49 protein-coding genes and 2 tRNA genes (1 of these 51 only partly in view) are annotated in these 57444 nt (G+C 66.4%); 33 read left to right on the top strand and 18 right to left on the bottom strand.

Translation table 11 applies throughout. The features are described 5' to 3' along the window. On the bottom strand, positions 1 to 63 hold the start of the coding sequence (locus ACK6C6_RS13475) for a DUF1993 family protein (protein ID WP_409267720.1). The gene continues 444 nt to the left of window position 1, outside the view; the window shows 63 of its 507 coding nt (coding positions 1-63); its start codon is at positions 61 to 63; the stop codon falls past the left edge of the window. Positions 64 to 242: 179 nt separating this feature from the next. On the opposite strand from ACK6C6_RS13475, the gene ACK6C6_RS13470 reads away from it, so the two are divergent. Continuing rightward, positions 243 to 3425 (top strand): EAL domain-containing protein, encoded by a 3183-nt coding sequence (locus tag ACK6C6_RS13470; protein ID WP_409267719.1) that lies wholly within the window; start codon positions 243 to 245, stop codon positions 3423 to 3425. Between the two features lie 76 nt (positions 3426 to 3501). Next, the gene (locus ACK6C6_RS13465; protein ID WP_409268284.1) at positions 3502 to 5721 is read left to right on the top strand and encodes a molybdopterin cofactor-binding domain-containing protein; all 2220 of its coding nucleotides are present in this window, start codon (positions 3502 to 3504) and stop codon (positions 5719 to 5721) included. A 126-nt stretch (positions 5722 to 5847) separates the two neighbouring features. On the opposite strand, the gene ACK6C6_RS13460 is transcribed toward ACK6C6_RS13465, so the two are convergent. After that, positions 5848 to 6267 (bottom strand): thioredoxin family protein, encoded by a 420-nt coding sequence (locus ACK6C6_RS13460; RefSeq protein WP_409267718.1) that lies wholly within the window; start codon positions 6265 to 6267, stop codon positions 5848 to 5850. Positions 6268 to 6359: 92 nt separating this feature from the next. Between ACK6C6_RS13460 and tsaB the strand changes: the two genes are divergently transcribed. From tsaB to ACK6C6_RS13440, 4 genes are read left to right on the top strand one after another with little or no spacing between them, the layout of a single operon-like run. Continuing rightward, positions 6360 to 7076 (top strand): tRNA (adenosine(37)-N6)-threonylcarbamoyltransferase complex dimerization subunit type 1 TsaB, encoded by a 717-nt coding sequence (gene tsaB / locus ACK6C6_RS13455; RefSeq protein WP_209588427.1) that lies wholly within the window; start codon positions 6360 to 6362, stop codon positions 7074 to 7076. Then, complete coding sequence (rimI, locus tag ACK6C6_RS13450) at positions 7073 to 7543, top strand: ribosomal protein S18-alanine N-acetyltransferase (protein WP_409267717.1); 471 nt, start codon at positions 7073 to 7075, stop codon at positions 7541 to 7543. Before tsaB ends, rimI begins: the two co-directional genes overlap by 4 nt. After that, positions 7540 to 8424 carry a uracil-DNA glycosylase family protein gene (locus ACK6C6_RS13445; RefSeq protein ID WP_409267716.1) on the top strand — a complete coding sequence of 295 codons (885 nt, stop codon included), beginning with the start codon at positions 7540 to 7542 and terminating at the stop codon, positions 8422 to 8424. The genes rimI and ACK6C6_RS13445 overlap by 4 nt, the downstream gene beginning before the upstream one ends. After that, entirely contained in the window at positions 8408 to 9364 is a 957-nt protein-coding gene (locus ACK6C6_RS13440) for a DUF1853 family protein (RefSeq protein ID WP_409267715.1), read from the top strand. The genes ACK6C6_RS13445 and ACK6C6_RS13440 overlap by 17 nt, the downstream gene beginning before the upstream one ends. Positions 9365 to 9415: 51 nt before the next feature. On the opposite strand, the gene lplT is transcribed toward ACK6C6_RS13440, so the two are convergent. Beyond that, the gene (gene lplT, locus ACK6C6_RS13435; RefSeq protein WP_409267714.1) at positions 9416 to 10666 is read right to left on the bottom strand and encodes a lysophospholipid transporter LplT; all 1251 of its coding nucleotides are present in this window, start codon (positions 10664 to 10666) and stop codon (positions 9416 to 9418) included. 148 nt (positions 10667 to 10814) lie between these two features. Between lplT and alr the strand changes: the two genes are divergently transcribed. The 16 genes from alr (at position 10815) to ACK6C6_RS13355 (ending at position 28335) form a co-directional block, all read left to right on the top strand. After that, positions 10815 to 11921 carry an alanine racemase gene (alr, locus tag ACK6C6_RS13430; RefSeq protein ID WP_409267713.1) on the top strand — a complete coding sequence of 369 codons (1107 nt, stop codon included), beginning with the start codon at positions 10815 to 10817 and terminating at the stop codon, positions 11919 to 11921. Next, entirely contained in the window at positions 11914 to 13290 is a 1377-nt protein-coding gene (radA, locus tag ACK6C6_RS13425; RefSeq protein ID WP_409267712.1) for a DNA repair protein RadA, read from the top strand. Before alr ends, radA begins: the two co-directional genes overlap by 8 nt. A 43-nt stretch (positions 13291 to 13333) precedes the next feature. Further along, positions 13334 to 13654, top strand: coding sequence for a PilZ domain-containing protein (locus tag ACK6C6_RS13420; protein WP_036215018.1), 321 nt, complete (start codon positions 13334 to 13336; stop codon positions 13652 to 13654). Positions 13655 to 14130: 476 nt separating this feature from the next. After that, positions 14131 to 15168, top strand: coding sequence for a phosphate ABC transporter substrate-binding protein PstS (gene pstS, locus ACK6C6_RS13415; RefSeq protein ID WP_409267711.1), 1038 nt, complete (start codon positions 14131 to 14133; stop codon positions 15166 to 15168). 167 nt (positions 15169 to 15335) lie between these two features. Continuing rightward, positions 15336 to 16268, top strand: a complete 933-nt coding sequence (pstC, locus tag ACK6C6_RS13410) for a phosphate ABC transporter permease subunit PstC (protein ID WP_229445999.1) — start codon at positions 15336 to 15338, stop codon at positions 16266 to 16268. Then, positions 16268 to 17128, top strand: a complete 861-nt coding sequence (gene pstA / locus ACK6C6_RS13405; protein WP_209588420.1) for a phosphate ABC transporter permease PstA — start codon at positions 16268 to 16270, stop codon at positions 17126 to 17128. The genes pstC and pstA overlap by 1 nt, the downstream gene beginning before the upstream one ends. 17 nt (positions 17129 to 17145) lie before the next feature. Continuing rightward, a complete protein-coding gene (gene pstB / locus ACK6C6_RS13400) occupies positions 17146 to 17940 on the top strand; it encodes a phosphate ABC transporter ATP-binding protein PstB (RefSeq protein WP_409267710.1) in 795 nt (264 codons plus the stop codon). 33 nt (positions 17941 to 17973) lie between these two features. Next, the gene (phoU, locus tag ACK6C6_RS13395) at positions 17974 to 18675 is read left to right on the top strand and encodes a phosphate signaling complex protein PhoU (RefSeq protein WP_027865010.1); all 702 of its coding nucleotides are present in this window, start codon (positions 17974 to 17976) and stop codon (positions 18673 to 18675) included. 2 nt (positions 18676 to 18677) lie between these two features. After that, positions 18678 to 19364: a response regulator gene (locus ACK6C6_RS13390; RefSeq protein WP_313032765.1), complete on the top strand. Its 687-nt coding sequence runs from the start codon at positions 18678 to 18680 to the stop codon at positions 19362 to 19364. Positions 19365 to 19382: 18 nt separating this feature from the next. Next, a complete protein-coding gene (phoR, locus tag ACK6C6_RS13385) occupies positions 19383 to 20675 on the top strand; it encodes a phosphate regulon sensor histidine kinase PhoR (protein ID WP_409267709.1) in 1293 nt (430 codons plus the stop codon). Positions 20676 to 21221: 546 nt separating this feature from the next. Continuing rightward, positions 21222 to 22139, top strand: coding sequence for a patatin-like phospholipase family protein (locus ACK6C6_RS13380; protein ID WP_409267708.1), 918 nt, complete (start codon positions 21222 to 21224; stop codon positions 22137 to 22139). A 10-nt stretch (positions 22140 to 22149) separates the two neighbouring features. Continuing rightward, positions 22150 to 22560 carry a heme-binding protein gene (locus ACK6C6_RS13375; RefSeq protein WP_209588416.1) on the top strand — a complete coding sequence of 137 codons (411 nt, stop codon included), beginning with the start codon at positions 22150 to 22152 and terminating at the stop codon, positions 22558 to 22560. Positions 22561 to 22887: 327 nt separating this feature from the next. Further along, positions 22888 to 24051, top strand: coding sequence for a glutamine-hydrolyzing carbamoyl-phosphate synthase small subunit (carA, locus tag ACK6C6_RS13370; protein WP_036215033.1), 1164 nt, complete (start codon positions 22888 to 22890; stop codon positions 24049 to 24051). After that, positions 24052 to 27282, top strand: a complete 3231-nt coding sequence (gene carB, locus ACK6C6_RS13365) for a carbamoyl-phosphate synthase large subunit (protein WP_209588415.1) — start codon at positions 24052 to 24054, stop codon at positions 27280 to 27282. A 103-nt stretch (positions 27283 to 27385) separates the two neighbouring features. After that, positions 27386 to 27865: a transcription elongation factor GreA gene (gene greA / locus ACK6C6_RS13360; RefSeq protein ID WP_027865017.1), complete on the top strand. Its 480-nt coding sequence runs from the start codon at positions 27386 to 27388 to the stop codon at positions 27863 to 27865. After that, entirely contained in the window at positions 27865 to 28335 is a 471-nt protein-coding gene (locus ACK6C6_RS13355; protein ID WP_409267707.1) for a DUF4149 domain-containing protein, read from the top strand. Before greA ends, ACK6C6_RS13355 begins: the two co-directional genes overlap by 1 nt. Positions 28336 to 28403: 68 nt before the next feature. Here the strand turns inward: ACK6C6_RS13355 and yhbY are convergent, their stop codons facing one another. Continuing rightward, complete coding sequence (gene yhbY, locus ACK6C6_RS13350) at positions 28404 to 28874, bottom strand: ribosome assembly RNA-binding protein YhbY (RefSeq protein WP_209588413.1); 471 nt, start codon at positions 28872 to 28874, stop codon at positions 28404 to 28406. A gap of 41 nt (positions 28875 to 28915) precedes the next feature. On the opposite strand from yhbY, the gene ACK6C6_RS13345 reads away from it, so the two are divergent. The 11 genes from ACK6C6_RS13345 to ACK6C6_RS13295 all read left to right on the top strand — a co-directional run bounded on the left by ACK6C6_RS13345 (position 28916) and on the right by ACK6C6_RS13295 (position 41169). Then, positions 28916 to 29563: an RlmE family RNA methyltransferase gene (locus ACK6C6_RS13345; protein ID WP_209588412.1), complete on the top strand. Its 648-nt coding sequence runs from the start codon at positions 28916 to 28918 to the stop codon at positions 29561 to 29563. A gap of 218 nt (positions 29564 to 29781) precedes the next feature. Then, positions 29782 to 31665 (top strand): ATP-dependent zinc metalloprotease FtsH, encoded by a 1884-nt coding sequence (gene ftsH, locus ACK6C6_RS13340; RefSeq protein WP_209588411.1) that lies wholly within the window; start codon positions 29782 to 29784, stop codon positions 31663 to 31665. Positions 31666 to 31744: 79 nt separating this feature from the next. Then, positions 31745 to 32593: a dihydropteroate synthase gene (gene folP / locus ACK6C6_RS13335; protein WP_409267706.1), complete on the top strand. Its 849-nt coding sequence runs from the start codon at positions 31745 to 31747 to the stop codon at positions 32591 to 32593. 34 nt (positions 32594 to 32627) lie between these two features. Next, positions 32628 to 33968 (top strand): phosphoglucosamine mutase, encoded by a 1341-nt coding sequence (glmM, locus tag ACK6C6_RS13330; RefSeq protein WP_209588409.1) that lies wholly within the window; start codon positions 32628 to 32630, stop codon positions 33966 to 33968. Between the two features lie 70 nt (positions 33969 to 34038). Continuing rightward, a tRNA-Pro gene (locus ACK6C6_RS13325) sits at positions 34039 to 34115 on the top strand. A gap of 68 nt (positions 34116 to 34183) precedes the next feature. Beyond that, a tRNA-Arg gene (locus ACK6C6_RS13320) sits at positions 34184 to 34260 on the top strand. 31 nt (positions 34261 to 34291) lie between these two features. Then, positions 34292 to 34627, top strand: coding sequence for a DUF5710 domain-containing protein (locus ACK6C6_RS13315; RefSeq protein WP_409267705.1), 336 nt, complete (start codon positions 34292 to 34294; stop codon positions 34625 to 34627). A gap of 130 nt (positions 34628 to 34757) precedes the next feature. Continuing rightward, positions 34758 to 35744 (top strand): MBL fold metallo-hydrolase, encoded by a 987-nt coding sequence (locus tag ACK6C6_RS13310; RefSeq protein WP_409267704.1) that lies wholly within the window; start codon positions 34758 to 34760, stop codon positions 35742 to 35744. 106 nt (positions 35745 to 35850) lie between these two features. Then, the gene (locus ACK6C6_RS13305) at positions 35851 to 37629 is read left to right on the top strand and encodes a TonB family protein (RefSeq protein ID WP_409267703.1); all 1779 of its coding nucleotides are present in this window, start codon (positions 35851 to 35853) and stop codon (positions 37627 to 37629) included. A gap of 167 nt (positions 37630 to 37796) precedes the next feature. After that, positions 37797 to 38864, top strand: coding sequence for a polysaccharide biosynthesis/export family protein (locus ACK6C6_RS13300; RefSeq protein WP_409267702.1), 1068 nt, complete (start codon positions 37797 to 37799; stop codon positions 38862 to 38864). 28 nt (positions 38865 to 38892) lie between these two features. Further along, entirely contained in the window at positions 38893 to 41169 is a 2277-nt protein-coding gene (locus ACK6C6_RS13295) for a polysaccharide biosynthesis tyrosine autokinase (RefSeq protein WP_409267701.1), read from the top strand. A 674-nt stretch (positions 41170 to 41843) separates the two neighbouring features. On the opposite strand, the gene ACK6C6_RS13290 is transcribed toward ACK6C6_RS13295, so the two are convergent. The 14 genes from ACK6C6_RS13290 to ACK6C6_RS13225 form a co-directional block, all read right to left on the bottom strand. Beyond that, the gene (locus tag ACK6C6_RS13290; RefSeq protein ID WP_409267700.1) at positions 41844 to 43034 is read right to left on the bottom strand and encodes an acyltransferase family protein; all 1191 of its coding nucleotides are present in this window, start codon (positions 43032 to 43034) and stop codon (positions 41844 to 41846) included. Positions 43035 to 43059: 25 nt separating this feature from the next. Beyond that, positions 43060 to 43653, bottom strand: a complete 594-nt coding sequence (locus ACK6C6_RS13285) for a hypothetical protein (protein WP_409267699.1) — start codon at positions 43651 to 43653, stop codon at positions 43060 to 43062. Positions 43654 to 43668: 15 nt separating this feature from the next. After that, positions 43669 to 44259, bottom strand: coding sequence for a sugar transferase (locus tag ACK6C6_RS13280; protein WP_409267698.1), 591 nt, complete (start codon positions 44257 to 44259; stop codon positions 43669 to 43671). Then, the gene (locus ACK6C6_RS13275) at positions 44256 to 45464 is read right to left on the bottom strand and encodes a DegT/DnrJ/EryC1/StrS family aminotransferase (RefSeq protein ID WP_409267697.1); all 1209 of its coding nucleotides are present in this window, start codon (positions 45462 to 45464) and stop codon (positions 44256 to 44258) included. The genes ACK6C6_RS13280 and ACK6C6_RS13275 overlap by 4 nt, the downstream gene beginning before the upstream one ends. Beyond that, positions 45457 to 46704, bottom strand: a complete 1248-nt coding sequence (locus ACK6C6_RS13270; RefSeq protein ID WP_409267696.1) for a glycosyltransferase family 4 protein — start codon at positions 46702 to 46704, stop codon at positions 45457 to 45459. Before ACK6C6_RS13270 ends, ACK6C6_RS13275 begins: the two co-directional genes overlap by 8 nt. Positions 46705 to 46725: 21 nt before the next feature. Next, a complete protein-coding gene (locus ACK6C6_RS13265; protein ID WP_409267695.1) occupies positions 46726 to 47523 on the bottom strand; it encodes a hypothetical protein in 798 nt (265 codons plus the stop codon). A 7-nt stretch (positions 47524 to 47530) separates the two neighbouring features. Further along, a complete protein-coding gene (locus tag ACK6C6_RS13260) occupies positions 47531 to 48217 on the bottom strand; it encodes a hypothetical protein (RefSeq protein ID WP_409267694.1) in 687 nt (228 codons plus the stop codon). A gap of 96 nt (positions 48218 to 48313) precedes the next feature. Next, a complete protein-coding gene (locus ACK6C6_RS13255; protein WP_409267693.1) occupies positions 48314 to 49480 on the bottom strand; it encodes a glycosyltransferase in 1167 nt (388 codons plus the stop codon). Between the two features lie 88 nt (positions 49481 to 49568). Next, positions 49569 to 50729, bottom strand: coding sequence for a DegT/DnrJ/EryC1/StrS family aminotransferase (locus ACK6C6_RS13250; RefSeq protein ID WP_409267692.1), 1161 nt, complete (start codon positions 50727 to 50729; stop codon positions 49569 to 49571). A gap of 10 nt (positions 50730 to 50739) precedes the next feature. Then, positions 50740 to 51351: an acyltransferase gene (locus ACK6C6_RS13245; RefSeq protein ID WP_409267691.1), complete on the bottom strand. Its 612-nt coding sequence runs from the start codon at positions 51349 to 51351 to the stop codon at positions 50740 to 50742. Between the two features lie 2 nt (positions 51352 to 51353). After that, positions 51354 to 52415: a Gfo/Idh/MocA family protein gene (locus tag ACK6C6_RS13240; protein ID WP_409267690.1), complete on the bottom strand. Its 1062-nt coding sequence runs from the start codon at positions 52413 to 52415 to the stop codon at positions 51354 to 51356. Between the two features lie 82 nt (positions 52416 to 52497). Beyond that, positions 52498 to 53826, bottom strand: coding sequence for a nucleotide sugar dehydrogenase (locus ACK6C6_RS13235; protein ID WP_209588393.1), 1329 nt, complete (start codon positions 53824 to 53826; stop codon positions 52498 to 52500). Between the two features lie 35 nt (positions 53827 to 53861). Beyond that, the gene (locus ACK6C6_RS13230) at positions 53862 to 55772 is read right to left on the bottom strand and encodes a polysaccharide biosynthesis protein (RefSeq protein WP_409267689.1); all 1911 of its coding nucleotides are present in this window, start codon (positions 55770 to 55772) and stop codon (positions 53862 to 53864) included. Positions 55773 to 56242: 470 nt separating this feature from the next. Next, on the bottom strand, positions 56243 to 57217 hold the full coding sequence (locus ACK6C6_RS13225) for an N-acetylmuramoyl-L-alanine amidase-like domain-containing protein (protein ID WP_409267688.1): 975 nt from the start codon (positions 57215 to 57217) through the stop codon (positions 56243 to 56245). Positions 57218 to 57444: the final 227 nt, after the last annotated feature.

Raw genomic sequence — 57444 nt, 5'->3', positions numbered from 1 at the left:
GGCAAGGGCGCGCAGCATCTTCTGGAATACGGGGACCGAAGCGGAATACATGGACAGGATCATAGTTTCTCCTTCGAAAGATTCAATCATAACAAGTCTTGTCGCGTCCTGCCGACATCTGGATACGAGTGCCTAGCTGTAAATAAGCAATTTGATGACTCTTGGTCATCCGGCATGCATAATCGAACATCCCATTGCCTTGAGTAAATTCCTGCCGGAAGGCGGGAACAGGTCGACACCCGATGTTCCAGCCACGTTCTTCATTCCGCGACCTGCCTTCCAGGCTATGCAAGCTGTACGGCCGTTCGATCCACGGTGCGCTGCTGCTGGTGGTATTCGTCGGCCTGGCCGTGCCGGCGGTGGCCGGCGGCTGGTTCCTGATCGGCGTGCAGGAGCGTGAAGCCGCGATCAAGGGCCTGAACGATGCGGTGCAGCGCAACGCCGACACCCTGGCGCTCGGCGTGCAGGAATCATTATGGGACATGAACGTCGAAGCCGTAGGTTCGCTGCTCGATTCCTTCGTGCGCGACCCGGCGATCGTGCGCGTGACGGTGCGCGACCTGGCGCAGGCGGCGGTGATCGACCGCCGTGCGCCGGCGCCGCCCGGGGAGCGTCTCTACCGCGCCGAGCGCGACGTGGTGGTCCGTGGGCAGACGATCGGCCACGTGCTGATCGAAATGAGCGACCACCTCGCCTTGCAGGACCTGCGCGCCAAGCAGCGCAACTACGCGCTGGTGCTGGCGATCCAGCTGGGCGTGTCCCTGCTCCTGATCGCGCTCCTGATCCGGCGCCGCCTGCTCTCGCCCCTGCGCACCCTCACCGGTTTCTCCGATCGGCTGGCGCGCGGCGATTTCGATACCCCGCTGGCGCTGCCGGCTGGCGACGAGCTGGGGCGCCTGGGCGGCCAGATGGAGCGCATGCGCACGGCGATCGGCCAGCTGTTCGCCGACATCGGCCGGCGCGAGGAGCAGTTCCGCACCATCGTCGCCCAGGTGCCGGGCGCCGTGTTCCGTGCGCGCCCGGGCGGCCACATCGACTTCGTCAGCGAGGCCATCGAGGAGATATCCGGCTACCCGGCCGAGCGCTTCATGCTGGCCACCACCGACGACTGGGCCAACATCATCCATCCCGAGGACCGGCGCATGCAGCGCCATGCGGCCAGGGACGCGCTGGCGGCCGGCAGTCCTTACGAGATCGAATACCGCATCATCGACGCCGGCGGCATCGAGCGCTGGGTGCTCGAGAGCGGCCAGCCGCAGGGCGAGTGGGGCAGCGAGGAATTCCGGGTCGACGGCATCATCTACGACATCAGCGAGCGCAAGCACGACGAGATGCGCATTGAGGCCCTGCTCACCGAGCAGGGTGCGATCCTGGACAACGTCATGTTCGGCGTGCTGTTCGTGCGCGAGCGCCGCATCGTCTCGGCCAACCGGCGTGCAGAGGCGCTGTTCGGGTATGGCGAGGCCGAGCTGGTGGGCCGGTCGACCGAGCTCCTGTTCCCGGGGCGCGCCGAGTACGAGCGCCTGTGGCTGGAACAGTATCCGAAGATCGCGGGCGGTCTGGATGCCGGCGAGGAGATCCAGTTCCGGCGCCGCGACGGCAGCAGCTTCTGGCTCCTGGTGAGCGGCTGCGCGCTGGACAGCGCGCGCCCGAACGAGGGCAGCATCTGGGTGTTCGCCGACATCACCGAGCGCAAGCTGGCCGAGGAAAAGCTGCGCCTGTCGGCCACGGTGCTCGAGCACATCGCCGACGGCGTCATGGTGCTCGACGTGCACGGCCGCGTCCTTGCCACCAATCCGGCCTTCACCCAGATCACGGGCTTCACCGAGATGGAAGCGCTCGGCCAGCAATCGAGCCTGACGCGCCCCGGCCGCCACGACGATCCGCTCTACGGGCAGATGTGGCGCGACCTGCTGGAAGCCGGCTTCTGGCGCGGCGAGCGCTGGGAGACCCGCAAGAACGGCGAGTGCTACCTGGAATGGCTCACCGTGTCGAGCGTGCGCGACGACAATGACGAGGTCACGCACTACGTCTGCGTGTTCAGCGACATCACGGAGGTGAAGCAATCGCAGGACAAGCTCGACCACCTGGCCCACCACGATCCGCTCACGGCGCTGCCGAACCGGCTGCTGTTCCACGACCGCCTGCAGCATGCGATGGTCCGCTGCGCGCGCGCGGGCCAGCAACTGGCGGTGCTGTTCATCGACCTGGACCGCTTCAAGAACGTCAACGACACCCTCGGCCACCACGTGGGCGACCTGCTCCTCAAGCAGGTGGCGGGGCAGCTGTCCGCCTGCCTGCGCGAAGGCGATACGCTGGCGCGCCTGGGCGGCGACGAATTCATCGTGCTGCTGGAAGACGTCGGCGGTCCGGGCGCCGCCCATGTGGCCGAGAAGCTGATGGCCCTGTTCGAGCAGCCGCTCACCGTGTCGGGCTACGAACTGTTCGTCACCGGCAGCGTCGGCATCAGCCTGTTCCCGCAGGATGCGACCGACCTGAACATGTTGATCCGCAATGCCGACGTCGCCATGTACCAGGCCAAGGCGCGCGGCCGCAACGGCTACCAGTTCTACGCGCCCTCGATGAGCGGCGAGGGCGCCATGCGCCTGCGCCTGGAGTCGCTGCTGCGCCGCGCGATCGAGAAGGGCGAGATCTTCCTCGAATACCAGCCCCAGGTCGAGATCGACACCGGGCGCCTGGTCGGCGTCGAAGCCCTGGTGCGCTGGGACAGCGCGGAACTGGGCCGGGTGGCGCCGGTGCGCTTCATCCCGGTGGCCGAGGACACCGGCTTCATCAGCCAGCTGGGCCAGTGGGTGCTGGCCGAGGCCTGCTCCCAGATGCGGCGCTGGGACCGGGATGGCCTCACGGTGCCGAAGATGGCGGTCAACCTGTCGGTGCGCCAGTTCGAGCGCGGCAGCATCGCGCCGGTGGTGGCCGCGGTGCTGCAGGAAACCGGCCTGGCGGCGGGACGGCTGCAGCTGGAGGTGACCGAGTCGGTCATCATGAACACGTCCGACGCGCTGCAGCACATCAACGAGCTGCGCGCGGTCGGCGTCGGGCTGGCGATCGACGACTTCGGCACCGGCTATTCCTCGCTGGCCTACCTGAGCCAGCTGCCGGTGCAGACCCTGAAGATCGACCGCAGCTTCATCCAGGACATCCTGGTCGACGCCAACGACGAGGCGATCGCGGTGGCCGTCATCCAGCTCGGCAAGAGCCTGAACCTGTCGGTGGTGGCCGAGGGCGTGGAAAACGAAGAGCAGGCCGCCTTCCTGCTGCGGCACGGCTGCCGCCAGGCCCAGGGCTACCTCTACAGCCGGCCGGTCGCGGCTGGCGATATACTGTCGCGCTGGGGACGGACACAAGCACATGGACACGATCGAACGAAGCACGAAGCCGGCGCAGCCGAAGGAAGCGAAGCCTGAGGCGGGCGCGCCGCGCGCAGGCGTCAAGCTCAGGCGCCGCCGTTTCCTGCTGGGCGGCCTGCTCGCCGGCGGCGCCATGCTGGTCGGCTGGGGCGTGCAGCCGCCGCGCCAGCGCCTGCATGCATCGCGCCCGCTGGCGCTGGGCGGCGACACGGTCGGCCTGAACGGCTGGATCGCCATCGCCCCCGACGGCGCGGTCTCGGTGGTGGTGCCGCGCAGCGAGATGGGGCAGGGCGTGCATACCGCGCTGCCGATGCTGGTGGCCGAGGAGCTCGACCTGCCCTTGTCCAGCGTGCGCATCGCCCAGGCCCCGATCGACAAGATCTTCGCCAACCTCACGGTGCTGCGCGAGAACCTGCCTTTCCACCCCGACGACAGCGGCAGCACGCGCCAGGGCGCGCAGTGGCTGATGGCCAAGCTCGGGCGCGAGCTGGGCATCATGTTCACCGGCGGCTCGACCAGCGTCAAGGATGCCTGGCTGCCGATGCGCGAGGCCGGCGCGGTGGCGCGCGCCATGCTGCTCAAGGCGGCGGCCGAACAGTGGCAAGCGCCGGTTGCGCGCCTGCGCACCGAGGACGGTTTCGTCCTGCATCCCGACGGGCGCCGCGCCGGCTACAGCGCGCTGGCGCCCCATGCGGCGCGGGTCGGCGCCGGCATCGAGGCCGGCGACGTGCGCCTGAAGGAGCCGCGCGACTTCCGCCTGATCGGCAAGCCCGCGGGGCGCCTGGACAGCCGCGCCAAGGCCGACGGCAGCGCGCGCTTCGGCATCGACGCGCGCGTGCCCGGCATGGTGTACGCGGCCGTCAAGATGGCGCCGGTGATCGGCGCCACCCTCGTTGGGCACGAAGGCAAGGCGGTGGAGTCCATGCCCGGCGTGCTGCAGGTGGTGCCGATGCCGGGCCTGATGGACGAACGCAGCGGCCTGGGCGTGGGCGTGGCCGTGGTGGCCACCACCTGGTGGCAGGCGCACCAGGCCGCGCAGGCGCTGCTGGTCAAGTGGCAGGTCGGCGACACGAGCAAGCTTTCCAGCGAATCCGTGTTCGAGGACTTCGCGCGCGCCCTCGAGGAAGAAAGCGGCTACGTCTACCATGAGGCGGGCAGCCAGGACGTGGACGGGGTGGCGCTCACGGTGACGGCCGAGTACCGTGCGCCTTATCTGGCGCATGCGGCCATGGAGCCGGTCAACTGCACCGCCCAGGTCGAGTACGTCCAGGGGCGCGCCAGGGTGCGCCTGTGGGCCTCGACCCAGGTGCCGAGCGTCGCGGTGGACGTGGCGGCGCGCGTGGCCGGCGTCGAGCGCGAGGACGTGCACATCGAGGTGATGCTGCTGGGCGGCGGCTTCGGACGCCGGCTGGAAGCCGACATGGTGGCGCAGGCGGTGACGGTCGCCATGGCCATGCATGGGAAACCGGTCCAGCTGGTCTGGAGCCGCGAGGACGACACCACCCACGACGTCTACCGCCCGGCGGCGCTGGCGCGCTTCCGCGCCCACCTCGACGCCAAGGGGGAGATCCTGGCCTGGGACAACAAGTCGGCCAGCGGCGCCATCGGCCACCAGTATTTCCCGCGCAACCTCGCTCTGCCGGGCGTGGGCCCGGACAAGACCACCGCCGAAGGCGAATACGACATGCAGTACGCGATCGCCAACCAGCGCATCGCCCACGTGATCGTCGACAGTCCTGTGCCGCTCGGCTACTGGCGTTCGGTCGGGCATTCGCACAATGCCTTTTTCAAGGAGGCGTTTCTGGACGAGGTCGCGCATGCCGCGGGGCGTGACCCGGTCGCCATGCGGCGCGCGCTTCTGGGCAAGCATCCGCGCGCGCTGGCGACGCTCGATGCGGCGGTGGCCAAGGCGGGGCAGCCGGCGGCAGGGCGCGCGCACGGCGTGGCCCTGCACCGCTCCTTCGGCAGCACGGTGGCCCAGGTGGCCGAGGTCTCGGTCGAAGGCAAGCAGATCCGCGTGCACCGCGTGGTGTGCGCGATCGACTGCGGGCTGGCGGTCAACCCGAACATCGTCGCCCAGCAGGTGGAGTCCGGCGTGCTGTTCGGGCTGTCGGCCGCGCTGCACGGCGAGATCACCATCAAGGATGGGAAGGTAGAGCAGTCGAACTTCGGCGATTATCCGGTGCTGCGCATGCACGAGGCGCCGGTGGTGGACACCATCGTGATGCCCAGCCTGGCGCATCCGGAAGGCGTGGGCGAGCCGGCGGTGCCGCCGATCGCGCCGGCGGTGGCGGCGGCCGTGTTCAAGCTGACCGGGCAGCGGCTGCGCAGCCTGCCGCTGCGTTTATCGTAGGGTGGGCGGCTCGTAATCCGGGCCATTGGCCCGGATTACCCCAGGCGGTGATCGTTATCGGCTCCGTTTTCGTACCGGATGATCTCGCGGCTAGCTATCACCGCGTGGGCGGGGAACCCGCCCACCCTACGTAGCCAGCAGGACGCGCAGGTTGCAGTCGCGCTGCCAGGCGCGCCGTTCCTCGCTGGATGCGGCCAGGCGCGCCAGCTCTTCCTGTGAGGTCTCGGCCTGGGCCTGCACCAGGCGGTCGGCCACGGCGCCGTCGGGCAGCATGGTGCCGAAGAACGCGACCGTGTCGCCGCGCTGCACCAGCAGGGTAGGGAAGTTTTCCACGTCGAGGTCGCCCACGATGTCGGCCTGGTCCTCGATGTCGATCCAGACGAAGGTCTTGTCGAGGTGGCGCAGGGCCAGTTCCTCGAAGGTGGCGCGGTAGGACGAGCAGGTGCCGCACCAGGCGGCGCACAGGCAGGCGACCGTCAGGGCGTCGCCCGCTATCGCGGCGGCGATGCGCGCGCGGTTGTCGGAATCCAGGGTCAGGCTTTGCATGAGCCGGATTGTACCGTGTGTTCACGGGGGAATGTGCGCGCCGGGCGCCCGGGCCGTGGCCAGGCCCCCGGCCGAGGGGGTAAAATACCGGCATGTCCACGATTCTCGCCATTGAAACCTCGTCCGAGCTCGCCTCCTGCGCGCTATTGAACGGGGACCACGTCATCGCCCGTTCCACCTCCGGCGTGCGCACCCATTCGCAATCGGTCCTGCCGATGGTGCAGGAACTGCTGCGCGAAGCCGGCCTGGCTTTGACCGACTGCGACGCGATCGCCTTCGGCGCCGGTCCCGGCTCCTTCACCGGCGTACGCACCGCCTGCGGCGTGGCCCAGGGCCTGGCCTTCGGCGCGAATCTCCCGGTGCTGCCCCTGGTGACCCTGGAGGCGATGGCCGAAGCCTGCCGCGCCCGAACCGGGGCGAACGAGGTGCTGGCGGTGCTGGACGCGCGCATGGGCGAAGTGTATTGGGCGCAGTACCGGCACGATGCCGCGCGCGGCGCCTGGACCGAGGTCGCCGCGCCCGCGCTGTGCGCGCCGCAGGATCTGGCGCCGCTGCCGGCCGAGGGCCTGGCTGCCTGCGGCAACGGATTCTCGGCTTACCCGGAAGCGTTTGCCGGCAAGGCCTTCGCCGCGGGCGCGCTGGACGACATCCTGCCGCACGCGCGCGAACTGGCGCTGCTGGGGGCGCCGGCCCTGGCCGCCGGCCTGGGCGTGCCGCCGGCCCAGGCCCAGCCGCTCTACCTGCGCAACAAGGTGGCCTACACCAGCGCCGAGCGCCAGGCCATCAATGCCGCGAAGGCCGGGGCATGACCGTCTTGTTAGACGTTTCTGGCTTGACGTTCGCGCCGATGCAGGCTGCCGACGTGGACGAGGTGCATGCGCTCGAATGCAGCGTGTTCCCGCATCCCTGGAGCCGCGCCAACTTCAGCGAGTCGCTCGCCAGCGGCTATGACGCCTGGACCGCGCGCGACGCGCAAGGCCGGCTGGCCGGCTACTATCTATTGATGTATGCGGTCGACGAGGCCCACCTGCTCGACGTGGCGGTGGCCGCCGGACGCCAGGGCCAGGGGTTGGGGCGCCACCTGCTGGACCGGATCGGCGCGCGCGCCCGCGAGCAGGGCATGGCGTCCATCCTGCTCGAGGTGCGCCCGTCCAACGAGCGCGCGCTCGCCGTCTACCGCCGCTACGGCTACCGCGAGATCGGCCGCCGCAAGGGCTACTATCCGGCGCACGGCGGGCAGCGCGAGGATGCCATCGTGATGAGGATCGACTTGTGAACCGCGCAGTGAAGCACATCGGCGACCGCGACGCGGCCTTCCTGGCCGAGATGGGCATCGGCCCGCTGTGGAGCCTGCGCGCCGTGCCGGAGGCCGCGGTGGAAGCGGCGCCGCAGGCCGAGCCGGAACCCGCGCCGGCCGAGCTGGCGCAAGCTGCGCCGCCGGCGCCGGCCCAGCCCCTGGCGCCGCCCCCGATGCCGCGCCAGGTCGCCGAACCGGCGGCCCGCCCGGCATGGACGCCGCCGCCGAGCGAGGACAGCGCCTGGGGCGTCGAAGCCGAACCGGAACGCCTTGACGTTTCCAGCATGGACTGGGCCGCCCTGCGCCAGGCCGTCGCCAGTTGCCGGCATTGCAGCGCCTGCAGCGAAGGCCGCAAGCCGGTGCTCGGCGCCGGCGCGCGCCAGGCCCGTTGGCTGGTCGCCGCCGGCACGGCCAGCGCGGCGGACGAAAAGGCCGGCCAGCCGCTGACCGGCGAGCCGGGCAGGCTGCTCGACAACATGCTGGCGGCGGTCGGCATGTCGCGCGAGGCCGATGTCTATGTGACTCCTTTGGTGAAATGCCGTCCTGCCAATGCCAAGGGCGGCGACCGCGCCCCGACCCTGGAAGAAGTGGCGGCCTGCCGTCCCTTCCTGGAGCGCGAGCGCGAACTGACGGGGGCCGGCCTGGTGCTGACCCTGGGTCAGGTGGCCACCGACGGCCTGCTCGGCAAGCCGCTTTCCGAACCGCTGGCCGGTTCGCGCGGCGTGGTCCACCGGCTGGGCGAAGTGCCCCTGGTGGCGACCCTGCATCCGGGCGAACTGCTGCGCCGCGGGGCCGACAAGGCGCTGGCCTGGGCGGACCTGTGCCGGGCCAGGGCGGCGGCAGATGGACGCGCCGGCTGACACCTACCAGCTAGGCTTCCACCGCCGCTGGGGCCACCTGCGGCGCGCCCGGGTGCGGGCGCTGGCCTGGCTGCTCGACGCCCCCGACCTGCTCGATGCGAACGACCCGCAGTGGGCCGGCCGCATCGCCACCACTGGCCCCGTGACCCCGGAGCTCGCCGACTGGCTCAAACGCCTCGATTACGATCCCACCCTGCTCGACGAAGCCCTGGGCGCGAAGATCCACACGCGCCTCGGCCTGTATGCCGAAAAGCTGATGGCCTTCTATTTCGCGCAGCACGGGCGCCTGGTCGCCCACGGCCTGCAGGTGCGCGCCAACCGTAACGACACCATCGGCGAATTCGACTTCCTGCTGGAAGACGGGCCGGATGCGGTCGAACACATCGAGTTCGCGACCAAGTTCTATTTATTGGACGGGGAGGGCGGACAACAGTTCGACGCCCTGGTCGGCCCCAACCTGGCCGACAGCCTGGGCCTCAAGATGCGCAAGGTCTTCGAGCGCCAGCTCAGCCTGGGCGGGCATCCGGCCGCGCAGGCCCTGCTGCCGCGGCCGGTATCCCGGGCGCGTGCGCTGGTCAAGGGCTGGCTGTTCTATCCGTCCGGTTCCTGGCCCGCCATGCGCGGGATCGCCGCCGGCCACTGCCGCGGCTTCTGGTGCGCGCTGGACGAGATCGAGGGCCTGGCCGGGGAAGAATTCCTGATGCTGCCGCGCCTGCAGTGGCTGGCGCCGTTTCGCGCCGCCTCGGCCACCTGGATGCTGAACCGCGCCCAATTGCATGCCGAGCTGTCGGCCCAGTTCGAGACCTCGTCGACACCGGTGCTGGTCGCGGTGGTGCGCCATACGCCCGGGCAGATCGAGGAGATCGAGCGCGGCTTCATCGTGCCGAACGATTGGCGCGAACGCGCCGCCGCGCGCCGGATGGTGCAGGCGGTGCCCTAAACGGTGATACGTATCACATATGCTTTGCGGCTCTGTGATACGTAGAATGAATCAGTGCTTTTCCTCGCCGATCAGCGCCAGCGAATCGTGCTCGCGCTGGTTGGCCGCATGGCGGCGTCCGATGAAGTACATGATGCCCGCCACCGACAGGCCGAACATGACGATGATGATGTCCAGGTCCAGGTTCAGCGTGATCATGATGGCGTACAGGGCCAGCATGGTCAGGATCGACAGGTTCTCGTTGAAATTCTGCACCGCGATCGAGTGGCCGGCGCTCATCAATACGTGGCCGCGGTGCTGCAGCAGCGCGTTCATCGGCACCACGAAGAAGCCCGACAGGAAGCCGATCAGGGCCAGCAGCGGGTAGGCCAGGCTCACCGTGGTCACGAAGACCATGCTGCACACGACCAGGCCCATGATGATCCCGAGCGGTATCACGGTGAGCGATTTGCGCAGCGGGATCATGCGCGCCGCCATCGCCGCGCCCAGCGCGACGCCGATCGCCACCACGCCGATCAGGTTGGTGGCTTTGTCGAGCGGCATGTGCAGCGAGCGCTCGGCCCATTTCAGCACGATGAATTGCAGGGTCGCGCCGGCGCCCCAGAACAGGGTGGTGACGGCCAGCGAGATCTGGCCCAGCTTGTCGCGCCACAGGGTGGCCGAGCAGTTGGCGAAGTCGGCGATCAGCTTGGCCGGGTTGCGCTCCTGGTGTTCGTAGCGCGCGCCGGTATCCGGAATGCGCAGGTTGAACAGGGCCGCCAGGATGTAGACGCCGACCACCACCGCCATCGCCGCTTCGGCGCCGGTGCTCACGCCCGGCAGGTCCAGGCCCAGCAGGAAATTGGCGCCGCGCTCGCTCACCAGGGCGCCGCCGGCCACGGTGCCGAGGATGATCGACATGACGGTCAAGCCCTCGATCCAGCCGTTGGCGGGAACGAGCTTCTCGGGCGGCAGCAGTTCGGTCAGGATGCCGTACTTGGCGGGCGAGTAGACCGCCGCGCCGAAGCCGACCACGGCATAGGCGAGCAGGGGGTGCACGGTCAGGAACATCAGCGCGCAGCCGGAAATCTTGATCAGGTTCGCGATGAACATCACGCGGCCCTTGGGCAGCGAATCGGCGAAGGCGCCGACGAAAGCGGCCAGCAGCACGTAGAACAGGACGAATGACAGCTTCAGCAGGGGTGTCAGCGAAGCCGGGGCGTTCATCGACGTCAGCAGACTGATTGCGACAAAGAGGAGCGCATTGTCTGCCAGCGACGAGAAGAACTGCGCCGCCATGATGGTATAAAAGCCACGGTTCATTCGAAAAGAGTAAAAACTGGTTCGAGTTGCTTTATACCATGAATGCCCCTTGCGCCAAAAGAAAACCCGGCATGTCAAAAGCGCTGCCGCGCCCGGTCCGGTAAAATAGACCCTTTCCCGCACTGCGGCCATTACGCCGGTTTTCGCCATGCCACGCCCGCTTTCCGCCACCATCCACCTCGACTCGATGCAGCACAACCTGCAGCGCGCGCGCATGGAGGCGCCGCATGCGAAGATCTGGGCGGTCGTCAAGGCCAACGCCTACGGACACGGCCTGGAGCGCGGCATGCGCGGCTTCGCCCAGGCCGACGGCCTGGCCCTGGTCGAGACCGAAGGCGCCCTGTGGCTGCGGCAGAATGGCTGGACCAAGCCGATCCTGCTGCTCGAAGGGATCTTCGACGCCTCGGACGTACCGATGCTGGCCGAGCACAACATCAATAGCGCGGTGCATAACATCGAGCAGATCAAGATGCTGGAATACACCCGGCATTTCCGCCCGATCGACGTGCACCTGAAGATGAATACGGGGATGAACCGCCTGGGCTTCACGCCGGGGGAGTACGAGGCGGCCTACCGGCGCGTGCGCGCCATTCCCGACGTGCGCCACATCACCCACATGACCCACTTCGCCAATGCCGACGAGCTGGAGCATCCGCGTCTGACCATCGCCGAGCAGGTGCGCCGCTTCCAGTTTGGCGCGGGCGAGCTGCCGGGCGAGCGCAGCCTGTCGAATTCCGGCGGGGTGCTGCACCAGGGCGAGCTGGGCGATGCCCTGTCGAACGACTGGGTCCGCCCCGGCATCATGCTGTACGGCGGCACCCCGGGCGGCCGCTCGGCCCTGGATTATGGCCTGCTGCCGACCATGACCCTGCGCTCCGAGGTCATCGGCATCCAGCACATCGAGGCGGGCGACACGGTCGGCTACGGCAGCCGCTTCGAGGCGCTAGGGCCGATGACGGTGGGGGTGGTGGCCTGCGGCTATGCCGACGGCTACCCGCGCCACGCGCCGCACGGCACCCCCGTGATCGTGGACGGCGTGCGCACCACGCTGGTGGGCCGGGTCTCGATGGACATGATGACGGTCGACCTGACCCCGATCGCCAATGCCAGGGTCGGCAGCAAGGTGACGCTCTGGGGCGACGGCCTGCCGGTCGACGAGGTGGCCCATGCCGCCGGCACGATCGGCTATGAACTGATGTGCGCCCTCGCCCCGCGGGTGCGTGTGATGGAAGGAAGAATGGGAACCGATGGCTAAGTCACGAACCTCTTTTGTCTGCAGCGAGTGCGGCGCCGTCGCCAGCCGCTGGTCCGGCCAGTGCCCGGATTGCAAGGCCTGGAACACGATGGTGGAAACGGTCGCCGAGCCGCAGGGCGTGAACCGCATGTCGCAGACAGCGCACAAGGCCCTCGCACAGACCGCGCCTGTGTTGTCACTGCGGGACATCGAAGCCCTGGACGTGCCGCGCTTCGGCACCGGCATCGAGGAATTCGACCGCGTGCTGGGCGGCGGCCTGGTGGCCGGCGGCGTGGTGCTGATCGGCGGTGACCCCGGCATCGGCAAGTCGACCCTGCTGCTGCAGGCGCTGGCCAACCTGGCGGCCACCCGCAACACCTTGTATGTGAGCGGCGAGGAATCCGGCGCCCAGATCGCGCTGCGCGCGCGCCGCCTGTCGGTGGATTCGGCCGAGCTCAAGCTGCAGGCCGAGATCCAGCTCGAAAAAATCCTCGGCACGCTGGCCGACCTGAAACCCGAAGTGGCGGTGATCGACTCGATCCAGACCCTGTATTCGGACGCGCTCACTTCGGCCCCGGGCTCGGTGGCCCAGGTGCGCGAATGCGCGGCCCAGCTCACCCGGGTGGCCAAGCAGACCGGCGTGACCATCATCCTGGTCGGCCACGTGACCAAGGAGGGCGCGCTGGCCGGTCCGCGCGTGCTCGAGCACATTGTCGACACCGTGCTGTATTTCGAGGGCGATACCCAGAGCAGCTTCCGCCTGGTGCGCGCCATCAAGAACCGCTTCGGCGCGGTGAACGAGCTGGGCGTGTTCGCCATGACGGAGAAGGGGCTGAAGGGCGTCTCCAATCCCTCGGCGCTGTTCCTGTCGCAGCACGACAGCCAGGTGCCGGGTTCCTGCGTGATGGTGACCCAGGAGGGCACGCGCCCGCTGCTGGTCGAGATCCAGGCCCTGGTCGACGCCAGCCACCTGCCGAATGCACGTCGACTGTCGGTCGGCCTGGAGCAGAATCGCCTGGCGATGCTGCTGGCCGTGCTGCACCGCCATGCCGGCATCGCGGCGTTCGACCAGGACGTGTTCATCAATGCGGTGGGCGGGGTGAAGATCACCGAGCCGGCGGCCGACCTGGCGGTCCTGCTGGCGATCAACTCGTCGATGCGCAACAAGCCGCTGCCGCGCGGGCTGGTGGTGTTCGGCGAAGTCGGCCTGGCCGGCGAAATCCGGCCGGCGCCGCGCGGGCAGGAGCGCCTGCGCGAAGCGGCCAAGCTCGGCTTCTCGATCGCGGTGATCCCGAAAGGGAACGTGCCCAAGCAGAAGATCGAGGGCATGACCATCGTCGCTGTCGAGCGCATCGACCAGGCCTTCACCAAGCTGCGCGAGCTCGACTGAGTACTTATAATATTGCCTGGCTCATCCGTTAATAGTGTCTAACGTGTTCAACGAACAAAGAAAATCCGAACGCAAGGTGCTGCGCGTGCGTGCGCGCGTGGCCATGGAAGGCGCGGCGCCCGTCAGCGGCCGCACCAGCGACCTCGGCGCCAATGGCGTCAGCATCAACCTGCCGGACCCGCTGCTGGTCGGGCAGGCCGGCCAGCTCAGCTTCGACCTGCTGGTCGACGGCAACATTGTGCCCATCAGCGCACGCGCCAAGGCGCTGTATTGCATTTTCAGCAATGGCGAATTCAAGGTCGGCTTCCAGTTCCTGAACCTGGAACTGGCGGCGATGACGGCGGTGGCACGTTTCCTGCGCTGACCAGATCGAGCGGCACAATACAAAGCGGCGAGCGCCCATCGGGCCTCGCCGCTTTTTTCGCCGTATGACATGACCCGGTGATCCGGGCCGACACTATTCGTGATAGTGATCGTGCAGCTTTTCCGAGCCCCCACGGATCTCTTGCCAGATCTCGAAGGCGACCAGCCCGGCCAGGCCGCTGAGTATGCCAAACACCATTACGCTGAACATAAACACTAACGCTTTTCAGCATCCCCTCCCTATGAAGAACACATTTCCAGCTTAGCAGAGGGCGGCGTATTTACAAGGGCGCAGCTAGGCCGGGCAGCTGAATAATTTTATATCCTCCGGCAGTGTGTGACAGGACTGCCGGACTGCGTCAAGATAGCGCCATCGGCTGGATTATTACATCTGTCATCAACTTGTCACATTCGGCCAGTAGACTTCGCAGCGTCAATGAAACGGGACCCGTCCCGGACCTCTCTAAAGGATCCATCATGCGCATGAAGCATCTGTTCGTCTCCGTCGCCATCGCCGCCACCAGCATCGCTGCCAGCGCCCAGGCCGCCAACATCACCGGCGCCGGCGCGACCTTCCCGTATCCGGTCTACGCGAAATGGGCCGAGCTGTACCAGAAGGCATCGGGCACCGGCCTGAACTACCAGTCGGTCGGTTCGGGCGCGGGCATCAAGCAGATCAAGGCCAGGACCGTGAACTTCGGCGCCTCGGACATGCCGCTGCCGGCCGCCGAGCTGAACGCCGCCGGCCTGTTCCAGTTCCCGGCCATCATGGGCGGCGTGGTCCCGATCATCAACCTGCCGGGCGTGGCCCCGGGCCAGGTGCGCCTCTCGGGCGCCGTCCTTGCCGACATCTACCTGGGCAAGATCACCAAGTGGAACGCGCCGCAGATCGCCGCGCTGAACCCGGGCGTCAAGCTGCCGGCCGACGACATCACCGTGGTGCGCCGCGCCGACAGCTCGGGCACCTCCTTCCTGTTCACCGACTACCTGGCGCAGGTCAGCCCTGAATGGAAGTCGAAGATCGGCGCCGGCACCGCGGTGAAGTGGGCGGTGGGCGTGGGCGGCAAGGGCAACGAAGGCGTGGCCGCCAACGTGCAGCGCATCAAGGGCTCGATCGGCTACGTCGAGTGGGCCTACGCCAAGAAGAACCGCATGCAGCACACCCAGCTGCAGAACAAGGACGGCGTCTTCCTGCAACCGAGCGACGACGCCTTCAAGGCTGCCGCAAGCGGCGCCAACTGGGCCGGCACCCCGGGCTTCGCCGTGGTGCTGACCAACCAGGCGGGCAAGGCGAGCTGGCCGATCACCGGCGCCTCCTACATCCTGATGCACAAGACCCAGCCGAACGCCGCGACCGCCAAGGAAGTGCTGAAGTTCTTCGACTGGGCCTACAAGAACGGCGGCGCCGCAGCCGCCGAACTGGACTACGTGCCGATGCCGGACAGCGTGACCAAGCTGGTGCAGGACGCCTGGCGTGCCAACCTGAAGGACGCGGCGGGCAAGGCGGTCTGGTAAATCACCCTCGATAAGAAGTGCGAGGGAGGGCCGGCAGCTCCGGCCCTTCCGTTTGCCAGAAAGATTGACAAAAATCTATGAGCGTACAACCATCCGCCACGCTGCAGGACCTGGCCGATCCGGCAGCGGTCGAAGCAGCCCACCAGTCCGAGGCGCTGCGCAAGACCATGCGCAAGCAGCGCATGCAGGACTTCTTCTTCCACAAGATCACGCTGCTGTTCGCGGCCTCGGTTCTCCTGGTGCTGGTCGGGATCATCGTCTCGCTCGCCATCGGCGCGGCGCCGGCCTTCAAGGAGTTCGGCGCCGGCTTCATTTCGCGCGTGGAATGGGATCCGGTGGGCGACCAGTTCGGCGCCATGATCGCGATCTGGGGCACGCTCGCCACCTCGATCATCGCCTTGGCGGTGGCCTTCCCGATCAGCTTCGGCATCGCCCTGTTCCTGACCGAAATCTGCCCGGTGTGGCTGCGCCGCCCGATGGGCACCGCGGTCGAGCTGCTGGCCGGCGTGCCGTCCATCATCTACGGCATGTGGGGCCTGTTCGTGTTCGCGCCCCTGTTCGCCGACCACGTTCAGCCGCTGCTGAAGAATACCATCGGCCAGCTGCCGGTGATCGGCCAGCTGTTCCAGGGCCCGACCATGGGCATCGGCATCCTGACCGCCGGCCTGATCCTGGCAATCATGATCATCCCCTTCATCGCCTCGGTGATGCGCGACGTGTTCGAGATCGTCCCCACCGTCCTCAAGGAATCGGCGTATGGCCTCGGCTGCACCAAGTGGGAAGTGGTGCGCAAGGTGGTGCTGCCCTATACCCGCAACGGCGTGGTGGGCGGCGTCATGCTGGGCCTGGGCCGCGCGCTGGGCGAGACCATGGCCGTCACTTTTGTCATCGGCAATGCCCACGACCTGTCCTGGTCGCTGTTTTCGGCCGGTAACTCGATTTCCTCGACCCTCGCCAACGAATTCGCCGAGGCCGCCACGCCGCTGCACTCGTCCTCGCTGTTCGCCCTGGCCCTGATCCTGTTCGCCATCACCTTCATCGTGCTGTCGGCCGCCAAGCTGATGCTGGTCGGGATGTCGCGCAAGGAAGGCACCAAATAATGACTACCACTGCAAAGAACCCGGTCTACCGCAAGCGCCTGCTGGCGCACCGCATCGGCATCGTCCTGTCGATCCTGGCCATGGGCATCGGCCTGGCCTTCCTGGCCTGGATCCTGGCGACCCTCCTGATCAACGGCCTCGGCGCGCTCTCGTGGAACATGTTCACGGCCGATACCCCGGCGCCGGGCAGCGAAGGCGGCGGCCTGCGCAACGCCATCGTCGGCAGCCTGATGATGGTCGGCCTGTCGACCCTGGTCAGCACCCCGATCGGCATCCTGGCCGGCATCTACCTGGCCGAATACGGCGAGAACAACCGCTTCGCCCAGGTGACGCGTTTTGTCACCGACATCATGCTCTCTGCCCCGTCGATCGTGATCGGCCTGTTCGTCTACGCCCTCTACGTCGCCAACGTGCAGCACTTCTCGGGCTACGCCGGCAGTATCGCGCTCTCGCTGATCGCGATTCCGGTGGTGGTGCGCACCACCGACAACATGCTGCGCCTGGTGCCGAACAGCCTGCTCGAGGCAGCCTACGCCCTCGGCGCGCCGCACTGGAAGGTGGCGATGACGGTGCGCCTGCGCGCCGTGAAGGCCGGCGTCGTCACCGGCGTGCTGCTGGCCGTGGCCCGCATCTCGGGCGAAACCGCGCCGCTGCTGTTCACCGCCCTGAACAACCAGTTCTACAGCAACGACATGAACGCGCCGATGGCCAACCTGCCGGTGGTGATCTTCCAGTTCGCGATGAGCCCCTACGACGACTGGCGTTCGCTGGCCTGGGGCGGCGCGCTGCTGGTGACCTTTACCGTGCTGCTGCTGAACATCCTGTCGCGGACCCTGTTCAGCCAGAAGACTCCGCGTTAATCTACCTTTAATAAGTGATGACCCAAGCTATGCAAAACCAGGTGCCGACCGCTGCCAAGAGCAAAACGATCGAGATCGAAGGCCTGAACTTCTTCTACGGTAAGACGCAGAGCCTGAAAGACGTGTCGCTCGACATCCACGACAAGCAGGTCACGGCCTTCATCGGGCCCTCGGGCTGCGGCAAGTCGACCCTGCTGCGTACCCTGAACCGCATGTACGATCTGTATCCGGGGCAGCGCGCCGAGGGTTCGATCATGTACCGCGGCCGTAACATCCTCGAGCCGGGCGTCGACGTCAACATGCTGCGCGCCAAGGTCGGCATGGTGTTCCAGAAGCCGACCCCGTTCCCGATGTCGATCTACGACAACATCGCCTTCGGCGTGCGCCTGTACGAGAACCTCTCGAAAGGCGAAATGGACGAGCGCGTCGAATGGGCGCTCAAGAAAGCGGCCCTGTGGGAGGAAGCCAAGGACAAGCTGAACAAGAGCGGCCTGTCGCTGTCGGGCGGCCAGCAGCAGCGCCTGTGCATCGCCCGCGGCGTCGCGGTGAAGCCGGACGTGCTGCTGCTGGACGAGCCGACCTCGGCGCTGGACCCGATCTCGACCGCCAAGATCGAGGAACTGATCAGCGAACTGAAGCGGGACTACACGATCACCATCGTGACCCACAACATGCAGCAGGCCGCGCGCTGTTCCGACTATACCGCCTACATGTACCTTGGCGAACTGGTCGAATTCGGCGAGACTGACCAGATCTTCATGAATCCGGCTCGCAAGGAAACGCAAGACTACATCACTGGCCGTTTCGGCTGACCGAACAATACGAACCTGACTGGAGAGCAGTATATGACTGGCGAGCATTCATCCAAACAGTATGACCAGGAGCTGGAAGCGATTCGTTCCAAGGTCCTGCTGATGGGCGGCATGGTGGAAACCGCGTTCGACGAGGCGATGGAAGCCTTCCGGGCGGGCGACGCGGCGCGCGCCGAGCGCGTGATCGCCGACGACCACGCGGTCAACCAGCTCGAAGTGCAGCTCGATGACGCCTGCAGCCACCTGATCGTGCGCCGCCAGCCGACCGCGAACGACCTGCGCACCGTGATGGCGACCATCAAGGTCATCACCGACCTGGAACGCATCGGCGACGAGGCCACCAAGATCGCGCGCAGCACCAAGAGCCTGCACGAACGCGGGGGCGGGTCCTTCGCCCACTACGACACCGTGCGCACCATCGCGCGCGCCGCCTCCGACATGCTGCACGGCGCGCTGGATGCCTTCGCGCGCCTGGACGGCAAGCAGGCGCTCGAACTGATCGCGGCGGACGAAGTCATCAACCACGAGTTCCGCACCATCATGCGCAACGTGATCACCTTCATGATGGAAGACCCGCGCACGATCTCGTCGGCGCTGGACACGCTGTGGGTGGCCAAGGCCATCGAGCGCATCGGCGACCACGCCAAGAACATCGCCGAATATGTCATCTACGTGGTGGAAGGGCGCGACATCCGCCACAGCAAGCCGGCGCCGACCGAACAGGCGGGTGTCTAGGCATGGCGGACAACACGAGCGTCCTGGTGGTCGAAGACGAACCCGCGATCGTCGAGCTGGTGAAGTATTCGCTGCGTGAAGCGGGCTGGGACATCCGCAGCGCCGACACCGTGGGCGGCGCCTGGGACAGCATCACGCGCGGCAAGCCCGACCTGGTGCTGCTGGACTGGATGCTGCCCGACCAGAGCGGCCTGCGCCTGTTGTCGCGCTTGCGCGGCGACCGCGATTTCCAGGAGATCCCGGTCATCATGCTGACCGCCAAGAGCATGGAAGAAGACAAGCTGGCCGGCCTGAACACCGGCGCGGACGACTATGTCACCAAGCCGTTCTCGCCGCGCGAGCTGCTGGCCCGGAGCCGCGCGCTGCTGCGCCGCAAGAGCCCGCACCTGGCCGAGGCGCCGCTGCGCGCCGGGAGCGTGGTGCTGGACCCGAACAGCTGCACCGTGACGGTGGAGAACCAGCAGATCGAGATCGGCAATGCCGAATACAAGCTGCTCAAGTTCCTGCTGGCGCACCGCGAGCGCGTGTTCTCGCGCGCCCAGCTGCTCGACAAGGTGTGGGGCGACCATGCCGTGATCGAGGAGCGCACGGTGGACGTGCACGTGCTGCGGCTGCGCAAGGCGCTCCGGAGCGCCGATGGCCTGATCCGCACCGTGCGTAGCGTCGGCTACATGCTGTCCGAGAAGTAAAGGGCGGCGATGCGCTCGATGAACCCGAAGCTGCTGTTCTGGGTGCCGGCACTGCTGCGCCTGGGCCTGATGTTCGCCGCTGCCGGCATCGTCTGGTGGATGGCGAGCCTGGTCGAGGCCCTGGTCTTCGCGCTGGCGGCGCTGGTGATCGCGCTGTTCGTGCAGCTGCGCTACCTGCACGAGCTGGGCGAATGGCTGAACCACCCGCACTCGAGCCGCTTGCCGGACGGCTGGGGCGCCTGGACCGACGTGTTCGCGCGCCTGTACCGCCTGCGGCGCGAGGACGAGCGCCACCAGGCCGAGATGGCCGAGTGGCTGGCGCGCTTCCGCCAGGCCATGCAGCTGTTGCCGGAAGGCGTGGCGATCATGGACGACGTCCTGTTCCTGGAATGGTGCAACGAGGCGGCCGAGCGCCACCTGGGCCTGACCATGGCGCGCGACAAGGGCCTGCGCGTGACCAACCTGGTGCGCCACCCCGAATTCATCGACTACGTGATCCTGGGCCGCTACGAGCAGCCGCTCACCTTGTCCTTCCGCGGCCGCAAGCTCGAGTGCCGCATCATCCCGTTCGAGAACCGGCGCCAGATCCTGGTCACGCACGACGCCACCGATACCGAACGCATCGAAGCGATGCGCCGCGACTTCATCGCCAACGCCTCGCACGAGCTGCGCACGCCGCTGACGGTGATCGTCGGCTTCCTGGAGATCGCGATGTCCGATCCGGGCCTGGACGTGGCCACCCGCACCGCGCACCTGGAGCTGATGACCGAGCAGGCGCACCGCATGCAGCGCCTGATCGGCGACATGCTGACCCTGTCGCGCCTGGAGTCGGACGAGTTCCCGTTCAAGCGCGAACGGGTCGACATGCGCGCGCTGGTCGACTCGGTGGCGGCGGAGGCGCGCGCCCTGTCGGGCGGGCGGCATGGGGTGGAAGTCGCGTTCGACGGACCGGACGTGATGGGCAGCCTGGAAGAGCTGCGCAGCGCCTTTGCCAACCTGGCCTCGAATGCGGTGCGCTACTCGCCGAACGGCGGCAGCATCCGGCTGGCCTGGAGCCGTGGACCGGACGATCTGCGCTTCACGGTCACGGACAGCGGCATCGGGATCGAGCCGATCCATATCTCACGGCTGACCGAACGTTTTTACCGAGTGGACAAGAGCCGCTCGCGCGAGACCCAGGGCACCGGGCTCGGCCTGGCGATCGTCAAGCACGTGCTGCTCCGGCACGGCGGGCGATTGCAGATCAGTTCGGTACCGGGGCAGGGGAGCAGTTTCACCGCGGTGTTGCCGAATACCTCGCTGCCGGGCTAGGGTTCGATCGAGGCCTAGCCAGTTACTTAGCGCGACGCTCGCGGATGGGCGACGTATGAGAGGTTGACGGATCCACGGTCGATCAACAACAAAAAGAAGGGCTGCCCAAAGGGCAGCCCAGCACAGTCTTGAGATCCCGCGATGCAGTGCGTAATCGCGAGCCCGACGGCTCTTTACCCTATATAGTCCTACAGTCCACTAAGCGTGCACTAGCACAGACGAAAAATTGGCTAGGGGCCTCGGTTTTTAACATCGCTGCAGGTGAACTATATAGGTGGTGCCAGGAAGAATCAATATTGGCTTGAGTTTGCGGCGAACCGCAGCGCCGGTACGGCTCGTTTGGCACCGCCAGGTTTCGAGCGGTAGTTGCACACTGTCGGACTGGTGATCGGGAAGAAAAACAAAAACTGGGCACGGTTCGCGAACGGTATTCGCCGTCTTTTTTCCTCCCCAAGTCCTGCCTTCTTTGTCCGCAGAACCAGGCTTGCTGAGCGGCCTGCGGATGACTCAGGTTACAATCGTGTTTCGTTCGCTCAAGCACCCCATATGTTCTCTCGCCGTAGCTCCCTGATCGCCTGCGCCGCGCTGTTCCTGAGCGCCTGCGGCAGCACCCCGACCCAGCCTCCCGCAACGCCCGTCGCCCAGCAGGTGACGCCGCCCCCGCCGCCACGCAAGGTGAGAATCGGCCTGGCCCTCGGCGGCGGCGCCGCCCGCGGCTTCGCCCACATCGGCGTCATCAAGGCGCTCGAAGCCCAGGGCATCGTGCCCGAAATCGTGGTCGGCACCAGCGCCGGCTCGGTGGTCGGCTCCCTGTACGCCTCCGGCCTGAACGGTTTCGCGCTGCAAAAGACCGCGCTGGCCATGGACGAGGCCACGATCTCCGACTGGGCGCTGCCGCTGTTCGGCAAGTCGACCGGGGTGCTGAAGGGCGAGGCGCTGCAGAGCTACGTCAACAAGGCTGTCAACAACGTGCCGATGGAGCGCCTGAAGATCCGCTTCGGCGCCGTCGCCACCGACCTCAAGACCGGCCAGCCGATCCTGTTCAACAAGGGCAATACCGGCATGGCCGTGCGGGCCTCCTCGGCGGTGCCGAGCGTGTTCCAGCCGGTGAAGATCGGCGCCAAGACCTATGTCGACGGCGGCCTGGTCGCGCCGGTGCCGGTCAAGTTCACCAAGGACATGGGCGCCGAGTTCATCATCGCGGTGAACATCTCCAGCGCCACCGAAGGCGCCGCCACCGCCAGCTCGCTTGACGTCCTGATGCAGACCTTTAGCATCATGGGGCAACGCCTGAATCACTTCGAGCTGAAGGAAGCCGACATCGTCATCACGCCGAACCTCGGCAACATGGGCAGCGCCGACTTCAGCAACCGCAACCTGGCGATCCTCGCCGGCGAGCAGGCGGCAGCCGCCGTCATGCCGCAGATCAAGGCCAAGCTCAAGGCCAAGCAGCAAGGACAATAAAGGAACCAAGATGAAAACCAAGCCTTATCTCACCCTCGAAGACGTCAAGAAGATCGCCGCTGGCGCCGAGGCCGAAGCGCTGCGCAATAACTGGGCGGTGGCGTTCGCCATCGTCGACGACGGCGGGCACCTGCTGTGGTTCCAGCGCCTCGACGGCGTACCGCCGGTGTCCTCGCATCTTGCCCCGGCGAAGGCCCGGACGGCAGCGCTGGGCCGCCGCGAGTCGCGCATCTACGAAGAAATCATCAACAACGGCCGTGTGTCCTTCCTGTCCGCGCCGGAACTGGAAGGCATGCTGGAAGGCGGCGTGCCGGTGATCGTCGACGGCCACGTGATCGGTGCGGTGGGCGTGTCGGGCGTCAAGTCGACCGAGGACGCGCAGATCGCGAAGGCCGGCATCGCCGCCCTGACCGGCGAATAACAGCCGGGCTCGTCATGTAGCTGCAAGGGAAAGGCACCTGCGGGTGCCTTTTTCTTTATTTCGCAAAAGCAGCAAAACACGGTTTGCGCGCCGCTTCCACGCACGATTGGGCAAAATCAGCGCCACTTTTGTAGAATTGCTGCATTGCCGAATAGGTCGATTCCGCGCTATAATTCGGAAGTTTAACCATTCACACATTTGCCGTAGCGCCTACCCACCATCCCTCATTCAACTAGATGTCCAGCTACCGGCAAGCAGTCTCCGCCCGGGTTTGTTGGATGCCGGTCTGACGTGGCGAAGCTACGGTAACTTTATTGGGAGTTACCCTTGCCGCCATTTTTTTCTGGCCCAGCCGTCCCGGCCATCCTGGCCCTCGCTGACGGAACGATTTTCAAAGGATATTCCATTGGAGCCACCGGTCACACGACCGGCGAAGTGGTGTTCAACACCGCGATTACCGGCTACCAGGAAATCCTCACCGACCCCAGCTATTCGCGTCAGATCGTCACCCTGACGTACCCGCACATCGGCAACTACGGCGTCAACCCGGCCGACGTCGAGGCCTCCAAGGTCCACGCCGCCGGTCTGATCATCCGTGACCTGCCGCTGCTGGCATCGAATTTCCGTTCCACCCAGTCGCTGTCGGACTACCTGAAGCAAGAAAACGTGGTCGCCATCGCCGGCATCGACACCCGCAAGCTGACCCGCATCCTGCGCGAGAAGGGCGCGCAAGCCGGCGCCATCCTGACCGGCATCCAGGGCAAGGAGCCGCTGGAAACGCAGGCGCTGGAACTGGCGCGTTCCTTCCCGGGCCTGGCCGGCATGGACCTGGCCAAGGTCGTGTCCGTGAAAGAACCCTACGTGTTCACCGAGACCGAGTGGAAGCTCGGCGAAGGCTTCGGCAAGCAGGACAATCCCCAATACCACGTGGTCGCTTTCGATTACGGCGTCAAGCGCAACATCCTGCGCATGCTGGCCGAGCGCGGCTGCAAGGTGACCGTGCTGCCGGCCCAGGCGACCGCCGCCGACGCGCTGGCGCTCAATCCTGACGGCATCTTCCTGGCCAACGGCCCGGGCGACCCCGAGCCGTGCGACTATGCGATCAAGGCCAGCGCGGAGCTGATCGAGAAGGGCATCCCGACCTTCGGCATCTGCCTCGGCCACCAGATCATGGCGCTGGCCTCCGGCGCCAAGACCATGAAGATGAAGTTCGGCCACCATGGCGCCAACCACCCGGTGCAGGACCTCGATTCGAAGAAGGTCCTGATCACCTCGCAGAACCACGGCTTCGCGGTCGACCCGGAGACCCTCCCGGCCAACTGCCGCGTCACCCACGTGTCGCTGTTCGACGGTTCGCTGCAGGGCTTCGAGCGTACCGACAAGCCCGCCTTCTGCTTCCAGGGCCACCCGGAAGCCTCGCCCGGCCCGACCGACGTCGCCTACCTGTTTGACCGCTTCATCGGCCTGATGCAAGCAGCGGAGAAAAAGTAAATGCCAAAACGTAGTGATATCAAAAGCATCCTGATCATCGGCGCGGGTCCGATCGTCATCGGCCAGGCGGTCGAATTCGACTACTCGGGCGCCCAGGCCTGCAAGGCCCTGCGCGAGGAAGGCTACAAGGTCATCCTGGTCAACTCGAACCCGGCGACCATCATGACCGACCCGGAAACGGCGGACGTCACCTACATCGAGCCGATCACCTGGAAGGTCGTCGAGCGCATCATCGCCAAGGAGCGTCCGGACGCGATCCTGCCGACCATGGGCGGCCAGACCGCGCTGAACTGCGCGCTCGACCTGCACCACAACGGCGTGCTGGAAAAGTACAAGGTCGAGCTGATCGGCGCGACCCCGGAAGCGATCGACAAGGCCGAGGACCGCTCCAAGTTCAAGGATGCGATGACCAAGATCGGCCTCGGTTCGGCGCGCTCGGGCGTGGCGCACTCGATGGAAGAGTCGTGGGCGGTGCAGCGCGAGCTGGGCTTCCCGACCATCATCCGTCCGTCCTTCACCATGGGCGGCAGCGGCGGCGGCATCGCCTATAACGAAGAAGAATTCGAAGCGATCTGCAAGCGCGGCCTGGAAGCCTCGCCGACCAACGAGCTGCTGATCGAAGAGTCCCTGCTCGGCTGGAAAGAGTACGAGATGGAAGTCGTCCGCGACAAGAAGGACAACTGCATCATCATCTGCTCGATCGAAAACCTGGATCCGATGGGCGTCCACACCGGCGACTCGATCACCGTCGCGCCGGCGCAGACGCTGACCGACAAGGAATACCAGATCATGCGCAACGCGTCGATCAACGTGCTGCGCGAGATCGGCGTCGACACCGGCGGCTCGAACGTGCAGTTCGCGATCAACCCGAAGGACGGCCGCATGATCGTCATCGAGATGAACCCGCGCGTGTCGCGTTCTTCGGCGCTGGCCTCGAAAGCCACCGGCTTCCCGATCGCCAAGGTCGCGGCCAAGCTGGCAGTGGGCTTCACGCTGGACGAGCTGCGCAACGAGATCACCGGCGGCGCGACCCCGGCGTCGTTCGAGCCGTCGATCGACTACGTCGTCACCAAGATCCCGCGCTTCACCTTCGAAAAATTCCCGACCGCGGACAAGCACCTGACCACCCAGATGAAATCGGTGGGCGAGGTGATGGCCATGGGCCGCACCTTCCAGGAATCCTTCCAGAAGGCCCTGCGCGGCCTGGAAGTGGGCGTGGACGGCCTGAACGAGAAGACCCGCGACCGCGAGAAGATCGAAGAGGAACTCGGCGAGCCGGGCCCGGAGCGCATCTGGTACGTGGGTGACGCATTCGCCCAGGGCTTCACCCTGGAAGAGGTGCACAACCTGACCAAGATCGACCCGTGGTTCCTGGTGCAGATCAAGGAGATCGTCGACATCGAACTGTGGCTGGATCACCAGAAGCTCGAGAGCCTGGACAAGCCGCTGCTGTACAAGCTGAAGCAGAAGGGCTTCTCGGACCGCCGCCTGGCCTTCCTGATGCAGACCACGCCGCAAGCCGTGCGTGCGCGCCGCCATGAGCTGGGCATCCGTCCGGTGTACAAGCGCGTCGACACCTGCGCCGCCGAGTTCGCGACCAACACGGCCTACATGTACTCGACCTACGACGAGGAGTGCGAGTCCAACCCGACCGACAAGAAGAAGATCATGGTGCTGGGCGGTGGCCCGAACCGTATCGGCCAGGGCATCGAATTCGACTACTGCTGCGTGCACGCGGCCCTCGCCATGCGCGAAGACGGCTACGAGACCATCATGGTCAATTGCAACCCGGAGACCGTGTCGACCGACTACGACACCTCGGACCGCCTGTACTTCGAATCGCTGACCCTGGAAGACGTGCTGGAAATCGTCGACCTGGAGAAGCCGGAAGGCGTGATCGTCCAGTACGGCGGCCAGACCCCGCTCAAGCTCGCCCTGGACCTCGAAGCCAACGGCGTGCCGATCATCGGCACCTCGCCGGACATGATCGACGCGGCCGAAGACCGCGAGCGCTTCCAGCAGCTGCTGCAGAAGCTCGGCCTGCGCCAGCCGCCGAACCGCACCGCGCGCACCGAAGCCGACGCCCTGGCGCTGGCCGACGAGATCGGCTACCCGCTGGTGGTGCGTCCGTCCTACGTGCTGGGCGGCCGCGCCATGGAAATCGTCCACGAGCAGCGCGACCTCGAGCGCTACATGCGCGAAGCGGTCAAGGTCTCGCACGATTCGCCGGTGCTGCTGGACCGCTTCCTGAACGACGCCATCGAAGTCGACGTCGACTGCATCTCGGACGGCGAAGCCACCTTTATCGGCGGCGTGATGGAACACATCGAACAGGCCGGCGTGCACTCGGGCGACTCGGCCTGCTCGCTGCCGCCGTACTCGCTGTCGCCGGAGACCATCGCCGAGCTGAAGCACCAGACCTCGCTGATGGCCAAGGCCCTGAACGTGGTCGGCCTGATGAACGTGCAGTTCGCGATCCAGCAGTCCGAAGTCGACGGCAAGACCGTGGATACGGTCTTCGTGCTGGAAGTGAACCCGCGCGCATCGCGTACCGTGCCTTTCGTGTCGAAGGCGACGGGGCTGCAGCTTGCAAAAATAGCGGCGCGCTGCATGGTGGGCCAGAGCCTGGCCCAGCAGGGCGTCACCAAGGAGGTGACCCCGCCGTTCTACAGCGTCAAGGAAGTCGTGTTCCCGTTCGTGAAGTTCCCAGGCGTCGACACCATCCTGGGACCGGAAATGAAGTCGACCGGCGAAGTGATGGGCGTGGGCGAGACCTTCGGCGAAGCCTTCGTGAAGTCGCAGCTGGCGGCCGGCATCAACCTGCCGACCAAGGGCACGGTGTTCCTGTCGGTGAAGGGCGCGGACAAGCCGCGCGCCGTCTCCGTGGCGCGCGAACTGGTGGCGCTGGGCTTCTCGCTGGTGGCCACCAAGGGCACTGCGGCCGTCATCGAAGCGGCCGGCATCCCGGTGCGCCAGGTGAACAAGGTGCTGGAAGGCCGTCCGCACGTGGTCGACATGATCAAGAACCGCGAGATCGTCATGGTGGTGAACACCGTGGAAGAGAAGCGTTCGGCGATCACCGACTCGCGCACCATCCGTACCTCGGCCCTGCAGTCGCGCGTGGTCACCTACACGACTATCGCCGGCGCGGAAGCCGCGATCGAGGGCATGCGTCACCTGGACGAGCTGCGCGTCTACGATTTACAAGGTCTTCATAAAACCTTAAACTAAGCAGCACGTAGTACCAACGCAACCACAGAGCTCGCGCGGCCTGCGCCGCGCGCCTCTGTGGTTTTCACTTGGTACGTCCAATCACGAATCAACGTAGAGCGACATGAACACTACCGTACCACTGACCAAATACGGCGCCGAACTCCTGAAGGAAGAGCTGCACCAGCTCAAGACCAAGGAGCGCCGTAACGTGATCGACGCGATCGCCGAAGCGCGCTCGCACGGCGACCTGTCGGAAAATGCCGAATACGATGCAGCGAAAGAGCGCCAGGCCTTTGTCGAAGGCCGCATCGCGGAACTCGAGGGCAAGCTGAGCGCCGCCCAGATCATCGATCCGGCCACGCTGGATGCGGAAGGCCGCGTCGTGTTCGCCTCGACCGTGGACCTGGAAGACCTGGAAAACGGCCAGAAGGTGAGCTACCAGATCGTCGGCCTCGACGAAGCCGACATCAAGCTGAACAAGGTGTCGGTGACCTCGCCGATCGCCCGCGCCCTGATCGGCAAGTATGCCGGCGACGTGGTGGAAGTGCAGGCCCCGTCGGGCCCGCGCGAATACGAAATCCTCGAAGTCCGCTACGTCTGATGACGGACAGCCTCCCGCGTTCCGCTTTCCGTATCGCGGCCGCCCGGCTGCTGGTGGCGGTGCTGTGGACGGGGACGCTGTGGGCGCTCGGCTATGTCGCGGCGCCGGCGGTGTTCGCGGCGGTGCCGAGCACGGTGGCCGGCGACGTGGTCGCCAGCCTCCTGGACCGCCTGGGCTGGGTCTCGCTTGGCTGCGCCATCCTGATGCTGGTGCTGGTGCGGCTGTCCGCCGACCTCGATGCCGCGCGGCGCCGTGGCCTGAACCTGCTGGTGCTCGCAATGCTGGCCTGTGCACTGGTGATGTGGATCGGCCTGCAGCCGGGCATGGCGCAGATGCGCGAATTGGCCGGGCCAGGCGGGGTGAGGGCGTCGCCGTACTGGACCCAATTCGCCGTGATGCATGGGGTGTCGCAGCTGTTCCACGTGGTGGAGAGCGTGCTGGCGGCGATCCTCGTTCTCAAGAGCCGCTGAATCGTCCGCGGCCACACGACAGGCGAAAAAAAACCGGGTCACCCCGGTTTTTCCTTTCGTAGCCCGAATCACTTGTTCAGTGCATTTTTCTTGGTCGAAGTCTGACGCGGCTTGGCGCGCTTGATGTTGCCGCCCGCCGTCACGCGCTCGTTTCCTTTCAGCATGACCTTGGTGACGCTCGGCTTCTTGGTGCCGCTGGCGCTGGCCTTGACGATGGTGACTTCGCGCATGCCCTTGCCGGCCTTGCTGCTGCGTTCCTTGACGGCTTCCTTCTTCGGACGGTAGAGCACCAGCAGCTTGCCGATGTGCTGGACAGGCGCCGCGTCGAGTTCCGCGCAGATCTGTTCGTACATGGCGATGCGGGCTTCGCGGTCGTCGCCGAACACGCGCACCTTGATCAGGCCGTGCGCGTCGAGGCTGGAAGCGATTTCCTTCATGACCGATTCGGTCAGGCCGGATTCGCCGATCATGACGACTGGATTGAGTCCGTGGGCTTCGGCGCGCAGTGCGCTGCGCTCGGCCGGAGTGAGTTTAAGCATAATAAATTTTGAATTACCTTTAAAAGCAGTATTCTACGCGAATGGCCAAGAACAAATTAAACAAAAACTGGTTGCACGACCATATTAATGACCCGTACGTCAAATTGGCCCAGAAAGAGGGCTACCGCGCCCGCGCCGCCTACAAGCTCAAGGAAATCGACGAAAGCGAAAAGCTGATCAAGCCGGGCCAGGTCATTGTCGACCTCGGCTGTACCCCGGGCAGCTGGGCCCAGTATACCCGGCGCAAGCTGGCCGGCGCGGACGGTGGCGGTATCCACGGCACCATCATCGGGCTGGACATGCTGCCGATGGAGCCCATCGCTGATGTTCAGTATATCCAGGGCGATTTTCGCGAAGAGGAAGTGCTGGCCCAGCTCGACGAGCTGCTGGAGGGGCGCAAGGCCGACCTGGTGCTGTCCGACATGGCCCCGAACCTGTCGGGAATTCCGACCGCCGATGCGGCGCGGATGGAACACTTAATCGACCTGGCAATTGAGTTTTCGCAAATGCACATGAAACCAGGGGGCGCATTGCTGGTGAAGTGCTTTAAAGATATGGGATTTACCCAGATACTGGAAAAGTTTCGTACCGAATTCAAGACCGTCAAGCAGGTCAAACCCAAGGCCAGCCGGGACAAATCCTCGGAAATTTTCCTGCTTGGACGCGGTCTGAAGAATCCAGCGGGATAAAAAGCGCGTCGGATGCGCGGTTTGCCCTTGATATTCGGCGCGGCAACCGCACATCAGCCGCGTGAGGCTGGCTGCGCGTATCCATGCGTAGCCAGTCTGGCATGAAAAAATGGCATTTCAGCACTATTCCCGTACGTTGCGTGGCGGCGTCGGCTTATTGCGGTTAAAATCGTCATACTGAAATCGGTAGAGATGCAATCCGCATCGGAGGAGTTTTCGTGAATAATATGTTTTCCAAATCCGCCATCTGGGTGGTCGTTGCGCTGCTGTTGTTCATGCTGTTCAAGCAGTTCGACAACCACAGCGTCGCCGGCGGCAGCAAGACCATCGCTTATTCCGAGCTTCTCGATGAGGTGAAGGCGCGTCGCATCAAGGACGTCGTGATCGAGGGCTCCAACATCACCGCGACCCGCAGCGACGACACCAAGGTCCGCGCCACCGCGACCATCCTCGACCGCGGCCTGATCGGCGACCTGCGCGAAAACGGCGTGCGCTTCGACGTGAAGCCGCCGGAGGAGCCTTCGTTCCTGCAGCAGGTGTTCATCTCCTGGTTCCCGATGCTGCTCCTGATCGGCGTCTGGGTCTTCTTCATGCGCCAGATGCAGGGCGGCGGCAAGGGCGGCGCGTTCTCCTTCGGCAAGTCGAAGGCGCGCATGCTCGATGAAACCAACAACACCGTCACCTTCGCCGACGTCGCCGGTTGCGACGAAGCGAAAGAAGAAGTGTCGGAAATCGTCGACTTCCTGAAAGACCCGACCAAGTTCCAGAAGCTGGGCGGCCGTATTCCGCGCGGCGTGCTGATGGTCGGTCCGCCGGGTACCGGCAAGACCCTGCTGGCCCGCGCCATTGCCGGCGAAGCCAAGGTGCCGTTCTTCTCGATCTCCGGTTCCGACTTCGTCGAGATGTTCGTCGGCGTCGGTGCGTCGCGTGTTCGCGACATGTTCGAGAACGCCAAGAAGCATTCGCCCTGCATCATCTTCATCGACGAGATCGACGCCGTCGGCCGCCATCGTGGCGCCGGCATGGGCGGCGGCAACGACGAACGCGAACAGACCCTGAACCAGCTGCTGGTCGAGATGGACGGCTTCGAAGCTTCCTCGGGCGTGATCGTGATCGCCGCGACCAACCGCGCCGACGTGCTGGATAAAGCGCTGCTGCGTCCGGGCCGTTTCGACCGCCAGGTGATGGTGGGCCTGCCGGACATCCGCGGCCGCGAGCAGATCCTGAACGTGCACATGCGCAAGGTGCCGATCGGTACCGACGTCAAGGCCGACATCCTGGCGCGCGGCACCCCCGGCTTCTCGGGCGCCGACCTGGCCAACCTGGTCAACGAGGCAGCGCTGTTCGCGGCACGCCGCAGCAAGCGCCTGGTCGAGATGATCGACTTCGAAGACGCCAAGGACAAGATCTACATGGGCCCGGAGCGCAAGTCGATGGTCATGCGCGAGGAAGAGCGCCGCAACACGGCCTACCACGAGTCGGGCCACGCGGTGGTCGCCAAGCTGCTGCCGAAAGCCGACCCGGTGCACAAGGTCACGATCATGCCCCGCGGCTATGCCCTCGGCCTGACCTGGCAGCTGCCTGAGCACGACAACCTGTCGGGCTACAAGGACAAGATGCTCGAAGAAATCTCGATCCTGTTCGGCGGCCGTATCGCCGAAGAGATCTTCGTCGGCCAGATGTCCACCGGCGCCTCGAACGACTTCGCCCGCGCCACCAAGCTGGCCCGTTCGATGGTGACCCGCTTCGGCATGTCCGAGAGCATGGGCGTGATGGTCTACGAAGACAGCGAGAACGAAGGCTTCTTCGGCGGCGCCACCAAGACCATCTCGGAAGCGACGCAGCAGAAGGTCGATGCCGAGATCCGCAACATCCTCGACACGCAGTACGCCCTGGCGCGCCGCCTGTTGGAAGAAAACCGCGACAAGGTCGAGATGATGACCAAGGCGCTGCTCGACTGGGAAACCATCGACGCCGAGCAGATCAACGACATCATGGCCGGCCGCGAGCCGCGCCAGCCGAAGGCCGGCCTGCTGACCAAGCGAAACCCGCCGGGCGACAGCGGCGGTGGCGTGGCGCCGAACGCCACCGCACCGGCTTGATGTGATCGCCTAGTTTCCCCCCAAGCAAAAGGCATCCGCTGGATGCCTTTTGTACGTTAACGCTTCCCCATTTCTCACCATGTCCAAGAATTTGCAATGTGGCCAGTACAGCTTCGCGCTGGAAGGCCCGGATGCCGTCCGTCCGGTCGTGATGGGCATCCTCAACGTCACCCCCGATTCCTTCTCCGACGGCGGCCGCTACCAGGGTCTCGAGTTTGCGCTGTCGCATGCCGAGGAAATGATCCGCGACGGCGCGACCATGATCGATATCGGGGGCGAATCGACCCGTCCGGGCTCGCCCAGCGTGCCGGTGGCCGAAGAACTGGCGCGCGTGCTGCCGACCCTGTATGCGCTGCGCAGCCTCGATTGCGCGCTGTCGGTCGATACCTGCAAGCCGGAAGTCATGGCTGAGGCGATCATTGCCGGCGCCGACATGATCAACGACATCAACGGCTTCCGTGCGCCGGGCGCCATCGAGGCGGTGCGCGACAGCGACTGCGGGCTGTGCGTGATGCACATGCAGGCCACGCCGCAGACCATGCAGCAGGCCCCGGCATACCATGACGTCGTGTGCGAGGTGATCGATTTCCTCCGGGAGCGCGTGGACACCCTGGAGCGCGCCGGCATCGCCCGGGAACGCATCTGCATCGATCCGGGCTTCGGCTTTGGCAAGACCGTCGAGCACAATTACGTGCTGCTGCGTCAGCTGGGCCGCATCCGCGACGAGCTCGGCCTGCCGGTGCTGGCCGGGCTGTCGCGAAAGTCCATGGTAGGGGCCATCACGGGCCGGCCGGTGGAAGAGCGCATGGCGGGCAGCGTCGGCGGGGCATTGGCTGCGGTAGCGCATGGCGCTAAAATTGTGCGTGTGCATGATGTAGCAGAGACGGTTGATGCCTTAAAGGTGTGGCTCGCCGGAACTCAAGATTAAAACGCTAAGTTTAAAACCTGGAAAGAGTAAAAGAATGGCACGGAAATATTTCGGCACGGACGGTGTTCGCGGCCTCGTGGGGGTCGCGCCGATTACCCCCGAATTCGTCATGCGCCTCGGCTATGCTGCCGGCACGGTGCTGGCCAAGGGCGGAAAGTCGACCAGCGGCCGTCCGGTCGTCCTGATCGGCAAGGACACCCGTATTTCCGGCTATATGCTGGAAGCGGCGCTGGAAGCGGGCTTCTCGGCGGCGGGCGTGGACGTAATGCTGGCCGGCCCGATGCCGACCCCGGCCATCGCCTACCTGACCCGTGCGCTGCGCCTGCAGGCAGGTGTCGTGATTTCGGCGTCGCACAATCCTTTCCAGGACAACGGCATCAAGTTCTTCTCGCAGCACGGCACCAAGCTGCCGGACGCGGTGGAACTGGAAATCGAAGACGCGATCGACCAGCCGATGGGCTGCGTGCCTTCGGACAAGCTAGGCCGCGCGACCCGCCTGCGCGACGCCCAGGGCCGCTACATCGAGTTCTGCAAGAGCACCTTCCCGAACGAGCTGGACCTGCGCGGCCTCAAGATCGTGGTCGACAGCGCCAACGGCGCGGCCTACAACATCGCCCCGCACGTGTTCCACGAACTGGGCGCCGAGGTCGTGTCGATCGGTGCGACGCCTGACGGCTTCAACATCAACGCCGGCGTCGGCGCCACCGCGCCGAAAGCACTGTCGGAAGCGGTGGTGGCCAACAAGGCCGACCTCGGCATCGCGCTGGACGGCGACGCCGACCGCCTGATCATGGTCGATGCCACCGGCCGCGTCTACAACGGCGACGAGCTGCTGTACCTGATGGTGCGCGACCGCATGTCGACCGGTCCGGTGGCGGGCGCCGTCGGCACCCTGATGACCAATATGGCGCTGGAAGTGGCGTTCAAGCAGATGGGCGTCGGCTTCGCGCGCGCCAAGGTCGGCGACCGCTACGTGCTGGAAGTGATGCAGGAGCGCGGCTGGCTGTTCGGCGGCGAAAGCTCGGGCCACCTGCTGGCGCTGGACAAGCACACCACCGGCGACGGCATCGTGTCGGCACTGCAGGTGCTGTCGGCGCTCAAGCGCAGCGGCAAGTCGCTGGCCGAATGCTGCAGCGAACTCAAGCTCTATCCCCAGACCCTGATCAACAAGAAGGTCGCACCGGGCTTCGACTGGACCAAGGACGGGGCGCTGGTGGCCGAGAAGGAAGCGGTCGAACGCGAGCTGGGCGAGTCGGGCCGCGTGCTGATCCGCGCCTCGGGCACCGAACCCCTGATTCGCGTCATGGTCGAGGCCAAGGAAGCCGACCTGGCCGAAAACATGGCGCGCCGTATCGCCGACAAGCTGGCGGCCTGAGGGCTGTCCGCGGCACAAAGGCGCGCCAATTTGACGCGCCCTCGTTGCGGGAGTATCATCAGCCCCACATCGGAGTGTAGCGCAGCCCGGTAGCGCACCTGGTTTGGGACCAGGGGGTCCAAGGTTCGAATCCTTGTACTCCGACCAAGGCTTCCTCCGCGGGCTGTCGTTCGACAGCCCGTTTCATTTCCGGCCGCTTGCGCGTGCCGTCTGAACTGCCCATAGCTCAGTTGGATAGAGCATCAGCCTTCTAAGCTGAGGGTCGCTGGTTCGAACCCAGCTGGGCAGGCCATCGGTCGCGCGACTACTTTTTTTCGGATCGCATGCTTTTCCTGACTGTTCCCTATGCCGAGAAGGATGAAGCGAAGGCGCTCGGCGCCCGCTGGAATCCCACCAAACGCCGCTGGTATGTCCCCGACGGCGTCGCCACCGCCGCCTTCGCCAAATGGGCCGGGCAGGGCGCCGACAGCCCTCCTGGCGGCGCGTCCACAGGCCGCGTCGACAGCTACCAGGGCAAGACCGTGACCGGCACCAATTACGTCGCGCTCGAGCACGACTGCAATCCCTTCGAAGCCTGCCCGCAGTGCACGGCGGCCTTGCTTGGGACCGAGTGGCAGAAGGCGCGCCAGCACCTGGCCGGCCTGGTCGCCAAGCTTTAAGAAGCTATCCCAGCAGGGAATGAGTCGCTTTCGGCGCGCCTGGCAAGCGAACGCCGTCCGCAGCGCTGCCGTGTTAACGTTCCGGCAGCAGCGCATGCCGTCCCGGGGTGCGCGCTTCCGGAGACCGACCATGCCGTTCGCTCGACTGTTCCAGCACCCACTTTTCTGCGTCCGCCTGTCGATCCTGCTGGCCGCGCTGTGCGCCATGGTACCGGTGGCCCACGCCGACGCGACCGCCACGCCGGCCCAGGGCGAGACCTTCCGGCTGCAGCTGGCGGCCGAGGGCGCGCCGGCGCCGGAAGCGGCGGATGCGAATACGGGTACCGTGCAATTCATCGGCACGGCCACGGTCATCATCCGCTACCAAGGCTTCACGATCCTTACCGATCCCAACTTCCTGCACAAGGGCGACCACGTCCACCTCGGCTATGGACTCACCTCGGAACGCAAGACCAACCCGGCCATCCGCTTCGAAGAACTGCCGCCGATCGACCTGGTCGTGCTGTCGCATTTCCATGGCGACCATTTCGACCAGCTGGTGCAGGAAAAGCTCAACCGCGCCACGCCCATCGTCACCACCAAGGAGGGCGGCGAGCGGCTCAAGCGCCTAGGATTCACGCGCGTCTACGGCCTGAGCAGCTGGGACCGGCTCGAGGTCGGCAAGGGCGTCTCGCGCCTGCGCGTGACCGCCACGCCCGGTCGCCATGGTCCGGCCGGCGTGGCGGTGCTGCTGCCCAAGGTGATGGGTTCGGTGCTCGATTTCGGCGCAGATCCCGCCGTACCCGACTACCGCATGTACATCAGCGGGGACACCCTGGTCTACGACGACATCCGTGCCATCCCGCAGCGCTTCCCGAACATCGACCTGGCCTTGCTGCACCTGGGCGGCACCCGCATCCTGGGCGTCGTGAAAGTCACGATGGACGGCAAGGACGGCGTGCGCATGATGCAGGTGGTGCGCCCGAAGAAGACCGTGCCGATCCACTACAACGACTACGACGTGTTCAAGTCGCCGCTCGAGGACTTCGCGCGCGAAGTCAAGGCGGCCGGCCTGGAGAAGGACGTCATCTACCTCGCCCACGGCGAAACCTACACCTTCAGCCGGGTACAGCGCTAGCAGGGCGGGCCGCTCGGGCCCGACCTGCTTCAATCGTGCGCACTCGCCTTGCTGCTGAGTAAACGCTATGATGCCAGCCTGACAATAATCGCTTCCCGGCCACGGCATGCATCGAGCGCAAGACTCCAGCCCGAACGACCCCCTTGCGCAGCGCGACCGGCGGCTGGTCGCCGGCATCGCGGTCTCGGCGCTGCTGCATGGCCTGCTGTTGTCGCTGCAGTTCGGCGTCCCCGACTTCGATGCCGGTCCGGGCGGGCCGATCCAGGTCACGCTGGCGCCGGCGCCGCCCCCGCCCGCTGGTCTACCGGAGACACCTCCTGCGCCGCTGCCGGAACCCGGCGCCACGCCCCCACTGCCGCTGCCTGCGCCGCCCGCTGTCGTCGCGCCGCCTGCCGGCGGGCTGCGGCTAGTCGATCCGCGCCCTCAGCCGGCCCCGCCCGTGCAGCCGGCCCAGGCGGCCAAGCCGAAGCCCAGGCCGAAACCGGCGCGCCGGCCGCCCAGGCTGCGCACGCCGCCGGCGCCGCCCCTGATCGCCTCGACGCAGGATGACGCCGGTTTCGCGGTGGCGCCGCCGCCATTGCTGGACATCGAACCGGACCTGCAAGCGGGCGCGCCCGATGGCGAGCCGGACGCGAAGCCGGAGCCGGACGAGACCGCGATCGCGGCGCGTGTGGAAGAGGAGGCCAGCCAGGAAGCCGAGCGCCAACGCCAGGCAGAGGCCGACGCGGCCCGTCTTGCCGCCGCCGAGGAGCAGCGGCGCCTGAATGCCGAGGCCGAACGCTCCCTGCGCGAAGAGCAGGAACGGCTTGCGGCGCAAGCGGCGGAACAGGAGCGGATCGCTGCCCAGCGTGAGGCCGCGCAGGCGCAGGAACAACGCCGGGCCGAGCAGCAACTGGCCGACCAGCAGCTGGCCGAGCGCCGCCAGGCCGAGCAGCGCGCCCTCGAACAGCGGCAGGCCGAACAACTGGCTGCCGAGCAGCGGCAGGCCGAGCAGCTCGCGGCCGAGCGGGCGCGGATCGCGCGCCAGCAACTGGAAGAGCGCCAGCGTGCCGAAGCCGAGCAGCAGCGCCTGGCACAGCTGCGCGAGCGCGACGCGGCATTGGCCAGGCAGGCCGAGCAGCTCGCGGCCGAACGGCTTGCCGCCGAGCGCCTCGCGGCGGAACAGCTGGCGCGCCGCCAGGCCGAGGCCGCCGAGAGCCAGCGCGCCGAGGAACTGGCGCAGCGTCAGGCCGCCGAGGATGCCGCGCGGCGGCTGGCCGAGGAGCGCGCCCGGGCCGACCGGCTGGCGCGCGAGCGCGCCGAGGAAGCGGGACGCCGGATCGCGGCCGAGCGCCAGCAGGGATTGCCCGGGCCGGGCAGTGGCAGCCCCGGCGCGGGCGGCCCGGGAAGCGGGCGAGGGGATGGGGCTTTGCCGGCGGGCAGCGTTCCGGGCAGCGCCATGGCCACCCGCGCGCGCGAACTGCTGCGCGGCCTGAACATCCCGAACGTGGCGCCGCCGCCGGCGCGGCCGGAGGACGCCCCCGGCGCGCGTCGGGTGCTGGCCGACGGCGCCGAACGCGACGTGCCGCTGCGCCTGTACGTCGACAGCGTACGCCAGAAGCTGGAACGTACCGCGGTCCTCGGCGGCGCCCGGTTCTCGCAGCGCGAGGTCCGGATCGACCCCCTGGTCAGCCTGACGCTGCGCAGCGACGGCAGCGTCGACGACGTGACCATCGTGCGCTCGAGCGGCCGCGCCGACATGGACGATGCGGTACGCCGCTTCGTCCAGCTCAATGCGCGTTACGCCGCCTTCCCGCCGAACGTCGCGGCGCGCTTCGACATCATCGAAATCCGCCGCGTGTGGCGCTTTGCCGACGGCCTGAAGTTACTGGAGGAAATTCGCTGAGCCTTTGCGCAGCCGCTGTTTGATCAGCTACAAAGCCAAGCCTGATGGACACCGTACGCTGGACTGGACCGTTCAAGTATGACGTCTATTTTTGATAGGCAACAATCATGGCTGCGATTTGTTCAGTTGCAATATCGGGTTACCGGCACCTTGTGCTGGTACTGAGCTTGTTCATTCTCCTGCCGGGTTGCACCACCGGCATCCAGTTCGCCGGCAGCGGCAAGGACGGCGGCAGCGATGCGCCGCCCACCGAGATCATCACCGAGCAGCTCATCGAGAGCGAACGGCGCGCGCTGGCCGAGCTGTCCCGGCAAGACCTCTCGCCGCTCATCGTGGCCGACCCTGCGCCGTACACCATCGGCCAGGGCGACGTGCTGTCGATCGTCGTGTGGGACCACCCCGAGCTCGCCGGCAGCGGCATGACCGCCGCCACCGCCGCCCTCGACAGCGGCACGGCGTCGCCCAGCGCGGTCCAGCCCGGGTTTGCTGTCGATCACATGGGACGCATCCAGTTTCCGCTGATCGGCCTGCTGCACGTCGAGGGCCAGACCGAGGAGCAGGCCAGGGCGCTGCTGACCAGGAAGCTGGCACGCTACATTGCCCAGCCCAGCCTCACCCTGCGCGTGCAGTCCTACCGCAGCAAGCGGGTCTACATCGACGGCGAGGTCAAGGCCCCCGGCCTGCAGGCCATCAACGACATCCCCATGACCCTGGTCGAGGCGCTGAACCGCGCCGGCGGCATGCTGCCCAGCGCCGACCAGAGCCGCATCATGATCGAACGCGGACCCAGCCGCTACATGATCAACCTGCGCGACCTGGTGCAGAAGGGCGTCAACCCCGGCACCGTGCTGCTCAGGCATGGCGACGTGGTGCGCGTCCATTCGCGTGACGAAAGCAAGGTCTTCGTCTCCGGCGAGGTCGTCCAGCCGCGCGCGCTCACCATGCACAACGGCCGCCTGACCCTGAACGAGGCGCTCGGCGAGAGCGGCGGCGTCAGTCCCCTGAGCGGCGATGCGCGCCAGATCTACGTGGTGCGCAAGACTCCCGAGCGAACCCGCGTGTTCCAGCTCGACGCGCGCGTGAGCGGCGCGCTGGCGATGGCCGAATCCTTCGAGCTGCGGCCGAAGGACGTCGTCTACGTCGCCGCATCGCCGCTGGCGAACTGGAACCGTCACCTGAGCCTGTTGTTCCCGGGCGCGCTGACCAACGCGGTCGGCGTGACGACCCGTCCCTGAACATCCGACCCCGAGCAAGGCCGCTACCATGAGCAATCCTGCCGACGCCCACCCGCTGACCCACATCTCGCACAGCCCGCCCGTGCTGTCGGTGCCCTTCGACCCGCGGCCGCCCGAGCCCCTGCCGGAAGAGTCGACCGTCGACCTGAAGGGCTATTTCAACACGCTGTACGACAGCCGCTGGCTGATCGGCAGCATCACCGCCTTCATCACCGTGGTGGCGGTCCTGTACGCGCTCGTCGCCAAGCCGGTGTACGAGGCCAACCTCATGATCCACGTCGAAGAGGAAAGCCCGAACGCGTCCAAGAACATCCTGAGCGAGGCCTCGTCCCTGTTCGAGACCAAGAAGGCGGCCATCGCCGAGATGGAGCTGCTGCGCTCGCGCATGGTGGTGTCGCGGGCGGTGGACAACCTCCAGCTCTACATCGAGGTCCAGCCGAAATACTTCCCGGTGGCCGGCTTCTGGTTCGCCAACCAGAACGCCGGCAACCTGTCCAACCCGGGCCTGTTCGGCTACGGGGGCTACGTCTGGGGCGGCGAGAAAGCTGACGTCTCGGTGTTCGAGGTGCCCGATTCCTGGCTCAACCGCGAATTCGTGCTGACGGCGCGCGCCGGCAACCGCTACCGCTTTTCCGGCGGCGGGCAGCGCCTGGCCTTCGACGGCACGGTGGGCCAGCGCTACCGGGTGCCGCTGCCGGACGGCATGCTCGAGATCAAGGTGGACAGCCTGTACGCGAACCCGGGCGCACGCTTCCGCATCAAGCGCAAGTCGCGCCTGAGCACGATCCAGGCCATCCAGCGTTCGATGGTGATCACCGAGCAGGGCAAGCAGTCGGGCGTGATCGAAGTCAAGCTGCAGGGCGAGAATTCGGCAAGCATCAACAACCTGCTGAGCGAGATCGGGCGTGAATACATGCGCCAGAACCTGGCGCGCAAGACCGAAGAAGCCGAGAAGTCGCTGGCCTTCCTCAACCAGCAGCTGCCCATCCTCAAGCGCCAGCTGGAACAGTCCGAAGACCGCTACAACCAGTTCCGCAATGCCCACGGCACCGTCGACCTGCGCGAGGAAGCCCGCATGAGCCTGGCGCAAGCCGCGGCGGCGCGCACCCGGCGCATGGAACTCATGCAGAAGAAAACCGAGCTGCTGGCGCGCTTCACCGAAGACCATCCGGTGGTGATGGCGATCAACCGCCAGCGCAAGGAAGTCGACGCGGAGATCGATGCCATCGCAAGCCGCATCCGGACCTTGCCGGTAATGGAACAGGATGAAGCGCGTCTGACGCGCGACATCAAGGTCAACACCGACCTGTACACCGCACTGTCGAACACGGCGCAGCAGCTGCGCCTGATTTCCGTCGGCCGGGTCAGCAACGTGCGCCTGGTCGATGCCCCGATCGCACCGGAAAAGCCGATCAAGCCGAACCGCCCCCTGATCGTCGCGATGGCGGTCGTGACCGGGCTGTTCCTCGGGACCCTGATCGCCTTCACCCGCAAGGCCATGCGCGGCGGGATCGACGATCCGCAGAAGATCGAACGGATGCTGCGCGCGCGGGTCGTGTACGCCTCGATCCCGCACAGCGTCAACCAGGAAAAGCTGATGCGCAAATCCAAGCCGGACGGCGTGCTGCCGCTGCTCGCCCAGATCCTGCCGGAAGACCCGGCGGTCGAGAGCTTGCGCAGCTTCCGCGCGGCGCTGCAGTTCTCGATGCCGCACTTCAAGAACAACGTGGTCATGATGGCAGGTCCCACGCGCGACCTCGGCAAGTCCTTCATTGCCGCGAACTTCGCGGCGGTGATGGCGGCCAGCGGCAAGCGCGTGCTGCTGGTCGATGCCGACATGCGTAACGGGCACCTGCACCGCTACTTCGGCATCGACCGCCGCAAGGGGCTGTCGCGGGCCATCGCCGGCGGCGCTACCGTGGACGAGGTCATCCACCACAACGTGCTGGAGCGGCTCGATTTCATCCCGACCGGCGAATTGCCGACCAACCGGGCCGAATTCCTCCTGCACCTGAACTTCGGCACCCTGCTCGAGACGGTCAGCCCGCAGTACGACCTCGTGCTGATCGATGCGCCGCCCCTGCTGGCGGTGGCCGACGCCCTAATCATCGGCGCGCACGCGGGTGCCGTGTTCCTGGTGACGCGCTCCGCCGTCACCACCGAAGGCCAGATCAACGAGTCGATCAAGCGCCTGAACCACGCGGGGATCTCTCCGCGGGGCGTGCTGTTCAACGACATGGCGCTCCGGCTGGGCGACTACAGCTCCCAGTACGGCAACGGGCCGCAGCTCGCCTACGTCGCCTGAACGGCGGCAGCTGCCTGGCGATCGGAATCGATGGGCGCAAGGCGCCATCGGCATGCTCTCTCCGTCATGTCGGCGCCTAGGTGCCTTCCACGGCCGCCGTTTCCGGCATGCTGCCCGCGCCATCTGATGCCGGAGACCTGACGCGCCTGAGCAAGCGCGAATCACCAGGCATGCACCCGTCCGGCATGAGGTCCTCAACACCCCAGGTAGGGCAAGACGAGACAGGCTGCCAGGCTAGCGTCTGGCGCGCGCAATCGCCTTGAAGCAGCGTCGACAACAGGCGCGCAAGCGCGATACGACAGCGGCTAGCTGCGTGCTGCGCGGCTGGCAAGCCAGCTCGGCCAGCTTGGCCCGTCATCGGGAATACCATCGGCAGAGGAGCCGCGTGGATAAGGAAGGATGGGATCGCTTGTCCGGGCGTATCAGCGGCTTTGCGGCGCGCTGCCGCGTGGAGATCTGCCGGTGGGCTGGCGAGCTAGCCGGGGCATCGACTCGCCCGTATGACAAGCAGCGCAGGCCACGCGCGTGGTCCAGGTGACGGGAGTTTGCTGGGGTGGCCGGCAGCAGCCGGGCGAGCCCGGCTAGCTTGCGGCGGCCAGGCGCTTTGCCTGTCGCGGTATGGCGCCGCCGCACTGCAGGCTGCAGGCGGCGCCATACCCATTACTCCGACCTCTTCAGTCCGGCGACAAGGCGACCCGCACCGGTTTCGCACGCGGGCTCAAGAGCAGGTTCTTCAGGGCATTCCGGATGCGGATGGTATGCCGTTCGAACAGCAGGTAGAACATGTACGCGGCCAGCACCAGGGCGCAGAGGAGGAGGACATACCACAGGAAGTCGGTCGCGGCGTTCGGGTCGAGCTGGCCGCGGCCGAAGAACTGTTGTCCGAGGTGGCGCATCAGGTAGATGACCGGAACATGGACCACGTAGAGCGAGAACGAAAACTCCGAGAAGAAGACGGCGACCCGGTTGGTCCGGACATAGGCCGGTGCTGCGGTGTCGACCGGCTGCTGCAACGAGGCCAGCAGGAGCAGGAAGGGAATGCTGCAGATGATGTCCTGCACAAAGGAGGCCGGCACCAGGTCGTCGTTGCTGCCACGCAGACGGTAATAGACGAACAGCGCCAGCGTCAGCACCAGCAGCAGCGCCTGGGAGGCCTTGCCGCAGTCGATACGGATGCGCGAGAAGGCGGCGCCGAGGAGCCAGACGGTGAAGTACAGCGAGATCATGTCGCGCAGCGTCGCCAGCAGCAGGATCAGGGCCGCGGCGGCGGCGGCGCGGCGCAGGACGCCGCCGCCGGCAATCACGAGCAGCAGCAGGGGGAACTGGATGTAGTACCAGGTCTCGTGCGCCAGGCTCCACAGCGGATAGTTGCCGCCGAATTCAGGCACGGTCACGGTCTGCAGGCCCAACAGGTTGCCGGCGAGCGCGGCCGCCGAGAATTCGTTGCCCGGGTTGAAGTCGATCGGTCCGGGCGCGGCAGCGCCGATGACCAGGCCGACGCCCAGGCTCAGCAGCAGGGTCGGCAGCAGGACGGTCCAGAGCCGGGTGAAACGGTCGATCGCATAATGGGCGAGCGCCTGCGGTTTGCCCATGCGGTTCATCAGGCTGCCGCCCACCAGCCAGCCGCTGATGAGGAAGAACACGACCACGGCCTGGTGGGCGAAACCGGTGATGAAGGCCAGGCCGATGTAGGCAAGCGACGGGTCTTCGAGCGTGCGCAAGCCGGGATAGAGTTCGGCGCGCAGGTGCGCGGCCGCGACCTGCAGGGCGGCCAGGCCGCGCAAGGCGGAAATGAGCAGCGACTGCATTGCGTTCTCGCCGAGGGGCGCCCGTGCTTGCCAATGCATCGAGGGGAAGGAAACCATGTGTCTCTCCATTGGTAGAAAATTGCTAGCCGCACGTATCCCAGGAATAGGGCTGCGCCTTGCCTGACAGCGCCAGCGCGACCTTGATCATCCAGTAACCGACATGCGCTGATTGCATCAGCGAGGCCGACGCGAAGAACAGCAGTACCGCACACCAGGCTGCGACCGGGCCCGGTACGACGCCGTGCGGCTCGGCCTGGTACACGGTGCCGAGGCTGGCGCAGGCGCCGAGCAGCCAGCCGGCGGCCGCCTCCGCGACCGCATGCTCGTCATGCCGGACCAGCGCGACGGCCATCACGAGCCCCAGCTCCAGCCCGGCGCCGGCGGCCGCCAGTCCGGCGCGGCGTCCGGCCGGACGGCACAGCAGGTAGCCGAGCACGGGGTACACCGCGGTCACGCCCGCCGCATGGCCGCTGAACGCCTTGAAATCGAGCATCGCAATGTCGACGCCCCAGCCCATGTAGGCGATCTTGCTGCCGCCGACGAGCGCGATGGTGCCCCCGTACAGGAGCGTCCAGGCCGCCGCGGCGCGCCAGGCGCGGGCGGCCAGCAGCCAGGCGCCGGCCGCCACGGCCAGCGGCAGCGTCAGTTCGATGTCGCCGATGTGCAGCAGCTGCATCGCAAGCCCGCCGCTTCAGCGCACGATGGCGGCCAGCGTGTGCGCCAGGATGCGCACATCGCCCCAGAACGTGCGTTCTCGTACATAGCGCACGTAATAGTCGAGCTTGACCGGCAGCACGGCTTCGACGTAGGCGCGTTCGGGATCGGCGGCGCGCGCCAGGATCGCGTTCTCGTCCTTGTAGCGGATGGCGGCCCAGTCGGTGATGCCGGGTGCGACCGACAGCACCACGCGCCGCTGCTCGGGCGGATAGCAGTCGACGTAGCGCGGCACTTCCGGACGCGGCCCTACCAGGCTCATGCTGCCCTGGACGACGTTCCACAGCTGGGGCAGTTCATCGAGCTTGTAGTGGCGCAGCAAGCGCCCGGCGCGGGTCACGCGCGGATCCGCGCCGACGGTCAGCTGGGGGCCGTCCACGGGACGCTGACGCATGGTGCGGAACTTGTAGATCGTGAACAGCCGGCCGCCGCGGCCGACACGCTGTTGCCGGTACAGCACCGGTCCCGGCGAATCGAGCCTGATCCAGAGTGCGATCAGGAGCAGCACGGGGGCCAGCAGGAGCAGGCCGGTGCTTGCGCCCAGCAGGTCGAAGGCCCGCTTGCTCATGACAGCAGCTCGTGCAGCGCCGCGACCACCCGGTCCTGGTCGGCATCGAGCATGCGGGTGTACAGCGGCAGCGAGAGCATGGTTTCGTAGCTGGCCTCGGCGACCGGGAAGGCTTCGGGATTCAGGCCGCAGCTGTCGCGCCAGTAGGGCTGGCGGTGCAGGGGAATGAAGTGCACGCTGGTGCCGATGCCGCGTTCCGCCAGTTCGTTGATGAGCGTGTCGCGGTCGATGGGGGCCCCGTCCTGCAGCCGGACCACGTACAGGTGCCAGGCATGGGTGCTGCCGAATGCCGGATGCGCCGGCAACTGCAGCGGCAGCCCGGCCAGGGCTTCGTCGTAGCGGTGCGCCAGCCAGCTGCGGCGCTGCTGGAAGCGGTCGATCTTGCGCAGCTGCTCGATGCCGATCGCCGAAGCGATGTCGGTCAGGTTGTACTTGAAGCCGGCCGCGACCACCTCGTAGAACCAGGCCGGCACCCGCGAGGTGTAGCGGTCGAAGGCGTCGCGGTTGATGCCATGCAGGCGCATGGTGCGCATGCGCGCGGTCAGTTCGGCATCGCGCGTGACCACCATGCCGCCTTCGCCGGTGGTCATGGTCTTGTTGGCATAGAAGCTGAAGACGGTGATGTCGCTGTCCAGGGTGCCTACCAGCCTGCCGTCGAGCCGGGTGGGGAAGGCGTGCGCCGCGTCTTCGATGACGCGCAGGCCATGGCGCGCCGCCAGTGCCAGGATCGCGTCCATGTCGCAGGCCAGGCCGGCATAGTGCACCGGCATCACGGCGCGGGTGCGCGGGGTGATCGCCGCCGCGACGGCGGACGGCGAGATGTTCAGGGTGACGGGATCGACGTCCACCAGCACCGGACGGGCGCCGAGGTAGCGCACGACTTCGGCGGTGGCGGTGAAGGTCATGGTGGGGACGATGACCTCGTCGCCCGGACCGATGCCCACGCTCTCGAGCGCCAGGTGCAGGCCGGCGGTGGCGGAATTGACCGAGATCGCCTGCACGTCGCCGCCCAGGTAGGACTGGAATTCCTGTTCGAAGCGGCGCGTGGTCGGCCCCGTCGTCACCCAGCCGGAACGCAGGCAGGTTTCGACGGCACGGATTTCTTCGTCGCCGATGTCGGGTAGCGCAAAGGGAAGGAAGGTCCGCGGAATGTTGTCGAGCGGATCAGGGTTCAATTGCGCGACAGCCTGTGCCGGTTCAGCCATGGGAAACCTCGTGTGCGAAAGTGGTCAGGAAGCGTTGTCCGAGGACGGGATAGGTCAGGTTGGCCAGGGCGTGGGCGCGGCCGCGCTCGCCCAGCGCGCGCCGCTCGCTCCTGGACAGGGCCAGCAGGGACGCCAGGCCGTCGGCGACGGCGCGCGGATTCTCCGGCGCCACGGTCAGGCCGCAACCCGCCTCCAGCACCGGGTCGTTGCCGGCTTCCACCGCATGCAGCACCGGGCAGCCGCCCATCATGTAGTCGATCAGTTTGTTCGGCGCGATGCCGAAGCGGTACAGGGGCTGGCGTTGCCAGCCGAGGTAGGCGATGTCGATCAGCGCCATCAGGGCCGGGATCTGGGCCTTCGGGATGGGGGGCGCAAAATACAGATGCGCAAGGCCGAGCTCGCGTGCGCGCCGCTCGAGCCGGGCCTTCTCGGGACCATCGCCCACCAGCACGAAGGCCAGCGGCTTGTCCTTGAGGAGGGCGGCGGCATCGAGCAGGGTGTCGAGCGCATTGGCCAGCCCGTGGCTGCCGGCGTAGCCGACCACCGTGCGGCCCTGGGCGCGCAGACCGGCGAGCAGGGCGTCGAGTTCCTCGGGCAGGGCCGGCGGCGCGACCAGCCATTCGCTTAGGTCGGTGCCGTTCGGGATCACGTGCAGCTTGTGCGGCGCCATGCCGCGCGCCTCGAGGTGCTCGCGCACCTTGGGCAGGATGGACACGACCGTATCGGCGTGGCGGCAGGCGTAGTCCTCGGCCGCCTGCAGCAGCCGGATGAAAGGATGGTGGCGCGAGAAGCCGCCCAGTTCCATCGGGGACAGCGGCCATAGGTCATGCACCTCGTGCAGCAGGCGCGCCCGGGCGAGGCGTGCGATCCGGTGCGCCGGCCAGATGTCGAGCGGATAGGTGCTGGAGGCGATCACGACCTGTGGCGCCATCTCGCGCACCAGCGCGGGCGCTTCACGCCACAGGCGCGCCACGAAAGCGGCCATGTTGCGCACCCGCGCCAGGCCGTTGCCGTGGTAGGGCGGCGTGGCGAACCAGGTGTAGTCGATGCCGTCGATGGTTTCGTCGCGCCGGCTGCGTCCCGCCATGCTCGGGGCGCGGGCGCGCACGTGGGCGTGGCTGGCAGCCACGATCCGTACCCGGTGCCCGAGCCGCACCCACTCGCGCGCGAGGTAGTAGGGCCGGTATTCCATGCCGTGGTGGACCGAGCCTGCGTAGTGGTTGATCAGAAGGATGTTCATGGTGGTGTCGGGTAGTGCGTCTCAGGCGCGCCAGGCCATTTCTTCGACCAGCCGGCGCACATTGCAGCGCGTGCTTTCGACCCAGTTGGTCTCCCACTGCACCGGATGGGTGAGCAGGCAGATGTGCTGGTACTTCCCGAGCGCGTCGAACGGCGACAGCGGGTAGTAGTAGACCGGGTGCTTGCGGTCGCTGATGTAGAGGTCGAAGCAGCGCAGCAGCTCGGCATCGTAGGACTCGCATTCGATGCCGCAGCGGCGCCGCAACGCCTCGTCGCGCAGGAGTTCGTGGTTGATGACCTTCAGGCGGCGGTTGGCGAAGTCGCCGTGGCTCGCCACCGTCGTGAGGGGCAAACCCAGGCGCTCGACGATCCGGCTGACGTTGCGGGCGAACAGCTCGCGAATTTCGGGGAAGCGCTGGCGCACCGCCTCGGCACTGCGCAGGCGGTGGCGCTTGGCGAAATCGGCCACTTCTTCATAGTGGTAGCTGGCCTCGCTGCCGGCGGCCTCGATCTCGCGCATGAAGCCGTAGTCCAGTGTGCAGAGCCGGAAGTAATAGCTCGCATGGACGCCATGGCGCGATTCGATGGCGAACATCTTCTTGGCGGTGCGCAGGTCGCTGTCGATGTCGTGCCGGTGCACGAAGCTGCGCGGCATGGGATGGCCCTGGGCGCGCTCCTTGTCATGCGACTGGCGGAAGAATTCGCGCACCGACAGCTGGGCATAGCCGGCGTCGGCGACCTCGCGCACGAGGGTGTCGTATTCGCCGAGCCGGCTCGGCATCAGGTAGTCCGCGTAGACGCGGTTGAGCATGGCGTTCATTGCGGGTTCATTGCAAGTGATAGCTGGCGCGGTAGGGGCGAAAGCCCAGGATGGTCTTGAAGTTGCGCAGCCCGGGCTGGGCGCCGAAGAAGGTGTCGTACATGACGTAGCGGACTTTGCCGGCGTCGATCAGCTGGCAGATCGCTTCGCTCAGGAGCAGGTGCATGATGCCGTCGTTATTGCGGATTCCCATCATTTGGGAAAACGAGGCGAAATTCCCGTAAACGCCCAGGGTGGCATAGGCGACGAGTTTTCCTTGCGGGTTCAATACGCCCCAATAATGGAAATGTTGTTGACGGTCGAAACGTTCCTGTTTTTTCAGGTATTGCCCGTCCATTTTTCGGCCCTGCCGGACATCGAGGCTGGTATTGATCTCGTGGATATCGTCGACATAATCGTTACGATCGATTTCGCGCACCACATAGCCACGGCTGCGGGCCCGCCTGGCGTGATAGCCACCCTGGTTCTTGCCCTTGATGTGGTCCAGGTAGGCATCGCGATTCGGGAAAGGCGCAAGGTCGACCAGGGCGGCGCCAATGGTTTTATGGCGGATGAACTTGAAACGCGGATGTGGTTTCGTGTAATTGCGATACGTCGCCTTGATATCGACCGGATCGATCTGCTGCGAGAAATAGAGCCGCGCACGCGGCAGTTTCATTACCTCGAGAAACGTATTGTAGTGTTGCAAGAACATAGGCGCTCTCATATTTCTTTGATAACTAGACAATACGGCCGATGCTGCCGGTCCCTTTTGAACTGCGATAAAACCCTGGCTTTGGAATCAATCGATTCAGCGAATTGGATGGGCAGATAGATTGCTCTTCTTAAACAGTTTTTTTCGATGCGAATGGGGAGACAGCAAATCGGCATAAAACGCGATTAACTTGGCTTCTTCGTTTTCCCAGTTGTAGCGCGCGAGGACGGCGCGGCGCCCGTTGGCGCCCATGGCGCGCGCCTCGCGCGGATGGCTGGCGAGGTAGTCGATCGCGGCGGCGATCGCCGCCGGGTCGCGCGGATCGACGCACAGGCCGCAGCGGCTGCCCTCGACGATGTCGCGCCAGAGCGGGAAGTCGGAAGCGATCACCGGGATGCCGGCAGCCATGTATTCGAACATCTTGACCGGCAGGGCGTCACGGTAGCTGGCGGTCGGCAGCAGGGTGACCAGGCCGGCGAAGGCGCGCCCCATGACGCCGGCGATCCCGCCCCGGTCGAGGTGGCCGAGCGCATCGACACGGCGCCAGCCAGGGTGGCGCCGGACCTCGGCCTCCAGCTCGGCCTCGGCAAAGCTGCCGGCCAATGCCAGCCGCGCCGTCGAGCGCAACAGGGCGCACGCCTGGACCAGCTCGCGCACGCCGCGGATCGCGGAGATGCTGCCGACGTAGCAGAAGCTGTCACGCACCGGGGTCTCGGACGCCCGCCCCATGAACTCCTCGGCGCGTGGATAGTTGTTGACGTCCACCACCAGGGCATTGTGCGCGGCCAGGCGGTCGCGGATGGTCGGGGTCGCCGCCAGCACCCCGTCGAAGCGGCGCAGCGCGCGGCCTTCGAGCAAGCCGTAGGCGCGCGACAGCAAGCGTGCGCTGCGCGGCGACAGGTAGGGCTTGTCGAGCAGCTGGTTGGGCACGTCCTCGTGGGCGTCGAACACCACTTTGCGCCCGCCGAGGACGAGGCGCAGGCCGACCGGAATCAGCTCGGGATCGTGCAGCTGGTAGACCTCGGCATCGAGCGCCAGCGCGGCACGGCCGACCCGGCGGGTGGCGAGCAGCATGCGTTCGCGCCGGCCGGAAGGGCGTCCAACGTCGACGATCCGGATACCGTCGCGGCAGGCGTCGCCGAGCCCGTCGGCCACGACCAGGGAAACCTCATGCCCGTGGCCGGCGAGGCTGCGGCACTGCTTCACGAAGATCCGCGTATCGAAGCGCGGATGTGCCGAGCTCAGGTGCACGATGCCAGCCATGTTTCCTCTCGTACGAATAAGGCGTGCAGGCGCCGGTGGTGGGGCGGGATCATCGGCCTTGCGCTCTCCGGGCGCATGCATCCATCTTTCATGCCGCCTTGTCGCCGGCCTGCTCGGCAACACGTTCGTCCCGCAGCTGCGCCATTGCGTCGGCCAGCGCCTGCACCACGCGGTGCGCGCTCGGGCGATCGAGGTAGGGCCCCATCGGCAGGCTCAGCACCTCGTGCGCCAGGCTGGCCGCCACCGGGCAGCCGCCCGGGCTGGCCCACTGTGCATAGGCCGGCTGGCGGTCGATCGGCACCGGGTAGTGCACCGCGGTCGGGATGCCGGCCGCGTGCAGGACTTCCTGGAGCCGTTCGCGCCGGGGCACCAGGACCGTGTACTGGGCGTACACGCTGGTCCGGTCGGGCCGGCAGCCGACCGGCTCGAGCATATGATCGGGCTCACCCGCGAGCGTGCTCGCGAGCAGCTCGTCGTAGCAGGCAGCGGCGCGCTGGCGTTGCTCGATTTCCCATTCGAAGCGCTCGAGCTTGGCCAGCACGATGGCGCACTGCAGGGTGTCCATGCGGCCGCCCACGCCGATGCGGGTATGCACGTAGCGGCGCGACTGCCCGTGCACGCGGATTTCGCGCATGGCGCTGGCCAGGGCGTCGTCGCTGGTGAAGATGGCGCCGCCGTCGCCGTAGCAGCCGAGCGGCTTGCTGGGGAAGAAGCTGGTGCAGCCGATGGTCGACAGGTTGCAGCTCCTGCGGCCGCGGTAGGTGGCGCCGAAACTCTGGGCCGCATCTTCGATCACGGCCAGGCCGTGGCGCTCGGCGATGGCGTTGATCTCGTCCATGTCGGCGGGCTGTCCGTACAGCGATACCGGGATGATGGCGCGGGTGCGCGGCGTGATGCGCGCCTCGAGCAGGCGGTGGTCGAGGTTGCAGGTGCCGGCCTCGACGTCCACGAACACCGGGGTGGCGCCCAGCAGCACGATCGCTTCGGCGGTGGCGATGAAGGAGAAGGGCGTGGTGATGACTTCGTCGCCGGGCTTGATGCCGAGCGCCATCAGCGAGATCACCAGGGCCTCGGTGCCGGAAGACACAGTGATGCAGTGGCGCGCGCCGGTGAAGCCGGCGAGGCGGCCTTCCAGTTCGGCCACTTCCGGCCCCATGATGTACTGGCCATGGTCGAGGACCGCCCCGATGCGTGCGTTGATCAGTTCGCGGGAAGCGAGGTATTGCGACTTGAGGTCGATGAAATCCATGGGGTCCTCGTCAGGGTTGGAGGGCGGCGCGTTCGAGGTGGCAGGCGCCGTCGTGCAGCACGTACAGGTCACCGGTGTGGGGACAGAGGGCTTCGGCCGCGACCTTGCCCGCGGCGGCGGGGGGCAGGGGAAGGTCGAGGCGTTCGCCGAAGCGGCTGATCCAGCCGATCTGGCGCGCCGGCACCCCGGCCACCAGGGCAAACGCGGGCACGTCGCGATTGACGACGGCCCCCGCGGCAACGAAGGCGTATTCGCCGATGGTGACGCCGCACACGATGGTGGCATTGGCGCCGATGGTGGCGCCGCGCCGCACCAGGGTGCGCCGGTATTCGTGCTTGCGGGTCACCGCTGCGCGCGGGTTGTAGACGTTGGTGAACACCATGCTCGGGCCGCAGAACACCTCGTCCTCGAGCGTGACGGCGTCATAGATCGAGACATTGTTCTGGACCTTGACCTGGTTGCCGAGCACGACGTCGTTGCCGACATACACGTTCTGGCCCAGCGAGCAGTCTTCGCCGACGCGGGCGCCGGCGCAGACGTGGGCGAAGTGCCAGACCCGGGTGCCGTCGCCGAGGGCGGCGCCGTGGTCGACGATGGCGCTGGAATGAATGACGATGGCCATGATCAATACTCCAGCGGCAGGGCAATGCGCTTGCCGTCGCGCGCCGAACGGTAGGCCGCCACCAGCACCTCGAGCGACTTCAGGCCTTCGCGCCCGTCGGTCTCCGGCTCGGCCTCGCCGCGCAGCACCTTGATCACGTTGTCGTAGTAGTGCGGGTGGCCGAAGCCGTAGACCGAGGTGGTCTGGTAGCTGGCTTCCTTGACGCGTTCGTCGTCCGGATCGGGCTTGGCGAATTCCCACTGCTGCACCTCGTTGACGGCGACGCCGCCGATGCGCGCGGTGCCGTGCTCGCCGAGGATGGTGATCGAGCCTTCCATGTTGTGAGGGTAGGTCAGCATGGTGACATTCATCGAGCCGAGCGCGCCGTTGCGCCAGCGCACACTGATGACGCCGGTGTCCTCGACCTCGATGTCGCGCGCCAGGGTGGCGGTATAGGCCTGCAGGCTTTCCACCGGGCCGACGATCCAGTCGATCAGGTCGACGTAGTGGCTGGCCTGGTTCATGAAGGCGCCGCCGTCGAATTCCCAGGTGCCGCGCCACTTGGCGCTGTTGTAGTACTCGTCCGGACGTGTCCAGAACACGTTCAGGTTGACCATGTAGATGCGCCCGAAGCGTTTCTTTTCCACCGCGCTCTTGAGCAGCTGCAGGGTGGCGTTGCGGCGGTTCTGCTTGACGACGAACAGGCGCACCCCGGCTGCATCGGCCGCCGCGACCATGGCCTTGCCGTCTTCCCAGCGCGTGGCCATCGGCTTTTCGGTGATGACGTGGCGGCCGGCGCGCGCCACCTGGATCGCCTGCTGGGGATGCAGCCCGGACGGGGTGCAGAGCACGAAGGCATCGGCTTCGCACTCGGCCAGCATGCGGTCCAGACTGCGCCAGGCGCGGGCGCCGGTGGCCCTGGCGGCGCTGTCGAGGGCGCGCGGGTCGACGTCGCACACCCCGACCAGTTCGGCACGGTCATGGTGTTCGCGGATGGCATTCATGTGGTTCTTCGCTATGCGGCCGCAGCCGACAAGGGCGAAGCGGATCTTGCGGTCGAGGATGGCAGGGGGGTAGGAACGCATCGTGTTCTCCGGCTTGTTCGGTATGTGATTGCCTTGATTGCCTGACGTGGGGCTGTTGCTGGCCTGGTGCTGCGGGCGAGCCTCAGGCCTTGACGACGTTCGGCAAGCGTTCGGTGTAGACGCCGCGGGTGTCGACGATCAGGTTGGCGTACTGGCGCACCAGCTCGTAGTCGAAGGCGCTGTGGGCGGTGGCCACCAGCACCACGTCGTAGGAGGCGATCGCGTTCGGGCTCAAGGGGACGCTGGAAAGCTCGAAGCGGTGCTCGCGCATGCGCGGGAAGACCGGCACGTGCGGGTCGGAGTAGTCGACGGTGGCGCCCTTGCGGCGCAGGATCTCCATCAGGGCCACCGAGGGCGATTCGCGCATGTCCTCGACGTCCTTCTTGTAGGCGATGCCGAGCACCAGCACGCGGCTGCCCATGATCGAACGCCCGCGCTCGTTCAGGGCATCGGCGACCTTGCTGATCACCCAGTGCGGCATGTCGCTGTTGATCTCGCCGGCCAGCTCGATGAAGCGGGTATGGACGCCGTATTCGCGCGCCTTCCAGGTAAGGTAGAAAGGGTCGATCGGGATGCAGTGGCCGCCCAGGCCCGGGCCCGGATAGTAGGGCGTAAAGCCGAAGGGCTTGGTGGCGGCGGCGCGGATCACCTCGTGGATGTCGATGCCCATGCGGTCGGCGATGATCTTCATCTCGTTCACCAGGCCGATGTTGACGGCGCGGTGGATGTTCTCGAGCAGCTTGGTCAGTTCGGCCGCACGGGTCGAGCTGACCGGGACCACGCGGTCGACCGCGGCCCGGTACAGGGCCAGGCCGGCTTCCAGGCAGGCCGGGGTCGAGCCGCCGCACACCTTCGGGATGGTGCGGGTCTGGAAATGCGGGTTGCCCGGGTCTTCGCGCTCGGGCGAGAACACCAGGAACAGGTCGCGTCCGACCGTGAAGCCGCGCGACTCCAGGCGCGGGCGCAGTTCTTCCTCGGTGGTGCCGGGATAGGTGGTGCTCTCCAAGGACACCACCTGGCCTTCGCGCACATAGGGCAGCAGGGCGCTGACGGTGCCGAGCACATAGGACAGGTCGGGCTCGCGGAAGGCGTTCAGCGGGGTCGGCACGCAGATGATCAGGGCGTCGGCCTCGCCGGCCCGGGTGAAGTCGGCGGTGGCTTCGAAGCCGAGCTCGCGCGCCGAGCCGATCGCCCTGGCGTCGATGTGCTTGATGTAGCTCTCCCCGCGGTTCAGGCGTTCGACCTTGTCGGTATCGATGTCGATGCCCAGCACCTTGAAGCCTTGCGCCGCATAGCAGAGGGTCAAGGGCAGGCCGACGTAGCCGAGGCCGACAATGCCGATGACGGCGGTGCGGTCCTGCAGCTTGGCCAGCAGCTGCTCCAGGTGAGGGGAGGTGTTCTCGTCGCGCATGTGTTTCCTCGTCGGTGACAGTGGGGGGTACGGGTTCAGATCCGGAACGGCACGAACTTTTTGATCAGGCTCGGCGCCTGGGTATCGGCCACCAGGGGCGGCGCCGTTACCGGCGAGGTGGGCACGTATTCGGCGACGATGGCCTTGACCATCGATTCGATCGTGCCGCGCTCGTGGGTCTCGCAGGCCATCATCAGGCAGGTGATGCAGGTTTCCAGCACACTGGGGCGCAGCGCGCTTTCCTTCATGCGCATGATGCGCGGGTGCTCGCTCGGGAAGACGGTGCCCTCGGTCAGCAGTTCCTCGTGCAGCTTTTCGCCGGGGAACAGGCCGACGAACTGGACCTCGATGTCGCCGCGCGGGTTCTGCGGCGACCGTTCGGTGAGCCCGGACATGGCGATCATGGTGCGCGCCAGGTCGACGATCTTGACCGGCTCGCCCATGTCGAGCACGAACACGTCGCCGCCCTTGGCCATGGAGCCGGCCTGGATCACCAGCTGGGCCGCCTCGGCGATCAGCATGAAGTAGCGCGACACCTCGGGGTGGGTGATGGTCAGCGGGCCGCCGCGGGCGATCTGGCGCTGGAACAGGGGGATGACCGAGCCGGACGAGCCGAGCACGTTGCCGAAGCGGACCATGCAGAAGGTCGTGTGGGCGCCGTGGCGCACCGCCGCCGCCTGGAAGATCAGTTCGGCGATGCGCTTGCTGGCGCCCATGATGTTCGTCGGGCGTACCGCCTTGTCGCTCGAGATCAGCACGCAGGTCTCGACCTTGTGCTGGGCGGCGGCGCTGGCCACGACCTGGGCGCCGATCACGTTGTTGCGCAGTCCTTCGACGATATTGGCCTCGACCAGGGGCACGTGCTTGTAGGCGGCGGCGTGGTAGATGGTGTTGACCTTGCCGTCGCGCAGGACGCGCTCGACCAGTTCGCTGTTGCAGACCGAACCCAGGTGCGCGTGGATGGCCAGCCCCGGGAAGCGCGCGGCCAGCTCCTGGCGGATGGTGTAGAGCGCGTACTCGGAGTGGTCGAGCAGGTGCAGCTCAAGCGGGGTCAGCGTGACGATCTGGCGGCACAGCTCGCTGCCGATCGACCCGCCGGCGCCGGTGACGAGCACGCTCTTGCCGCGGACGCAGCGGGCGAACAGGTCGAGCCGCGGCGGCACCGGCGGGCGCCCGAGCAGGTCCTCGAACTTGAGTTCGCGGATCGTGCCGTGCGCCGGCGGCCGGTCGTCGGCCAGGTCGACCAGGCGGCTCAGGATCTTGACCGGCACCCCGGCCTGGCCGAGGCGCTGCATGATGTCGCGCAGGCGCTCCGGCGACACCGAGGGCAGGGCGATCACGATCGTGCGGATGCCCTGCGACGCCACCAGCTCGGCCAGGCGCGTGGTATTGAACACGCGCAGGCCGGCGATGGTGCGTTCGTTCAGGGCGCGCTTGTCGTCGAAGAAGCAGACCGGGCGGTATTCGTCGCTGTGGCGCATCGCCTGCACCAGGCGCGCACCGGCATCGCCGGCGCCGTAGACGGCCACCGCATCGGACGCGCCGGTGCGCCGCCCGCCGTGGGCGCGCAGCAGGTTGCGCAGGCCGATACGGGAAATGACGACATACGAGAAAACCACGAACCAGTAAATGGCGAGCGCGCTGCGCGGAAAACGCGGCTCGTTCATGATGATTAATACGACATACACGCACAAAATGGCGAATGCGAGTGCGGCGCCGGTAAAACTCAATAAACGCTGGTCGATAAAACGGATGACGGCGCGGTATAAATCGGATACCGAAAATGCGGCAATGGTGACCACGGCTACCAGCGCATAGGACGCGGGACCGAAATTCTGTGCAAGCTGTAAATCGCCACCCCGTAATATCATCGCAATCAGGAAACAGACCGGCAATGCCAGCAGGTCGCACCCCACCATCAGGGCGATTTTACTGGTGCGGCTCATCGCCACCATCCGTACGCAAAGCTGGCTGAAAAGATCGGATCTGAAATTGGACATGGCAATCCGCTGCGGTTAGGAATTAATGAAAGCCTAGAGAAATTCGGGCGCGGCAATGCATAAAACGCGATAATCCGGTCGTTATCCAGAAAGGAAACAAGTAAATGAAAAGAAGTTTTGTAAATTTATTATCAGGCGGCTACTACTAATGGAGTTTGACCTCACTCAACGGCGGCAAGTGAATTAATTCGAAAAGACCTGAAAATGAAAATAGGAAATGAAAATAGGAAATAAATTGCCTATTTCATTTCCATTGATTATTTAATTGATGAGCGGAACTGATGAGCAGGCAGGGGCCTGCGCAGGCCACGCGCACGGCCGCCGGTGCGGCAGGAAGAGGAGGGGAAAGGACAACGCGCCGGCAAGGCGGCGCGTCGGAGAGGGCGGAAGCGCCGCCGGCCGGGCCGGCAGCGGGGTCAGGCGGCCGGGCGGCCCGGGCGCGGCTGTGGCGCCATCGGCGGCACCGTGATCTGCTCGTTCAGGCGCAGGAACTTGAAGCCGGCCAGCACCTGGCCAGGCTTGCCCTCGCGCGCATTGCGGGCCTCGCGCTCGGCGGCGCGGGCGATGAAGGAGTCGAAGGTCTCTTCGCGCACCTGCGGCGCCTGCGAGTGCAGGAAGCGCCGCTCGCCGTTCGGGCCCAGCACCACCAGGCCGACGTGCGAGGCCCAGTATTCGCCGTTGCGGGTCGAGATCACGTTCACGAAGTCGCCTTCCTGCAGCTGGGCGGCGATCGCCGCCACGCCTTCCTTGGGCACGTAGGCCTGGCGGCTGCTCTCGACCGGGATGTCGCGCACCGTGTTGTGGCGGGTGCGCAGGAAGCGCGCGCGGTCCACCGTCATCGCATACGAGGGGCCGCCCGGCCCGGCCAGCTCGGCGCTGACGTCGGTCACCAGCCAGCGGTTGGCCACGTTCCAGTCCATCTCGGTGTAGTGGTTGCGGGTGGCCACGCCGATCACGCCGTCGCGGTAGCGGATCCGCTGCAGCATCCAGAAGAACTCTTCCCAAGACTGCGACAGGGCCATCGCGTAGGTGTGTTCGGCGAAGACCACGCAGTCGCTTTCCTTCAGGCTGAACAGCGGCAGGTCGTCGTGTACTTCATACGGAAACTCGCCCAGCAGGTGCAGCGAATACGGCTGGCCGAGGTTCTTGCGGCCGATCGCGGCGATCCGCTTGCGCAAGTCGGGTTCGGCGGTGTGGACGTGGGCGATGTAGCGGCCGGCTTCCCGCGGCGTCATCTGGTAGATCTGCTTCTGCAGCACGGCGGCCAGCGGCAGCTCGGCTGCGGGCGTGCCCGGGTTGACGGATGACTGTGACGTCGGAGGGGCGCTGGCGCAGCCGGCGAGGGCGGCGCCGGCAAGCAGCAGGCTGCTGAGGCGGATGGCAATAGTCATTTGCAAAAAAGAGACACTCGAGACGATGAAGGTGCAGCCACGCTACTCCTGCGCCCGCGTAAAAGGGAATGAAATTTTGTTCATTCGCTATAACTTAGGCAATGCTTGAATATGTACATTCCTGGAAGTTATATAAAGGCGAACACAAGTGATTATTCAGCAAGCTTGACATCATCAATACTCCCGACCATGGCAGAAAGATGCCTACCAATTGCATACCAATAGCT

The organism is Massilia sp. BHUDP2 (assembly GCF_046236355.1).
Classification (GTDB): Bacteria; Pseudomonadota; Gammaproteobacteria; order Burkholderiales; family Burkholderiaceae_D; genus Telluria; species Telluria varians.
Note: the sequence above shows the minus strand (reverse complement) of the source record. Positions and strands in the feature narration are given on the sequence as shown.

Excerpts from the sequence above, each read along its gene's own strand:
- ACK6C6_RS13470 (WP_409267719.1), top strand. The coding sequence starts at position 243 with ATGTTCCAGCCACGTTCTTCATTCCGCGACCTGCCTTCCAGGCTATGC.
- ACK6C6_RS13465 (WP_409268284.1), top strand. The coding sequence starts at position 3,502 with ATGCTGGTCGGCTGGGGCGTGCAGCCGCCGCGCCAGCGCCTGCATGCA.
- ACK6C6_RS13460 (WP_409267718.1), bottom strand. The coding sequence starts at position 6,267 with ATGCAAAGCCTGACCCTGGATTCCGACAACCGCGCGCGCATCGCCGCC.
- tsaB (WP_209588427.1), top strand. The coding sequence starts at position 6,360 with ATGTCCACGATTCTCGCCATTGAAACCTCGTCCGAGCTCGCCTCCTGC.
- rimI (WP_409267717.1), top strand. The coding sequence starts at position 7,073 with ATGACCGTCTTGTTAGACGTTTCTGGCTTGACGTTCGCGCCGATGCAG.
- ACK6C6_RS13440 (WP_409267715.1), top strand. The coding sequence starts at position 8,408 with ATGGACGCGCCGGCTGACACCTACCAGCTAGGCTTCCACCGCCGCTGG.
- lplT (WP_409267714.1), bottom strand. The coding sequence starts at position 10,666 with ATGAACCGTGGCTTTTATACCATCATGGCGGCGCAGTTCTTCTCGTCG.
- alr (WP_409267713.1), top strand. The coding sequence starts at position 10,815 with ATGCCACGCCCGCTTTCCGCCACCATCCACCTCGACTCGATGCAGCAC.
- radA (WP_409267712.1), top strand. The coding sequence starts at position 11,914 with ATGGCTAAGTCACGAACCTCTTTTGTCTGCAGCGAGTGCGGCGCCGTC.
- pstS (WP_409267711.1), top strand. The coding sequence starts at position 14,131 with ATGCGCATGAAGCATCTGTTCGTCTCCGTCGCCATCGCCGCCACCAGC.
- pstC (WP_229445999.1), top strand. The coding sequence starts at position 15,336 with ATGCGCAAGCAGCGCATGCAGGACTTCTTCTTCCACAAGATCACGCTG.
- pstA (WP_209588420.1), top strand. The coding sequence starts at position 16,268 with ATGACTACCACTGCAAAGAACCCGGTCTACCGCAAGCGCCTGCTGGCG.
- pstB (WP_409267710.1), top strand. The coding sequence starts at position 17,146 with ATGACCCAAGCTATGCAAAACCAGGTGCCGACCGCTGCCAAGAGCAAA.
- phoU (WP_027865010.1), top strand. The coding sequence starts at position 17,974 with ATGACTGGCGAGCATTCATCCAAACAGTATGACCAGGAGCTGGAAGCG.
- ACK6C6_RS13390 (WP_313032765.1), top strand. The coding sequence starts at position 18,678 with ATGGCGGACAACACGAGCGTCCTGGTGGTCGAAGACGAACCCGCGATC.
- phoR (WP_409267709.1), top strand. The coding sequence starts at position 19,383 with ATGAACCCGAAGCTGCTGTTCTGGGTGCCGGCACTGCTGCGCCTGGGC.
- ACK6C6_RS13380 (WP_409267708.1), top strand. The coding sequence starts at position 21,222 with ATGTTCTCTCGCCGTAGCTCCCTGATCGCCTGCGCCGCGCTGTTCCTG.
- ACK6C6_RS13375 (WP_209588416.1), top strand. The coding sequence starts at position 22,150 with ATGAAAACCAAGCCTTATCTCACCCTCGAAGACGTCAAGAAGATCGCC.
- carB (WP_209588415.1), top strand. The coding sequence starts at position 24,052 with ATGCCAAAACGTAGTGATATCAAAAGCATCCTGATCATCGGCGCGGGT.
- greA (WP_027865017.1), top strand. The coding sequence starts at position 27,386 with ATGAACACTACCGTACCACTGACCAAATACGGCGCCGAACTCCTGAAG.
- ACK6C6_RS13355 (WP_409267707.1), top strand. The coding sequence starts at position 27,865 with ATGACGGACAGCCTCCCGCGTTCCGCTTTCCGTATCGCGGCCGCCCGG.
- yhbY (WP_209588413.1), bottom strand. The coding sequence starts at position 28,874 with ATGCTTAAACTCACTCCGGCCGAGCGCAGCGCACTGCGCGCCGAAGCC.
- ACK6C6_RS13345 (WP_209588412.1), top strand. The coding sequence starts at position 28,916 with ATGGCCAAGAACAAATTAAACAAAAACTGGTTGCACGACCATATTAAT.
- folP (WP_409267706.1), top strand. The coding sequence starts at position 31,745 with ATGTCCAAGAATTTGCAATGTGGCCAGTACAGCTTCGCGCTGGAAGGC.
- glmM (WP_209588409.1), top strand. The coding sequence starts at position 32,628 with ATGGCACGGAAATATTTCGGCACGGACGGTGTTCGCGGCCTCGTGGGG.
- ACK6C6_RS13315 (WP_409267705.1), top strand. The coding sequence starts at position 34,292 with ATGCTTTTCCTGACTGTTCCCTATGCCGAGAAGGATGAAGCGAAGGCG.
- ACK6C6_RS13310 (WP_409267704.1), top strand. The coding sequence starts at position 34,758 with ATGCCGTTCGCTCGACTGTTCCAGCACCCACTTTTCTGCGTCCGCCTG.
- ACK6C6_RS13305 (WP_409267703.1), top strand. The coding sequence starts at position 35,851 with ATGCATCGAGCGCAAGACTCCAGCCCGAACGACCCCCTTGCGCAGCGC.
- ACK6C6_RS13295 (WP_409267701.1), top strand. The coding sequence starts at position 38,893 with ATGAGCAATCCTGCCGACGCCCACCCGCTGACCCACATCTCGCACAGC.
- ACK6C6_RS13290 (WP_409267700.1), bottom strand. The coding sequence starts at position 43,034 with ATGGTTTCCTTCCCCTCGATGCATTGGCAAGCACGGGCGCCCCTCGGC.
- ACK6C6_RS13285 (WP_409267699.1), bottom strand. The coding sequence starts at position 43,653 with ATGCAGCTGCTGCACATCGGCGACATCGAACTGACGCTGCCGCTGGCC.
- ACK6C6_RS13280 (WP_409267698.1), bottom strand. The coding sequence starts at position 44,259 with ATGAGCAAGCGGGCCTTCGACCTGCTGGGCGCAAGCACCGGCCTGCTC.
- ACK6C6_RS13275 (WP_409267697.1), bottom strand. The coding sequence starts at position 45,464 with ATGGCTGAACCGGCACAGGCTGTCGCGCAATTGAACCCTGATCCGCTC.
- ACK6C6_RS13270 (WP_409267696.1), bottom strand. The coding sequence starts at position 46,704 with ATGAACATCCTTCTGATCAACCACTACGCAGGCTCGGTCCACCACGGC.
- ACK6C6_RS13265 (WP_409267695.1), bottom strand. The coding sequence starts at position 47,523 with ATGAACGCCATGCTCAACCGCGTCTACGCGGACTACCTGATGCCGAGC.
- ACK6C6_RS13260 (WP_409267694.1), bottom strand. The coding sequence starts at position 48,217 with ATGTTCTTGCAACACTACAATACGTTTCTCGAGGTAATGAAACTGCCG.
- ACK6C6_RS13255 (WP_409267693.1), bottom strand. The coding sequence starts at position 49,480 with ATGGCTGGCATCGTGCACCTGAGCTCGGCACATCCGCGCTTCGATACG.
- ACK6C6_RS13250 (WP_409267692.1), bottom strand. The coding sequence starts at position 50,729 with ATGGATTTCATCGACCTCAAGTCGCAATACCTCGCTTCCCGCGAACTG.
- ACK6C6_RS13245 (WP_409267691.1), bottom strand. The coding sequence starts at position 51,351 with ATGGCCATCGTCATTCATTCCAGCGCCATCGTCGACCACGGCGCCGCC.
- ACK6C6_RS13240 (WP_409267690.1), bottom strand. The coding sequence starts at position 52,415 with ATGCGTTCCTACCCCCCTGCCATCCTCGACCGCAAGATCCGCTTCGCC.
- ACK6C6_RS13235 (WP_209588393.1), bottom strand. The coding sequence starts at position 53,826 with ATGCGCGACGAGAACACCTCCCCTCACCTGGAGCAGCTGCTGGCCAAG.
- ACK6C6_RS13230 (WP_409267689.1), bottom strand. The coding sequence starts at position 55,772 with ATGAGCCGCACCAGTAAAATCGCCCTGATGGTGGGGTGCGACCTGCTG.
- ACK6C6_RS13225 (WP_409267688.1), bottom strand. The coding sequence starts at position 57,217 with ATGACTATTGCCATCCGCCTCAGCAGCCTGCTGCTTGCCGGCGCCGCC.